We start from the raw sequence: 57,671 nt of genomic DNA on the forward strand, positions 1-57,671 counted from the left end.
AACCGCCTGCGCACGCTTTACGCCCAGTAATTCCGATTAACGCTCGCACCCTACGTATTACCGCGGCTGCTGGCACGTAGTTAGCCGGTGCTTATTCTTACGGTACCGTCATTAGCCCTCTTTATTAGAAAGGACCGTTTCGTTCCGTACAAAAGCAGTTTACAACCCGAAGGCCTTCTTCCTGCACGCGGCATTGCTGGATCAGGCTTTCGCCCATTGTCCAAAATTCCCCACTGCTGCCTCCCGTAGGAGTCTGGGCCGTGTCTCAGTCCCAGTGTGGCTGGTCGTTCTCTCAAACCAGCTACAGATCGTCGGCTTGGTGAGCTTTTACCTCACCAACAACCTAATCTGATATCAGCCGCTCCAATCGCGCGAGGCCCTTGCGAGTCCCCCGCTTTCATCCTTAGATCGTATGCGGTATTAGCGTAAATTTCTCTACGTTATCCCCCACGACTGGGCACGTTCCGATATATTACTCACCCGTTCGCCACTCATATTACTCACCCGTTCGCCACTCTCGAGTATTGCTACTCTACCGTTCGACTTGCATGTGTAAGGCATGCCGCCAGCGTTCAATCTGAGCCAGGATCAAACTCTTTAGTTTAATCACTGCAATAATTTTCAACTCCCCACATTTGACTGCGGGAAGAAACTCATAAAAACGGAATTGATGAGAAATCTTGACGATTTCACATTTTCTATCTCCATGAGCGTTTAAGGTCAGAAGACCTGGCTGATCAGCTTTCACTGACTTCGCCTGGCAATCGCCTTCAAACGCCCATACTTATCGGCTGTAAATTTTTAATGATCCTGACTACTTTCGTCACCGCTTGGCGGCTTCGCTTTCGTCGTTAGCTGTAATCAGCTGAGCCTCAAATTATATACCGGATTTTTCATCACAGTCAAACTTTTTTGAAGCTTTTTTTCTGCCTTCTGACTGGAGCCGCCTTTGGCGATTCGCTGTTTCATCAGCAGAGCCATCGACTATAGCACTGTTTTCTGGGGGTTGCGAGAAAAGATGTTGAAAAACGCGTCTTGATCCCCCCTGGCTTCACACCACCGCAACCCGACCGCCTGCCGCTACGCCGGATAAAACTAGAGAACCAGCGGCAGGGACCGCAACCTCGTTCCTGTCAGTGCAAACAAGGCGTTAGCCACGGCGGGCGCGAGCGGCGGCACGCCCGGTTCACCCACACCGCCAGGAGGCCGCGTACTGGCCACCAGATGGGTCTCAACCAGGGGCGCCTGCGCCAGCAGCAACATCGGGTAGTCGGGGAAGTTCCTCTGTTGCACCACGCCATCGTGGATGTCCACCTTGCCGTACAAGGCGGCCGTCAGCGCAAACACCACGGCACTTTCCATTTGCTGGGCGACGATGCCGGGGTTAACCACGGTGCCGCAGTCGATCGCACAGACCACCCGGTGTACACGCGGCTGGCCATCGAGCAGCGAGACCTCGACCACCTGCGCCACGATGGAGCCAAAAGATTCATGCAATGCGATGCCCCTGGCACGCCCCGTGGGCAATTTCCCACCCCATCCGGACTGCTTCGCGGCCAGTTCCAGCACGGCCAGGTAGCGCGGCGCATCCCTGAGCAGCTGCCGGCGCAGGGCCAGCGGGTCCTGCTGCACCGCCAAAGCCAGTTCGTCGATGAAACATTCCGAAAAAAAGGCATTGTGCGAATGCCCCACGGAGCGCCAGAAACCCACAGGGACACTTTTTCGGGTGGCCACATGCGACATGTGCTGGTGGGCAAAGCCGTAAGGCAGGTCAAACAGGCCCTCCGCCGTGGTTTTGTCGGGCGTATCGACGGGGCCGGCCAGCATGGGTACGCCACGTTCCAGCCAGCGCGGACTGATGGCATCGCCGGCCGACCGGATACGCAGGCTGACGGGTTGGCCCTGGGCGTCGACTGCCGCGACCAGCCTGGCCACATGCATGGGCCGGTAAAAGTCGTGGGTGGTGTCTTCTTCCCGGGACCAGATCAGCTGCACCGGACGGCCACCACATTCCAGGGCCACCCGGACCGCCTGGGCGATGTAATCCACCTCCAGCCGGCGGCCAAAACCGCCACCCAGCAAGGTGACGGTGACGCTGACATCTTCCACCGCCACGCCGGCCACGCGCGCTGCGATCGCCGCACCCATCTGCGGCACCTGGGTCGGCACCCAGAGAAACACCTTGCCGTCCCTGACCTGGGCCGTGCAGTTCATGGGCTCCAGCGCGGCGTGCGCCAGATAGGGCGCGCGGTACAAGGCCTCCAGCTTGCGGGCGGCGCCCGCCTCGGCCTGTGCCACGGACCCCTTTTCGTAAAAGGTGAAGCCATCTTCCCCCTGTAACGCAGCTTCCAGCTCGCGCGCGATCTGGCGCGAGTCGAGAGCGCCGGCGGGGCGCTGGCGCCAGTCCACCGGCACCGCCTGCGCCGCCTGCTGGCACTGCCACCAGCTTTTCCCCACGACGGCAAAGCCCGCGGTGGATCCGGCATAGGCAGCCAGGCGCACCAAGCGCTCCACACCCGGCATGGCCAGCGCCGCGTTCACATCAATCGTCCCGGGGGAGCCGCCCAGCATGGGACACAGCCGGATCGCCGCGTAAAGCATGCCGGGCAAACGCACATCGAGCCCGAAACGGGCCGTGCCATCAACCTTGGCGGGAACATCCTTGCGCGGCGCGTTCCGGCCAATGACCTGCCAGTCCTCGCGCGCCTTGAGTGTCACGCTGCCCGGCGGGGTGGCGGCGGCAAAACGGGCCAGTTCACCGTAATGCGCGGATTTGCCCGACGGGTGCGAAATCACGCCGTTGCTAACGGTGAACTCGGCCACCGGCAGGCGCCACTGCAGCGACGCCGCCCCCAGCAGGGAGGCGCGCGCCGTGGCGGCCGCGGCGCGCAGCACCTGCCAGGCGTCGGCCACACTGCTCGAGCCGCCGGTGGCGTTGATGCCCAGCTCACGCGCCAGCTTGCGGACCACCCATTCGCCCGCCCTGACCTTGAACGGTCGCTCCTCGAGCTCGAAGGGGTGAAAAGGCAGGCCGGCGACCAGCATCGCGACATTGCCGTAGATGCTGTCGGCACCGGCCTGCTCAAGGTGGACGCGCGACAGCGGCACATCCAGCTCTTCGGCCACCAGCATGGGCAAGGCCGTGTGGACGCCCTGCCCCATCTCGCTGCGCGCCATGGCCAGCACCACCGAGCCGTCGGCGGTGATCTTGATCCAGCCGTTGAGCGCCACCTGGTCCTCGGCCGGCGGCCAGAGCCGGCCGGAACCGGTGCGCGAGCGCGGCGGCAACGCGCCCCAGCCCACGATCAGGGCACCGGCAGCGCCCGCCGCGCTGAGCAGCCAGGTCCTTCTTTTCATGAACGCTTCTTCACCGGTGCCCGGGCGGCACCCATGCCTGCGGCGCGCTTGATCGCCAGGCGGACGCGCTGATAGGTTCCGCAGCGGCAGATGTTGGTCATGGCGGCATCAATGTCGGCGTCGGTCGGTTTCGGCGTCTTTTCGAGCAGGGCCGCCGCCGCCATCAACATGCCGGACTGGCAGTAGCCGCATTGCGGCACCTGTTCGGCGATCCAGGCGCGCTGCAGCGCATGCGGCCTGGCGGGTGTGCCCAGCGCCTCGATGGTCTGGATGCGCCTGCCGGCCAGGGTGGCCACGGGGGTGACACAGGCGCGCACCGCCTGCCCGTCCACCCGCACGGTGCAGGCACCGCAGGCCGCCACACCGCAGCCGAACTTGGTGCCCGTCATGTTGAGCAGGTCGCGCAGCACCCACAGCAAAGGCATGGCCGGGTCGGCGTCCACCTGCACGGCCTGGCCGTTGATTTGTAGTTCCATAAAACGTCCGGTGGTACCGGGCTGGCCCGGCGCGAGCGGCTGCCCGCCGCTGATGTCCATTGCACTATAGCCATCCGGCCTTCATCTCCCAAAGCCCGGAAACCAGCATGCGAAATGGCGCACCCGGATAATCCCTGACAACATGGCATTAATTACACTTCTTGACGCTCAACTCGCTTTTGGGCACGTCGCACTGCTGGACCACGCAGATTTTTCGCTGGAACCGAACCAGCGCATTGGCCTGATCGGCCGCAACGGCACGGGCAAATCCTCCCTGCTCAAAATCCTCGCGGGTCTGGAAAAACCCGACGACGGCACGCTGCAGCTGCAGCAGAACCTGCGCATCGCCTACGTGCCGCAGGAGCCCAGCCTGGATCCGCACGCTACGGTTTTCATAGCTGCCAGCGCAGGACTGGCAAGGACCAGACACGTGGTGGAGCTGTACCTGGCGGCCGACGAACACACCGACCTGGACGCCCTGCAGTCGGAAATCGAGGCGCTGGACGGCTGGAACTGGGAGCAGCGCGTGGAGGAAACCCTGCACCGCCTGCACCTGGACAAGGACGCCATCGTCGGCTCGCTCTCGGGCGGCACCAAAAAACGCGTGGCCCTGGCCCAGGCGCTGGTCGCCAAGCCCGACGTGCTGCTGCTCGACGAGCCGACCAACCACCTGGACCTCGACTCGATTGCCTGGCTCGAAGAGCTGCTGGTCAACTTCAACGGCAGCATCATCACCATCACCCACGACCGGGCCTTCCTGGACCAGGTCGCGACCGTCATCGTCGAGCTGGACCGCGGCAAGCTGCTGAGCTACCCCGGCAACTTTGCGCAGTACCTGGTGCAAAAGGAAGAGCAGATGGCGCAGGAAGCCGTCATCAACGCCAAGGCCGACAAGCTGCTGGCGCAGGAAGAGGTGTGGATCCGCAAGGGTGTGGAAGCACGCCGCACCCGCAGCGTGGCGCGTATCGGCCGGCTCGAAGCCCTGCGCGACAACCGCTCGGCGCGGCGTGATGCGGTGGGCCGGGTCAACCTGGACGTCTCCAGCGGCGACAAGAGCGGCAAGATCGTGGCCGAACTGACCAATGTGACGAAAAGTTTTGGCCACCCGGGTGCCTCCAAAATCATCGTCAATGGTTTCAGCGCGACCCTGCTGCGCGGCGACAAGGTGGGCCTGCTGGGCCCCAACGGCGCCGGCAAAAGCACGCTGCTCAAGCTGATTCTGGGCGAATTGCAGCCCGATGTGACCCTGCCCCCCGGCAAGGTGCGCCAGGGCGCGAACCTGCAGGTGGCCTACTTCGACCAGATGCGCGACGCCCTGGACCTGGACGCGACGCTGGAAGACTTCATCAGCCCGGGCAGCGAGTGGGTCGAGATCAACGGCCAGAAAAAACACGTCAAGAGTTACCTGACCGACTTTCTGTTCAGCCCCGAGCGCGCCCGCTCCCCCGTGCGCAGCTTGAGCGGCGGCGAACGCAACCGCCTGCTGCTGGCCCGCCTGTTCGCCCGGCCGGCCAATGTACTGGTGCTCGACGAGCCCACCAACGACCTGGACATCGACACGCTGGAGCTGCTGGAAGACCTGCTGCAGAACTACGAAGGCACCGTCTTCCTGGTCAGCCACGACAGGCGCTTCCTCGACAACGTGGTCACCAGCACGATTGCCTACGAGGGCACGCCCGACAACCCGGGTTTCTGGCGCGAGTACGAGGGCGGCGTGACGGACTGGATCACCCAGTCGAAACGTGCGGCGCAAATCATCGGCAGCAACAAGGCAACCGCTGCTCCCGCCAGCACCAAAAATACAGGCAAAAACACGCCGGAGCCCAGCAAGGACGTGCGCGAGCCGCTATCAAAAAAGAAGCTGAGCTACAAGGAACAGCGAGAACTCGACGGCTTGCCGGCGCTGATCCAGCAGCTCGAGTCGCAGCAGAAGGCGATCGAGCAGGAGCTGTTTGACGGCACGCTGTACACGACCAACGCCAAACGTGCGGCCGAACTGAACGCCCGCAACACGAAAATCGAGGAAGAACTGATGGCGGCGTTGCAGCGCTGGGAGACCCTGTCCAGTTAGCAGTCGGGTTGCGCGAGGTCGCCGGCGGATCGGGTAAAACACCTACAGGATTTCGCGCCGGTGTCGGGGCGTGTAACCCCCTTTGAAACAGCGGCCTGCGCTACAGTGGCAGCATTGTCCAAAACCACTTCATGCCCCCACGTACGCCGCCTCCTGCCCGCCTGTTTCTTGCCCCCTGGCGCTGGTTGGCTGCGCTGATGCTGGGTCTGTGGCTGACCGGTTGCGCGTCCCTGCCCAGCGAAGTGGACCGGCCGGTCTCGTCGGCCCTGGCCGACCCGACGGAAACCCGCATCGGTCGGGCCGTGCAAGCCCGCGCTGCCCAGGCGGAAACCCACAACGATTCCGGCTTTGCGCTGGTCAACAGCGCCGAACTGGCCTTCACCAGCCGCATGGCGCTGATCAATGCCGCGCAGAAAACACTGGACATCCAGTACTACGCGATCCATGCCGACGAGACCACGCTGCGGATGTTTGACGCCCTGCGCGCCGCCGCCGCCCGCGGCGTGCGCATCCGCATCCTGCTCGACGACTTCAACACCGCCGGCAAAAACGCCCAGGTGCTCAAACTCGCCTTTGGGAAAAACATCGAGCTGCGCCTGTTCAATCCCCTGCCCGGCGGGCGCGGGTCGCTGTTTTTCCGCATCCTCGGGGCGCTGAAAGACATGGACCGCCTCCAGCGGCGCATGCACAACAAGATTTTTGTCGCCGACAACGCGGTCGCCATCACCGGCGGGCGCAACCTCGGCGAAACCTACTTCGGCCAGGGCGAGTCCACCAACTTCATCGACGCCGACGTGCTGGCGGCCGGGCGGATCGTGCGCGAACTCTCGCGCAGCTTTGACCTGTACTGGAACAACCCGCTGGCCTACCCGGTGCAGTCCCTGATGACCGCAGAACAGCTGGAAGCCATGAAACCGCCGCCGGCAGCGGGCTCGCCGGCAGGCCAGGCCGGGCCGGTCACCAGCGAAGCCAGCGCCTCCGCCGGCGGCAATGCCACCGGCGCCGCCCGGGCCCCAACCGCGAAATCCGCCGTGCGCAAGGTCACCGCGCTGGACGGCTCGGTCAGCGTGGTCGAACCCCTGCCCGACAGCACCAACCTGGCGCTGCTCGAATGGATCTGGGCGCCGTCAACGCTGCTGGTCGACAAGGCTTCCAAGATCGCCGCCGACGCCGACGCGGTGGAAGCGTCGCAGGACACCACGGTCGATGGCCTGCTGCAACTGATGGCAGAGGCCAAAAGCGACCTGCTGATCGTCTCGCCCTACTTTGTACCGGGCCGGCGCATGATGGACCAGCTCGCGGCCATCCGGCGCAAGGACGTGCGCATCCGGGTGCTGACCAACTCCCTGGCGTCCAACGATGCGCCTGCCGCCCATGTGGGGTACGCCCGTTACCGCAAGGAACTGCTGGGCCTGGGCATTGAACTGTATGAAATGCGCGCCGAGCAGGAAGGCACGCTGAGCGGCTTCAGCTCTCTCGGCAGTACCGGCTCGGCAGGCGGCTCACGCGCCAGTCTGCATGCCAAGATCGTGGTGCTCGACGATACCCTGCTGGTGATCGGGTCCATGAATCTGGACCTGCGCTCCCAGTTGCAGAACAGCGAGGTCGCGCTGGTGATCCGCAGCCGCAAACTCTCGGCCGACACCACCCGGCTGATTGAACCGGCGCTCGCCAAGGGCGCCTACAAGGTCGAGCTGGAAAACGACCAGCTGATCTGGCGCGCGCCTCAAGGCTCGCAGCTGAAGGACTCCCGCACGGAGCCGGACGCGAGCCTGGGGCTCAAGCTCATGCTCATGCTGATTGGCCCGCTGGCGCCTGACGAGATGCTCTGAGCGGCCACGCGGCTTTTTCGGGGGCACGGACGGCCGGTCGCCAGGCGGCAAGCGTCGTCAGTAATGCAGGCCGACCGTCATCTCCAGGTTTTCCCCGCCATAGGGAAAGCTGGCGGCCGCAAACGAGGGAGCCCCCAGCAGGGCGCTGGCGTCATTTGAAAACCCGTAGCCCTCCACCGGGATGCCCAGCCAGTTCACATCCAGTTTGCCGTTCATGTTTTCATCATGCACGACGGCCAGGGCATAACTGCCCGGCGCGATGTCTTCAAAGTCGCAGCGTGCCTGCCTGTCCCGGACCTTGATGACCATGATCTGGGTGGCAGCGTGCAAGTATTCCGTCGGAAACCCCACCGACGACTCGAACAGCGCGCAGGCCACGGCGCCTGTGCTGCTCCGGATGTCCAGAATCTTCACGTGAATGCCGGGGCAGGCGGTCTGGGCCAGGGCGGCGGCGGGAAGATTCCCCGCCAGCAGCATGACGCACCCCGCAGCGCAGCGGACGGCCTGCGTCCTCGCATTCTCGATGGTGGCCGTCAGCGCAGACTTTCGAACGTCTGAATCAATCATGATCATCCTCGCAGTTCCGGACCGCATGTCTGGGTCGATCGCAGCAGGACCCGGGGCCGGCTGTCCGGGTCCGTCGCCAGGTGACGGTTCAGGGTTCTGGCGTTCCGGTGTCCCGGAAGCCGCGCTTCAACTCCGCTCTTGCGGCGCTGGCAAGAGCCTGGTATTTGGTCCGGAATGCATCGAGGCTCCCTTCTTCGAGCTCTTCCAGATCGAGCAAGGCGTTGTGTGCGCCCTGTGTTGCGCGAATCAGTTCATCGAGTTTCACCTGGATGGCTTCGGTGTCCCTATTCTGCGTGTTCTGGATCAGAAAAACCATCAGGAAGGTCACGATGGTGGTGCCAGTGTTGATGACCAGTTGCCAGGTGTCACTGAAGCCGAACAGGGGGCCGGTGACGATCCACGCCGCGATCACACCCACCGCGAGCACGAACACCCTGGGGCGGCCGCAGAAGTGCGCCGCCTGTTTCGCGAACCGGGAGTACCAGACGGTGTTATTCATTTAAAACCTCATTGTTTGAAAGGAGTCGGACAACAGCTGCAACGACGGGCCCTCCGGTGCGTCGTCCGCGCCAACGACCCGCTCCGGCGATCACTCATGCAAACACCGCCACGCGCAAAGGCTCGCGCTTGCCTTTGGCCAGGATGTCGCGCTGCTGCATGGGCGCAAGGCCTGCGGCGTCGCAGGCGACGATGCTCACCAGCAATTCGCCGGGCGCGGCGGCATCACACAGGCGTTGCGCGGTATTCACCGTGTCGCCTATGAAATCATAGGCCTTGGCGCCCTCGCCGCCGAGCACCCCTTCGACGACCTGGCCACAATGCACGCCGGCACCGGCCGCCAGATTCGAAGCTGCCAGCAGCTTGCGCGTCGAGGCCAGCATGCGCGAGCCCGCGGTCACGGCCTGGGCCGCATCCGCAAACACGGCCATGACTTCATCGGCGGTGTATTTGAGCTTGATCGGAGGGTGCTCGTTCAGCGCCTCTTCCGCCGTCCGGTAATAGGCATTGAGCATGCGGACCACGGCCTCGGGCGTCTGCGATTCGCTCCAGGCGGTAAAGCCGCGAATGTCCATGAACAAGATGGCGCGACCCACGCGCTGCAGCGACAGGCTGCGCTCGTCAGCAATCGCACGGTCAAGAATGCCACGCCCAAGCGACCACTCCGAATACTGGCGCAGGCGCGCCGTCAGCGAGCGCACCGTGGCCAGTGAGCGGCGCAGATTGATGTCGGCAAAGCCCAGCAGCACCCCGAGCAAGAGCAGCACCACGGCAAGAAAGTCATGCGCGCGGTCGGCAAAGAAGACGTCGAACGACAGCGCTGTGTTCTTGCTGCGGGCCTCGAACAGCGCATACATCACCAGCGGGATCGCCGAGCGCAGTACGTTCTCTGCCAACACCAGAGGGGCCGCGCCCCCCGCTTGCCTGGCCTGCGCCGATTGCAGCAGGGCGAAGCCGAGCGCAAAAGCCCAGTAGGCCTGGTGATGCCACTGCTGGAAGAAAGCGGCGCCCTCAAGGCCCGTCTCGACCAGGGAATAAAGCAGCGGGCCGGCCAGATTGGCGAGAAAAGGCCGCGGCCGGCCGCGCAGGGCCAACCACTCCATCAGCCAGGCCTGCCCGATGCCCGAGGCCAGCAACAGATAGGGGTCGGCGCCGGCAAAATAACCGGGGCGCGCCAGCAGCGCCTCGAGAATCAGCAATACCAGTGGCACATGACCACTGTGGGTGAAGAAGTTGCGCGCAGCGCGTGCGAAAAGCGTTTCAGCAGCGTTCATTCGGAAATACCTGGGCTCCTGCCTGCCATGGTGTGTCCCGGGTCAGGAGAGGCTGGCATCGGGAAGCCCGATGTTGCACCACATGTGGATCTTGGAGACGTAGGCCGGACCTGTGGCGACGGCAAAGGGCTCGACACCATAGGCAACAAAGCCGCAGCTTTCATACAAGGCCCGGGCAGCGTCGTTCCCCTGCGTCACCGTGAGCTGGACCAGCCGGACCCCGGGACGGGCGCCCGCCTGAACCAGCACGGCCTGCACCAGACTGCGCCCCAGCCCCTGCTGGCGACACCGGGCGGGCACATACATGCCGAAGAGGGCGGCCTTGTGGCGCAGCTTCTCGCGCGTCTCGAACGACAGGCCGGCCACACCGGCGAGCCGGTCGTCCTGAAAGACACCGAGCACCCGCTCTGCGGCCAGCGGCGCTTCGCTGAGCCGCGACTGCCACCACGACGGCGGCAGGGCGGCGCGCTCGGCGACGCTGGAAGTGAAAGCGTCGGGATGCAGGGCATAGGCCTCGAGCATGAGCGCCCGGTAGTCGGGCGCGTGGGCAGGCCGGAGTTGCTCGATCAGCATGAAGAGACCCCTTTTTCCTCGCCGGCCCGGGGGACCGCGTTTGCTATTAATTCAATAGCTGCTTGCACCCGCCCATCAAGGGCTGGTGTCCAAAAACACATAAAAACTTGAAGGCAGCTCACTTCATGCTGTCCCGCAGCCGCGCAAACACCTTCCAGAACGCCGCCTCCTGCGTCGTCGCAAAGTTGATGCGCATCAGGGTGCTGGGTTTGCGCACCGCGTGAAACAGCGCACCCGGCGCGATCAGGTAACCCTCGTCGAGCATGCGCTGCGCCAGCGCGTCGGTGTCCACGCCGGTCTCCACCCAGCCGAACAGGCCGGCGGGCTCCGCCGCAAAACTGCAGCCGTGCGCCAGCGCCAGCTTGACGCTGCGCGCGCGCGCCGCGTCCAGCCGTGTGCGAATGCGTTCGGCATGGCGGCGCAGCTGGCCCTGGTCGATGCACCAGGCCAGCGCTTTTTCCAGCAGCGAGGGCGTGGTCAGCGTGCCCAGCAGCTTGGTGTCGAGCAGGCGCTCCACCAGGTCGGGCGGCGCGGCCATGAAACCGACGCGCCAGCCGGGAGCGAGGATCTTGGCAAAACCGCTGACATAAATCGTGCGCTGCAGGCCGTCGAGCGCACACAGCCGCGTCGCATGTTCGGGCGCCAGGTGGCTGTAGGTGTCGTCCTCGACGATGTGGAAGTTGTGCTGGTTGGCCAGCTGCAGCACGCGGTGCGCGCTGCCCGGGGTCAGGCAATAACCGGTCGGGTTGTGGAACACGCTGACGCTGACAAACAGCTTCGGGCTGTGCAGCGCGCAGTACTGCGCCATCACTTCCAGGTCCGGCCCGTCGGCGCGCCGCGGCACCGGCAGGATGCGCATGCCCAGCGCATCGAGCCGGGCAAACTCCACGGCCCAGCCGGGCTCCTCGACCATCACGCAGTCGCCGGCGCGCAGCAGCGTGCGGCTCACGATGTCCAGGGCATGGGTGGCGCCCACGCTGGTGATGATCTGTTCGGGCAGCGCATGCACATTGAGCGCGCTGAGTTTTTGCGAGAGCGCGCGGCGCAGGCCGCTGTCACCCATGGGTTCGCCATAACTGAGTGAAAACTCGCGCAGCGCGCTGCCGCTGGTGACCCTGCGCACCGCCGCCGGCATGAAGCTGGTCTCCAGCCACTCGGTCGGAAACACACCCATGCCCGGTTGCGGCTTGTTGCTGACCTTGTGGAACATGCCGCGGATCAGCGCGGTGGCATCCACCGGCGCCTGCCGGCTCGCCATCCAGGTCGCGGTGCTCCAGCTGCTCAGCGGCGCCGGGGTGTCGGGCGCACTTGCCTCCAGCGCCCCGGTTGCTCCGTTTTTTGTAGCGACACGCGCTGAATGGGCGGGCGCCAGGACTGCATTGAACGATGCATCGCGGACAAAAAACCCGCGGTTCCTGCGCGCCACCACCAGGCCCTGCGCCTGCAACTGGTCATAAGCCGCGACGACGGTGGACACGCTGACGCCCTGCTGCTCGGCACACAGGCGCACCGAGGGCAGGCGCGCGCCGGGCGCCAGCAAGCGGCTGCGAATACGCTCGGCAAACCGGGCGCTGAGCTGCTCGGTCAGGGACTGGGAGGCGGTTTTCATCAACATGGCGGACTCCGGCGGCCCCGGTGCAACGCTGCACCAGCGACCTGTGTGCTGATAATTTGACCAGCACAGTTTGAAAATTTGTCACTACAACTGTATTGGTAGTGTGCTGGCTTGAACTATAAAGTCTGAGTCATGAATTGGCAAGAATTTACAGCCCTGCTGGTGCTGGCGACGGCGATGAGCTTTTCGCCTGGCCCCAACACCACCCTGTCCACCGCCCTTGCGGCCAACCACGGCCTGCGCCGCGCCATGCCTTTTGTCTGCGCGGTGCCGGTCGGCTGGGGCGTGTTGCTGAGCCTGTGCGCGCTGGGTTTGGGCGCGCTGCTGCTGGCGATTCCGCTGCTGGGCCTGGCGATCAAACTCATCGGCGTGGTTTACCTGCTCTGGCTGGCCTCGAAAATCGCGCGCACCCGGCAGTTGGGCCAGCTCAGCGAAGCCGACGCGGAACGCATGAACGTCGGCTTCTGGCAGGGCGCGGCACTGCAGTTCGTCAACATCAAGGCCTGGATGCTGGCGCTGGCGATCGTCAGCGGCTGGATCGCCGGGCGCAGCGACCCCGGCCTGCGTTTTGCCGTGGTGTTGCCGGTGATGCTGGCCTATGCCTTTGCCAGCAACCTGACCTACGCGCTGGTCGGCTCGCTGCTGCGCGAGTGGCTGTCCGGCCCCGCAGGCAGCGGTCGGCGTTTGGTCTGGTTCAACCGCGCCATGGCGGCCGTGCTGGTGGCCACCGCGATCTGGATGCTCTTTTTATGACGCAACAACAGATCAACAAGGGCCTGTGGCTGGGTCTGCTGGGCATCGTGATTTTTGCGGTGACCCTGCCGATGACGCGACTGGCCGTGGGCACGCCCGAGGCGCCGCAGATGTCGGGCGTGTTCATCGCGCTGGGCCGGGCCGTGGTCGCAGCCGCGTTGTCGGCCGTGTTTTTGCTCGCCACGCGCGCACCGCTGCCGCAGCGGCAGGACTGGCTGCCGCTGGCCATCACCGCCGGCGGCGTGGTGTTCGGCTTCCCGCTGTTCACCTCGATCGCCATGCGTTATGTCGAGGCCATGCATGCCAGCGTGATCGTCGGTGTGTTGCCGCTGGCCACTGCCGCCGTCGGCGCCCTGCTGCACCGCCAGCGGCCCTCGGCCGGTTTCTGGCTGTGCGCGGCCCTCGGCAGCGCCCTGGTGGTGGTGTTTGCCGTGCTGCGCTCCGGCGGCGGCGCCGGCCTGTCCATCCATTTCGCAGACCTTCTGCTGCTGGCCGGCATGTTGTGCGCGGCCGTCGGTTACGGCTACGGCGCGCGGCTGTCGCAGCACATGCAGGCCGAACATGTGATCTGCTGGGCGCTGCTGATCTCCCTGCCCCTGACGCTGCCTCTGGCGCTGCTGAGCTGGCCCCAGGCGGCGATCAAGACCAGCGCCTGGGCCGGCTTTGCCTATCTCGGTGTGTTTTCGATGTGGCTGGGCTTTTTTGCCTGGTACCGCGGCCTGGCGCTGGGCGGCACGGTACGTGTCAGCCAGGTGCAGCTGGTCCAGCCCTTTTTGTCCATGCTGTTTGCGGTGCCGCTGCTCGGCGAGCGCCTGGACGCGGTCACCGTGGGTTTTGCCCTGGCCGTGATCGCCACCGTGTTTGCCGGCAAAAAAATGCCCGTCCACACCGTCACCTTGAAGGCCGCCACATGAAGATGAGCCACATTCCTTTCGGCACGACCGACTGGTCCACCGTGGCGCGTACCGAGCATTCGGCACAAAGCGGCCAGGCCTTCTGGCGTACGCAGCAGTTTGGCGAGGTGCGTGTGCGCATGGTCGAGTACACGCCCGGTTACGTGTCCGACCACTGGTGCAGCAAGGGCCATGTCCTGCTGTGCCTGGCGGGTGAACTGCACACCGAACTGAACAACGGCAGTGTGCATGTGCTGCTGCCAGGCATGAGTTACCAGGTGGCCGATGGGGCCGAGGCGCACCGGTCCAGCGCCCCCAAAGGTGCGACACTGTTTATCGTGGATTGACGACAGAAAAGAGAACAACCATGGAAAGAAGCAATATGCACTGGACCCTGGCCGCACGCGCCGAAAAAATGAACCCCTCGGTGATCCGCGAGATCCTCAAGGTCACCGAAAAGCCCGGCATCATCAGTTTTGCCGGTGGCCTGCCTTCGCCCAAGACTTTTCCGGTCAGCGCGTTTGCCGAGGCCTGCGCCAAGGTGCTGCGCGAAGACGGGCCGGCGGCCCTGCAATACGCCGCCAGCGAAGGTTACGCCCCGCTGCGCGAGATGGTGGCGGCCATGCTGCCGTGGAACGTGGACCCCGCGCAGGTGCTGATCACCACCGGCTCGCAGCAGGGCCTGGATCTGCTGGCCAAGATCCTGATCGACAAGGACAGCCCCATCCTGGTGGAAACGCCGACCTACCTCGGCGCGCTGCAGGCCTTCACGCCGATGGAGCCACAGGTGGTGAGTGTGGCCAGCGACGACGAAGGCATTGATGTGGACGACCTCGCACGCAAGGCCAAAGGTGCGCGCTTTCTTTATGTGTTGCCCAATTTCCAGAACCCGACCGGCCGCACCATGAGCGAAGCGCGCCGCGCCGCGCTGTCGGCCCGCGCCGCCGAACTGGGTTTGCCGATTGTGGAAGACAACCCCTACGGCGACCTGTGGTTCGACACGCCGCCGCCGCTGCCGCTGAGCGCCCGCAACCCGGATGGCTGCCTGTATCTCGGTTCGTTTTCCAAGGTGCTGGCGCCCGGTCTGCGTCTGGGTTTTCTGGTCGCACCGAAAGCGCTGTACCCCAAGCTGCTGCAGGCCAAGCAGGCGGCCGACCTGCACAGCCCCGGCTTCAACCAGCGCATGGTGGCCGAGGTGATGAAGGACGGCTTCCTGGACCGCCATGTGCCGACCATTCGCGCGCTGTACAAGTCGCAGCGTGATGCCATGCTGGCCGCGCTGCAGCGCGAGATGCCGGCTGACGTGAGCTGGAACACACCCGACGGCGGCATGTTCCTGTGGGCGCGGTTGCCGGCCGGCATGAACGCGGTGGCGCTGCTGCCCAAAGCCGTCGACAAAAACGTGGCTTTTGTGCCGGGCGCCGCGTTTTACGCCGACAACGCCGACGAACGCACCCTGCGCCTGTCCTTTGTCACGGCCAGCATCGCGCAGATCAACACGGGTATTGCTGCGCTCGCGGCAGCGATCCGGGAGAGCCGTCCCGGCACGGCCATCCTTCGACAGGCTCAGGACGAACGGACTGCGACGAGCGTGGGGGCCAACTAGATGCTGAAGATCTGGGGGCGCATGAGCTCCATCAACGTCAAGAAAGTCGTCTGGACCGCGCAGGAGCTTGCGCTGGATATCCAGCGCACGGAAGCCGGCGGCCTGTTCGGCGTGGTGAAGACCCCTGAGTACATGGCGCTGAACCCCAACTCGCTGGTGCCGGTGATCGAGGACGGGGACTACGTGCTGTGGGAGTCGAATGTCATCGTGCGTTACCTCGCCGCCAAACATTCTTCCGGCCAGATGTATCCGACCGACCTGCGCGAGCGTTTTGACGCCGAGCGCTGGATGGACTGGCAGCAGACCACGCTGAACCCGGCCAGCCGCCCCGGCTTCTGGCAGCTGGTGCGCACGCCGCCCGAGCAGCGCGACGCCGCGCTGCTTGACGAGTCCAACGCCGCGGTCGAGGCGCTGATGGCGATGCTGGACGCCCACCTCGCGCGGCGCAGCTTCATGGTCGGCGAGCGGTTCACCGTGGCCGACATTCCCGTGGCCTGCGAGGTGCATCGCTGGTTCGGCCTGCCGCAACCGCGCCAGAGCCGGCCCCACATCGAACGCTGGTACGACAGCCTTTGCGCCCGGCAGGCCAGCAAGGGCGTGCTGGATCTGGCACTGTCCTGACAACTTCCACCTTTCACCCTTTCACCTTCTGATCCAGCACCATGAAAACCAGGCCCTTCAAACAAGTCGACGTCTTCACCGACCAGCCCTACTTCGGCAACCCGCTCGCCGTGGTGCTGGACGGCAGCGGCCTGGACGACGAAGCCATGCAGCGTTTTGCACGCTGGACCAACCTCTCGGAAACCACCTTTGTGCTGCCGCCCGCCGATCCCGCGGCCGACTACCGCGTGCGTATCTTCACGCCGGGCGGCGAATTGCCTTTTGCCGGCCACCCCACGCTAGGCAGTTGCCACGCCTGGCTGCAGGCCGGCGGCACGCCCAAGCGCCAGGACTTCATCGTGCAGGAGTGTCAGGTCGGCCTGGTGAACATCCGGCGCGAAGGAGCCCGGCTGGCTTTTGCCGCGCCGCCCCTGCAGCGCTCGGCGCCCAGCCCGGCGGTGCTGGCACAGGTGGCCGCCGCCCTCGGCCTGAAAGCGCAGCACATCCTGGCCGCGCAACTGCTCGACAATGGACCAGTCTGGCTGGGCCTGCTGCTGGACAGCGCCGACACCGTGCTGCAGTTGCAACCGGATCACGCCGTACTCAAGAAACATGGCCTGAAAGTAGGTATAGCCGGCGCCCATCAAGCGCAGACAGCTCCTGTTTTGATAGCACGCGCCAACCGCGAGGCGCGCGCTTTTTCCGGCAGCACGCCCACCGGCCCCGCAGAAACAGCCACGGCAGACTTTGAGGTGCGGGCTTTTGCAGCGCCCATCGGCATCGAGGAAGACCCGGTCACCGGCAGCCTGAACGCCAGCCTGGCGCAATGGCTGATCGCCGAAGGCCACGCGCCCGAGCGTTATGTGGCCGCGCAAGGCACTTGCCTGGGCCGCGCCGGCCGCGTCTACCTGACGCGCGAGACGGATACCCGGGGGTCCGCCCAGGTCTGGGTCGGTGGTCCATCGGTCACCTGTATCAACGGCACGGTGACGCTGTGAGCCGCGCCCAGGTCGATCACCTGGTCGTCGTGGCCGACAGCCTGGCGCAGGGCGTGGTCTGGTGCGAAGAGACTCTGGGCATCACGCCCGGCCCCGGCGGCGAACACCCGCTGATGGGCACACACAACCGCCTGTTCAGCGTGGCCGGCCCCGCCTTCCCGCGCGCCTACTTCGAAATCATTGCGATCCAGCCCGGCGTCACACCCCTCAGGGCGGCCGGCACGCAGCGCTGGTTCGACATGGACGACCGCGAACTGCAGGCGCGTGTGGCCAGTGAAGGCCCGCAGCTGGTGCATTTTGTCGCCAGCGTGCCCGGCGTGGTCTCGGCCGTCAAGGCACTGGCCGCCCTCGGGCTGGACCGCGGCAGCGTCCTGGAAGTCGCGCGCCAGACCGCGACGGCCCTGCTCCAGTGGCGCATCACCGTGCGCGACGATGGCCAGCGACTGCTCTACGGCGGCCTGCCAACCCTGATCCAGTGGGGTGAAGCCGGCGAGGACCCGGCCCGCGCCGCCCACCCACTGGACGCGATGCCGGCGTCTGGCGTCACGCTGCAGGCGCTGCAGGTCAGCCACCCGCAGCCCGACAAGTTGCAGGCCGCCCATGCCGCCATCGGGCTGGCCGGTGTGACGGTGACCCAGGGTGCGCCCAATCTTCTGGCCACGCTGCAGACGCCGCGCGGCCTCGTCACGCTCGAATCGAAAGGTGTCTAGATGTTGACAACACAGGAACTCGCCTGGTTCGCCCTCGTCGCGCTGGCGCTGGTGCTCACACCCGGGCCCAACATGATTTACTGCATCTCGCGCACCTTGTGCCAGGGACGCGCTGCCGGCATGGTCTCGCTGGGCGGTGTGGCCCTCGGTTTTGTGGTGCATCTGCTGGGCGCGTCCTTCGGCCTGAGCGCCTTGCTTCTGGCGGCGCCGCTGGCGTTCACCGCGATCAAGGTCGCCGGCGCGCTCTACCTGCTGTGGCTGGCCTGGCAGGCCGTCAAACCCGGCGGGCTGTCGCCGTTTGAAACCCGTAGCCTGCCGCACGACCCGCCGCGCAAGTTGTTCCTGATGGGCTTCATGACCAATTTGCTGAACCCCAAGGTCGCGATGTTTTACCTGTCCTTCTTCCCGCAGTTTTTGCACCCCGAGCGCGGTCAGGTCCTGCTGCAAAGCCTGAGCCTGGGCGCCGTGCAGATTGCCGTGAGCCTGGCCATCAACACCGTGATCATCTTTTTCGCCGCCGGCCTGGCGGTTTTTCTCAACCGCAACATCGCCTGGATGCGCGTGCAGCGTTATGTCATGGGCAGCGTGCTGGGCCTGCTGGCGCTGCGCCTGCTGAGCGAAAAACGGACAAGCACATGAACGCCATTCTGAAAGACCTGCGCAGCAGCCCGCTGCCTTCACTCGCAGACATCGAAGCCGCGGCCCGCGTGGTTTACCGCGAGTTCCAGGCCACGCCGCAATACCGCTGGGGCCTGTCGAGCCAGCGGCTGGGCACCGACTGCTGGATCAAACACGAGAACCACACGCCGGTCGGCGCTTTCAAGATACGCGGCGGGCTGACTTATTTCGATGCCTTGAGCCAGGCCGGCACGCTACCGAAGGAAGTCATCAGCGCCACCCGGGGCAACCACGGCCAGAGCATAGGCTGGGCGGCACGCGCGCATGGCGTGGCCTGCACCATCGTGGTTCCGCACGGCAACTCGCTGGAGAAAAACGCCGCCATGCGCGCGCTTGGCGTCACGCTGATCGAACACGGCGAAGACTTCCAGGAAAGCCGCGAGTACGCGATGCGCCTGGCGACCGAACGCGGCGCACACATGGTGCCGAGTTTTCATGCCGACCTGCTCAGCGGCGTGAGCACCTACTGGTGGGAGTTCATGCTGGCGGTGCCGCAACTCGATGTGGTCTATGTGCCGATCGGCCAGGGCTCGGGCGCATGTTCGGCCATTGCCGCCAAGCTGGCACTGGGCCGCAAGCTGCGCATCGTCGGTGTGGTCAGCGCCCATGCCACCACCTATGCCGACTCACTGGCCGCGGGCCGCGTCGTCGAAGCGCCGGTCAGCACCCAGCTGGCCGACGGCATGGCCTGCCGCATCGCGGACCCGGCCGCACTCGACATCCTGCTGCCGCACCTGGACCACATCGTGAAGGTCACCGATGCCGAGGTCGCGCAGGCCATGCGCGACCTGTATGCCGACACCCACAACATTGCCGAGGGTGCGGGCGCCGCGAGTTTTGCAGCCGCCATGCAGGAACGCGCGCAACTCAAGGGCCAGGTGGTGGGCACCACGCTGTGCGGCGGCAACGTGGACAGCGCCACTGTCGCCAAGATATTGAGCCCCCACGCTTCTCGCTTCGCGTAGTGCGCTGCCCCCCAGGGGGGCGCTGCGCCTGCGGCCCGGCGAAGCCGGTTCCGCGGCCCCGGCTGGACTGACTACTTTTAACGGTGGTCACACGCGTGACTGGGTGTGGCTTCGGTGGGCGCCACAATTTGCCCATGGGAACCCTTTACCTCGTGCGCCACGGCCAGGCCTCGTTTGGCGCTGAAAACTACGATGTGCTGAGCAGCATGGGGCATCGTCAAAGCGTGCGGCTGGGGGAGTACTTCAAATCCAAGGGCCTGACCTTCGATGCGGCGCTGACCGGCACGCTGAACCGCCAGATCCAGACCTTTGCCGGCATCTGCGAAGGCATGGGCACGGCGCCCGATGCCTTGAGGCAAACCGGGCTCAATGAATACGATGCGGAAGCCGTGATCGCAGCCATCCATCCGGCCAAACTCGAAAAACCGACCTCGCCCGAAATGGTCCGCAGCCACTTCCGCCTGCTCAAGGACGGCCTGGCGCAGTGGATGGCCGGCGTGGTCAGCCCGCGCGGCATGCCCAGTTACACCGATTTTGTGGCGGGCATCACCGGGGTGCTCGACCACGTCAAGACCAGCTACACCGGCAACGTGCTGCTGGTCTCCAGCGGCGGCCCGATTGCCACGGCCGTGGGCCATGTGCTGGGCACCAGCCCCGAGGCCACCATCGACCTGAACCTGCGCATCCGCAACTGCTCGCTGACCGAGTTTGCCTTCACCCCCAAACGCCACATGCTGGTGACCTACAACACGCTGCCACACCTGGACGCACCGGAACACGCGGACTGGATCACCTACTCCTGAACCGGGGCAGGCGGCAGGGGCGCCGCCCGCGTGCCTTCGCGCAGCCAGGCCAGATACCCGACCGACCCGGCCGCAACCGGCAACTGCAGCAGCTCGGGAATTTCATACGGGTGATGGGCGCGGATGAAGTCCTCCAGCGCAGGCACCCGGGCCGTGCGCGTCTTGGCCAGCAGCAGGTATTCCGCCTCGCGGCGGCTGTCACCCTTCCAGACATAAAAGCTGGTCGTCGGGACCACCTGAACACAGGCGGCCAGCCCGGCCTCGACCATGCCGCCGGCCAGCGCCTGCGCGGCGGCCTCGCTGTCCACACTGGTCATCAGCAGGCAAAAATCGTTCGATGTTTCCATGGCCCGTCCCTCCGTGAAAAGAATCAGCCGAAAAGCGGCATCAGGTGGATGATGCCCATGCCTGCCAGGCCCTGCATCGTCACGTAATGCCAGAGCAGAGCGGTGTTGTCCAGCGAGGCGCGGGCGTCGCTGTGCAGCTTGGCACTCCAGGCGCGTGCACAGACATACAAGCCCATGATGAGCAGCACCGCCACATGAAAGCCCTGCCAGGCCAGCATGGCCGCGACCGTCGCGCTCCAGGCATCGGCCGTCGGACTCAGAACGGCGAGCTGCTGGCCCCGGCCGTCCAGGCCGAATGCCGCCAGCACACACAGCACGGCCAGCAGCACCAGCGCCCAGACCGGCGCGCGGCGGCCACGCGCCAGCAGTACCTGCGCGCCCAGCATCGCAGCCGAACCAGCCAGCAGCAAGGCGGCGGATGCCAGCGGCCAGAAGGCGCCCGGCAGGCTGGCGCCGGGCGGCGGGCAGACGTCGGCGGCCATGGCCACATGCACATGCGCAAACACCAGCGAGGCAAACACGGTGGCATCGACACACAGCAGGATGATCATGGCCCACCAGGAATGCGAGGCCATGCCGCGCGCGCCCACCGGCAGGAAGATGCCGTCGGCCACCTCGGCCGTCGCCGCATGCGGCGGCTGGTCGGTTTGCCACAGCCAGGCCACGATGGCGACGATGGCGGTGATGCCACAGGCAAAGGCCAACACCACCTGCGCCACCGTCAGCAGCAAAAAGAAACCGGCCGTGCCCGCCGCCGCGATGAACGGCCACCAGCTGTCGCCGGGCAGCACCAGCAAATGTTGCGGCACGGCGTCGCGCCAGCTGGTCACCAGGGTCTCCCTCCCGCCCGAACGGGTGCCGGGCAGCCAGTGCCGGCCGGCCACCACCTCGGCGGCCAGGGTGGGCCGGTCCCACAGCGGCTCGCGCGAAGCGATCTGCGGAATGCTGCGCATGCCGTAGTCCTCCTGCGGCAGCCATTCCAGCGTGGGCGCGTTCCACGGGTTGTCGTGGTCGATTTTTTTCCTGAACAACACGCGCGCCGCATCGATGAAAAACAGCAGCACGCCCAGCGCCAGGATGAAGGAGCCCAGGCTCGACAGCAGGTTCAGCAAGTTCCAGCCGAGGTCGCCCGCATAGGTATAGACGCGCCGCGGCATGCCCAGCAGGCCGCTGATGTGCATGGGGAAAAACGCCAGGTTGAAGCCGCCGAACATCAAGCCGAAGACCCAGCGCGCGCAGCGTTCGGACAGGCGGTGCCCGTTGAACACCGGCGCCCAGTAGTAAAGACCCGCAAACACCGGGAACACCATGCCGCCTATCAGCACGTAATGCAGGTGCGCGACGATGAAGTAGGTGTCGTGCACCTGCCAATCGAAAGGCAGCACCGCCACCATGATGCCGGTCAGCCCGCCCAGCACGAAAATGAAATGAAAGCCCAGCAAAAACAGCGTGGGCGCCGTCATCTGCACGCGGCCTTTCCAGAAAGTCGCGATCCAGGAGAACACCTGCACCGCGCTCGGGATCGCCACCGCAAAACTCGCGGCCGAGACAAACAGCATGGCATGCCGGCTGAGGCCCGCGGTGAACATGTGGTGGGCCCACAGCGCAAAACTGATGAAGCCGACCGCCACCAGCGCGACCACGATGGCGCGGTGACCGACCAGCGGCGTGCGCGCCATCGCCGGCACCATCATGGAGACCATGCCGGCGGCCGGCAGGAAGATGATGTAGACCTCGGGGTGGCCGAAGAACCAGAACAGGTGCTGCCAGAGCACCGGGTCGCCGCCGCGCGCGGCGATGAAGAAAGGCCAGTCGAAGGCGCGCTCCAGTTCCAGCAGCAGGGTGCCGGCAATAATGGCCGGAAAGGCGAACACAATCATGAAGGCGCTGACCAGCATGGCCCAGGCGTAGACCGGCATCTTGCCCAATGTCATGCCCGGCGCTCGCGTGAACAAAATGCCGATGATCAGTTCGATCGCGCCGGCAATCGCCGAGATTTCGATGAAGCCTATGCCCAGCAGCCAGAAGTCGGCGCCCAGGCCCGGAGAATGCTCCTTGCCGGTCAGCGGCGGGTACATGAACCAGCCGCCGTCGGGCGAGACGCCGAAAAAAATCGTGCAGAAAAACGCGATGCCGCCTATCGCATAGGCCCAGAAGGCGTAGGCGCTCAGGCGCGGGAATGGCAGGTCGCGCGCGCCCAGCATGCCCGGCAGCAGATAAACCGCAATCGCCTCGACCACCGGCACGGCAAACAGAAACATCATCACCGTGCCGTGCATGGTGAAAACCTGGTTGTAGGTCTGCGCGCTGAGCAGGGTGTTGTCGGGCAGCGCCAGCTGGGCGCGCATCATCAGCCCCAGCACGCCGGCCAGCACGAAGAACAGCAGCGCGGTGGCGATGTAGAAGACACCGATCTGGCTGTTGTTGACGGCCGACAGCAGGCGCCAGCCTTTCGGCGCTTCCCAAGCGCGTTCCAGCCGTTCGAGTTCACCCGGCGGGCGCGGCAGGCTGGAAGGCAGGCCGTCGGCCGTGTGGAAGGTCATTTCAGGTGCTCCAGCCAGGCCGCCAGGGCCGCGAGGGTGTCGGCATCCATGTCGGTGGATGAAGGCATGCGCGCGCCCGGCTTCACGTCCTGCGTGTGCGCGACCCAGTGCGCCATCGCGCCGGGCTGGTTGAGCAAGGTGCCGGCACCCAGGTAGAGCCGGCTGCCGACATGTGTGAGATCGGGCCCGAGACGGCTTTCGTCGGCCACGCCACGCACCGTGTGGCAGGCATTGCAGCGCTGCGCCAGAAAGGCCGCGCGGCCGCGTTCGAGCAGCGCATCATCCGGCGCCGCCGCCGGCCGTGCCTGCCCGGCCAGCCAGGCATCGAAGTCGGCGGGCGCATGCGCCACCACATGCAGGGCCATGCGCGCATGCTGCTCGCCGCAATATTCGGCGCACTGGCCGCGCCAGCTGCCGGGCTGGTCCACCTGCACCATCAGGTGATCGACCCGCCCCGGCACCATGTCCATCTTGCCGCCCAGTGCCGGCACCCAGAAGCTGTGGATCACATTGGGACTGCTCAGGCCCAGCCACGCAGGCCGGCCTGCGGGCAGATGCAGCTCGTTGGCCAGCGCCACGTCCTGCCCGGTGGCGGGGTCGCGGTAACGCACTTCCCACCACCACATGTGGGCCGTGATGCCGACAATCAGCGCGCCCGGCGGCGGGCGCTCCATCCAGCCGGGGGTGCGCGCCATCGTCCAGACCAGCAGGGCCGTAAGCACCACCAGCGGGAACACCACGCCTCCGCCCAGGATCCACAGCCGGGAGGACACCGGTCGCGCGCCATCGCGTCTGCGGAGAGACCCGGCCAGCAGCGCCATGACAAAAACAAAAATCAGCGTCGCACCGATGATCAGCAGCCAGCTCAGGCTGGTGATGCGGGCGGCGGCCTCGCCGGCCGGCGCCAGCACCGACTGGAGTTGCGGCGCAAGCGGCAGCAAGGGCGCGCTCACTCGAGCTGCCCCAGGTAAGCCGCCATGTGGCGCGCATCCTCGGGCGAGACACCCATGCTGGGCATGGGCGTGTCCGGCACCAGCGACGCCGGCGCAACCATCCACTGCGCCAGTGTTTCGGGGAAATTCGGCACGCGGCCGGCGATGTAGCTGCGTTTGCCGAAGGCCTGCAGGGTCGGTCCGTGGATGCCGCGCGCCGCCGGCACGCCGGGAATCGCATGGCAACTGCCGCACTGGTACTGCGTGAGCAGGCGCAGACCCCGGGCGGCGTCACCGGCCGCCACCGGCTTGAGCGGGGGTGCGGGATCGGCGGCATCGGCGCCGCAGGCGGCCAGGCCCGCAAGCCCCAGCGCCAACAGCGTCAGCGAGGTGGCACGGGACAGCGGGTCAAAAATCGGCATGCCCGATTCTTCTCCACGCGCGCGCAAATCCTTGCAGGACAGCGCCGACACTTGCCATCTCCCATACGCGGTCAACGCAAAATAGTAGCGATGAAAAACACCACGCTGGTGCTCACCACCGTCACCGCCCTGCTGGGCGCTGCGCTGGCCGGCGCGGGCTTCGTGGTCTACAGCGGCGTGTACAACGTGGGGGCTACAGCGCAACACCTGCAACCTGTGCATTCGCTGCTTGAAACCACCATGCGCAACTCGGTACGCTGGCGCGCCCGCCACATCGAGACGCCGGCGCTGGACGATGCGCCGCGGCGGCAGCGCGGCGCCGCGCTGTACCGCGACCACTGTGTGCAGTGCCACGGTGCGCCAGGTGTGGCGCAGTCGGACATCGGCAAAAGCATGCAGCCGGTGCCGGGTCCGCTGGTGGACGCGCTGCAGCGCTGGCGCCCGCGCGAGATCTACTGGATCACGCGCCACGGCATCAAGATGAGCGGAATGCCGGCCTGGCAGTTCCGGCTGGACGATGAAGCGCTATGGGACGTGGTGGCCTTTGTGGCCACCTTGCCCACCCTGAGCCCGCAGGCCTATGCGCAGATGACCCAGGCCGCTGGTGCCGCGCCGCAGCGCTCGCCTGCCGCCGCACCCCTGCGCGCCGGCGATGTGGAACGCGGCAAGCTGGCGCTGGGCCAATACGCCTGCCAGGCTTGCCACACCATCCCCGGCATCACCAGCGCCTTGCCGAATGTCGGGCCGCCGCTGCAGGGTCTGGCCAGCCGCAGCCTGATCGCCGGCAAGCTGGTCAACACGCCCGACAACCTGGTGTTGTGGGTCCGTGACCCGAAAGCGGTCAAGCCGCAGACGGCCATGCCCGACATGGGCGTGAGCGAGCTTGACGCGCGCGACATGGCGGCCTATCTGGCCACGTTGCGATAAACCGGCGCCGGCAATCTGCTATCAAGTAAAGAGCTGATCGCGCTTTTCCAGCGTGGGCCGAAGGTCGATTTTATGCAACATCACTGGCGCAGACCGGGATCGCCCCTGGACTAGCGCACCGGCGTTCCAGCCACCCGCCAGATCACATTGCCGACGTCGTCGGCCACCAGCAGCGCGCCGCGTTTGTCGAGGGCGACACCCACGGGCCGGCCATAGGCCTTTCCGTCGGGGCTGACAAAACCGGTCAATACATCAATGGGTTTGTCCGAGGGTTTGCTGCCGATGAAGGGCACAAACACCACCTTGTAGCCGCTCAGCGGCTTGCGGTTCCACGAGCCGTGCTGGCCGACAAACACGCCGCTGGCCAGCGACGTAGGCAGCGTGTTGCCTTCGGCAAACACCATGCCCAGCGGCGCGACGTGGGAGCCCAGCGCGTAATCGGGTGCAATCGCCCTGGCCACCAGGTCCGGCCGCTGCGGCGTCACGCGCACATCAACCGTCTGCCCGTAATAGCTGTAGGGCCAGCCGTAAAACGCGCCGTCCTTCACCGAGGTCAGGTAGTCGGGCACCAGGTCACTGCCGATCTCGTCGCGCTCGTTGACCACGGTCCAGAGCGTGCCGTCGGGCGCCCAGCCCATCCCGTTGGGATTGCGCAGGCCGGAAGCAAACAGCCGGCGCGTGTTGGTTGTGGGGTCGACCTCGTGGATGGCCGCCCGGTCCACCTCGATGTCCATGCCGTTTTCACCGACATTGCTGTTGGACCCGACAGTGACATACAGCTTGCTGCCGTCGCGGCTGGCGATGACGTTTTTGGTCCAGTGGTGGTTCAGGCCCGCCGGCAGGTCCACCACCTTGACCGGCGTGGCCGTGATCGCGGTCTGGCCCTCTTCATACGGCACCTTGACCAGCGCGTCCGCATTGGCAATGAACAGCTCCTTGCCGACCAGCGCCATGCCAAATGGCGAGTTCAGGCCCTGCATGAACACCGCGCGGGTTTCTGCCTTGCCGTCGCCGTCCACATCGCGCAGCAGCGTGATGCGGTTGGCACTCGGCACGCCGGCGCCGGCCCGCTTCATGACCACCCCCATGATCCAGCCCTTGATGCTGAAACCGGCGTCGGGCTGGGGCGGCTTGTTGCTCTCGGCCACCAGCACGTCACCGTTGGGCAGGGTGTAGACCCAGCGCGGATGGTCCAGGCCGGTGGCCAGGGCTGTCACCGTGGTTCCGGCCATGGGCTGTGGCATCACGCCTTGGGGCCAGCCCTGGGCCGGAGCGATGTTCACGGTGGGGATCAGCGACTTGACCGGCTGGGGCAGTGTGGGTGTGATGCCCACATCGGCGCCGGCAGGCAGCTTGGTCGTGTCGCCACAGGCGCTCAGGCCCAGCGCCAGCGCTGCGCACAGCGGCAACAGCACGAAACGGGAAACACGGGAGGCGGGGCGGGCAACAGGCAGGGCGGGCATGGTCGATCCTTGTTCGGTGATGGGCGGCGCTTGTGGGTCGCGCGTCCTGCTGATTGTTGACCCTTCAGGCTACTGTGCTCTGTCAGCTGATGTCCCCAGTTTTTGTCAGGACGGCCGCGCGTCGCTTCAGGCCAGCGGCGGGAGTTGGCGGACCTCGTGCAGCAGCTGCGCCAGCGCCTGCCCGCTGGCCTGCAACACCGCCAGGCCTTTTTCGGCCGTGGCCGCCGCCGCATTGCCGGCCGCGCCCAGCGGGTTCAGGTCCTGCGCGGCCCAGGCCAGTTTGGTGCTGCTACCGTTGCCAAGGATGGCGTGTTGCTGCGCCCGGTCCTGGCTGCTGGAGTGAAAGTTCTGCGCCAGCGCCAGGTCCACCTTGTGCGGATGCAAGGCCAGCATCATGGAGGTTTCCACGTCGCCGCCATGCACGCCGAAGCGTTCCTCGTCAGGGCCGAACAGCTGCTTCACGGCAGCCGGCAGCGGCAGGCTGAAGGTGTTGACGGTGAACACCGTCATGCCGAAACGCGCGCGCAGCTCGCGGCCCACGATGTCCAGCGTGGAGACATTGCCGCCGTGCGCGTTGAGAAATACCAGCTTTTTGATGCCGGTGCGCGCGACCGATTCACCGAGGTCGATCCAGCTCTGGATCAGCGTGGCCGCGCCCAGGGTCAGGGTGCCGGGAAAGGCGATGTGTTCGATGCTGCGGCCCACGGTCTGGGTCGGCAGGAAGAGCACCGGGCCACCTTGTTCCAGATGCGGCAGGCAGTGTGCAATCACGCCATTGACCAGGTCGGTGTCCACACTGAGCGGCAGGTGCGGACCATGCTGCTCGATCGCGGCGACCGGCAACACGGCGATGGTCGCGGCGACATCGAGGCGGGCGAAGTCGGGGCTTTTGAGGTCGGCCCAGAAATGGGGAAAGGATGCCGGGGAGGGGGGCGCGGGGTTCATGGGCGTATTCTGGGCCATTCTGCGCTGGGGGTGTTCTGCCGTTCGAAGGTTCAAAACTAAGCCGCCGCCGCTGCCTTCTGAATCTCCACCCGCAAATTCTGCTGCTGGCTCAGATGCCGACCCTGCCGCCGAGCCCCGTGTAGCTCCGCCGCTGCCGAAAGCGCTTTCTGCGGACCGCCCAGCAACGCCGCCAGACACTGCGGCCGCCCGCGCGCACCGCTGGCCTGGTAATCCGCCAGCAAGGCAGCGCACACAGCCTGCGGGTCGAGCAAACGCACTTGCGTCAAATGCCCATACAACAGGTCCACCAGTTTTTCCAGCGCAAACTCATGGGTCTTGCCCGTGGTCTGCCAGAGCCAGTCGCTGAAGGCCAGGAAATGCCCGAAGGCCGAGCCGGGCGCCAGCAGCAGATCGAGGCTCAAGGCAAACCGCCCCGAATTGGCCACCATCTCCCAGTAGCGCGCAAAACGCTTGATGCGCTGCATGGCCGCAAAATCCACCGTCGAGTTTTGCAAGATGGTGTAGGGCGTGTGCGGGTCATAGATCATCGCAAAGTTCAGCGTGTGCCGCGTGATCGGGGTGCCGCGCAGGCGCTTGAGCACGCCGAACTGGATCTCGTGCGGCGCGAGAGCGTGCAGGCGGTCGAAGCCCTCGGCAAAACTCTGCAGCGTCTCACCGGGCAGGCCGAAGATCAGGTCGGCATGCACGTGGGCACGGCTTTGCGTGACCAGCCAGCGCAGGTTGTCGGCGGTCTTGTCATTGTCCTGCTTGCGCGAGATGCGTTGCTGCACCTCGGGGTTGAAACTCTGGATACCGACCTCGAACTGCAGCGCGCCGTCGGGGAACTGCGCAATCAGTTCTTTCAGGCGATCCGGCAGGCTGTCGGGCACCACTTCGAAATGCACGAACACATCGGGTGCTTCGGCGATGCGGTCCAGGAAAAACTGCAGGATGCGCACCGAGTTGTCGATTTTCAGGTTGAAGGTGCGGTCCACAAACTTGAAGTTGCGCGCGCCACGGCGGTACAGCGCGTCCATTTCCGCCATGAAGCTGTCCAGGTCAAAGGCCCAAGCGGTTTTGTCGAGCGAGCTCAGGCAGAACTCGCACTTGAACGGGCAGCCGCGCGAGGCCTCGACATACAGCAGGCGCTGCGCCAGGTCCTCGGCCGTGTACTCCTTGTAGGGCAGGGCCAGTTCATCGAGCGGCGGTTGCTCGCCGGCGATGACCTTCATCAGCGGCTTCGGGCCCCCACCTGGCAATTTAAGCAGCGCTCGGCAGAGTTTAGGAAAACTCACGTCGCCCCAGCCGGTCACCACATGGTCGGCCAGGCGGCAGATCTCCTGCTCCCCCACCTCATGGCTGACCTCGGGTCCGCCCAGCACAATCTTGATGTCGGGCCTCAGGGTTTTCAGCAGGCGCACCAGCTGCGTGGTTTCCACCACGTTCCAGATGTACACGCCCAGGCCGATCACCTCGGGCTGCAGCGCCAGCAGCTCTTCCACCATGCGGGTCTCGGGCTGGCCGATGACAAACTCGCGCAGCTGTGTCTGCGCGCGCAGGCCCGCGCCGCCATGCTTGTCCATGTTCGCCAGCAGGTAACGCAGGCCCAGCGAGGCGTGGATGTATTTGGCGTTGAGCGTGGCCAGGACAATACGCGCCCCGCCCCGGGGCTCAGGGGGAAGGGGCGAAGGCGCGAGGGAGTTCATGCCGGTATTATCAAACCATGACACAAACAATGTTTCGTGATGACGCTTATCTGGCTGAATGCAGCGCAACCGTGACCGCGGTGACCGAACAAGGCCTGGTGCTGGACCGCACGGTGTTTTACCCGCTGGGCGGCGGCCAGGCCGGCGACACCGGTGTGCTGGTGCTGGCCGATGGGCGTGAAATCCCCATCGCCGACACGCGCAAGGGCAAAAACGCAGAAGGCCAGTTCACCGCGGACATCTGCCACCTGCCGGCCTTGCCCGACCCGGCCACGTCGGTGCTCGACCACCTTTTGCGCATGGGCGTGAAACCCGGTGATGTGGTGACCGCCCGCGTCGACTGGGCGCGCCGGCACCGGCTCATGCGTTTTCACACCACCACCCACCTGCTGTGCCACCTGGTGCCGCAGCTCGTCAACGGCTGCTCGATCACGCCCGACTATGCGCGGCTGGACTTCAACATGACCGACCCGCTGGACAAGGACGTCCTGAGCGCCGGCATTGCCCGCCTGGTGGCGGCCGCGCACCCGGTGGCCGTGGGCAGCATCAGCGACGCGGAACTCGACGCGAACCCGGCCCTGGTCAAAAGCATGAGTGTGCAGCCGCCGCGCGGCAGCGGCCAGGTGCGCACCATCCGCATAGGCGGCGCCGGGGCAGACGCCATGATCGACTTCCAGCCCTGCGGCGGCACCCATGTGGCCAACACGTCCGAGATCGGCGCGGTGGTGGTCACCAAAATCGAGAAAAAAAGCGCCACCACGCGCCGCGTGGTGCTGGGCTTCGCCGCCTGATCTTTCTCCGATGCGACCGAGAAACATCACCGGCGACTCCTTTTTTGCCTGGGACGGCGAGGTGCTGGTGGTCAACATCCTGGGCAAACCGTCGGCCAGCCGTGACGCGATCGGCAAACCCAAGGGCACCCAGCTCAAGGTCAGCGTGACCGCGGCGCCGCAGGCCGGCAAGGCCACCGACCACATGCTGCGTTTCCTGGCGCCGCTGTTCGGCGTGGCGGTCAGCGACATCGAAGTGGTTTTCGGCCGGGAAAACGTCAACAAGCAGCTGCGCATCCGTGCGCCGAAAAAGCTGCCGGCGGTGTTTGCGCAGCCCTCGCTGCTGCCCGGGCCGGATTGAACCCTGTTCAGGCCTGCCCACGGGCTCTGCCGGACAATAAGGCCTGCGGGCACCGTCCCAGGAACTAAAGGCCAGCGTGCCGCTCACACCATGACCATGATTTTTCACCGCTTCGCGTCCGCTCTGTTTTTGATAGCTGCTTGCGCAGTAACGACGGGCGCCGCCGCCCAAATCAACTTCACCAACAAGGCCGCGGCGAATGCCGTGGTCAGCACCGACCAGGTGCGTGCCGAACTGCTGGCCTGGGCGCCCGATGGCGTGGAGCCGGGAAAACCGGTCTGGGTGGGCCTGCAGCTGGCGCACATCCCCGAGTGGCACACCTATTGGAAAAACTCCGGCGATTCCGGCCTGCCGACCCAGCTCGAATGGACGCTGCCGGCCGGCGTCACGGCTGGCGACATCGCCTGGCCCACGCCGAAAAAGATACCGATTGGCACCCTCGCCAACTACGGCTACGAAAGCACGGTGCTGCTGCCGGTGCCGCTGACCGTGGCGCCCGGCTTCAATGCCTCCAACCTGGACATCCGGCTCAAGGCCAGCTGGCTGGTCTGCAAAAAGGAATGTATTCCGCAGGAAGGTGATTTTTCCCTGCAGATCCCGGTCCGGAGTTCGACCGGCAGCAGCAGCGGCCTGTTTGCCGCCGCCTTTGCCGCCAGCCCCCAGCCGCTGGCCGCCACCGGCAGCCAGGTGCAGGTCAGCGCCAACACCCTCCAGGTGACGCTCGCAGGCCTGCCCGTGCGTCTGCAGGGCAAGACCCTGGACTTTTTCCCTGAGACCGGCAGCGTGATCGAGCCCGCCGGCGCCTGGCAGCAGAAATGGCAGGGCGCGCTGTGGACCGCGCAGCTGCCGCTCTCGAGCCAGCGCAGCGAAAGCCCGCGCGTGATGCCGGTGGTGGTGGCGCTGGACAAGACCGCCTACCGCATCGAGCTGCCGGTCCAGGGCGACTGGCCGGCCGTGGCCGCCGCGGCCACGGTGTCGCCCGCGCTGGAAGCAGCGCTCAAGGCCAATGCGGCGCTGGGCGCAGTGCCCACCGGCAACAGCGCGCCGCCGCTCACGCTGGTCGCCGCCCTGCTCGGTGCGCTGCTGGGCGGGCTGATTCTCAACCTCATGCCCTGCGTGTTTCCGGTGCTGGCCATCAAGGTGATGAGTTTCGCCAAGGAAAAAAACCGCGCGGCACGCCTCGCCGGCGGGCTGGCCTACACGGCCGGCGTGGTGTTGTCCTTCCTGGCGCTGGGCGCCCTGCTGCTGGGCCTGCGCGCCACCGGCGAACAGCTCGGCTGGGGCTTTCAGCTGCAAAGCCCGGCCGTGGTGGCCGGACTGGCCGTGTTGTTCACGTTGATCGGCCTGAACCTCGCGGGCCTGTTTGAATTTGGCAGCTTTGTGCCCGGCAAGGTCGCCGGCCTGCAGGCCAAAAACCCGACGCTCAATGCCTTTCTGACCGGCGTGCTGGCCACCGCGATTGCCTCCCCCTGCACCGCGCCTTTCATGGGGGCGTCGCTCGGTTACGCCGTGGGCCTGCCGGCCGTCCAGGCGCTGGCGGTGTTTGGTGCCATCGGCCTGGGCATGGCCCTGCCCTACCTGGCGGCCAGTGCGGTGCCGGCGGTGGCGCGCGCCCTGCCGCGACCGGGCGCGTGGATGGTGACCTTCAAGCAGCTGATGGCGTTTCCGATGTTTGCCACCGTCGCCTGGCTGGTCTGGGTACTGGGCCAGCAAAGCGGCATCGACGGTGCCGGCGCCCTGCTGGCGCTGCTGGTGCTGATGGCGCTGGTGTTGTGGTCGCTGACACTGCGGGGCCGGACCCGGACTGTGGCCGCCACGCTTTCGATAGCGCTTGGCGCTTTCGGGGCGTGGACTGTGGGCCAAAATGTCATCAAACCGCTGGAGGCATCCAGCGTCGCCGCAACAGCCTCGGGCCGCTGGCAGGCCTGGGAACCGGGCCGCGTGGACCAGCTCGCAGCCCAAGGCCAGAACGTGTTTGTCGATTTCACCGCCGCCTGGTGCGTGACCTGCCAGTACAACAAGAAAACCACGCTGGCCGATGCCGATGTGCTGGCCGACATGGATGCCAAAAACGTCGCCCTGCTGCGCGCCGACTGGACGCGCCGCGACCCGGCCGTGACCGCCGCGCTGGCGCAACTGGGCCGCAACGGCGTGCCGGTGTATGTGATCTACAAGCCCGGCCGGGCGCCTGTGGTGCTGTCGGAAATTCTGTCGGTTGCCGATGTGCGGGCCGAACTGGCCAAGCTGTAGTACTGCCTGTCACTTCATCTGTCACTTCATTTTTCTGAAGGAGATCAAGCCATGATGAATCACCGCGTCAATCGCCGGATCTTTTCCAGCGCTCTGCTCACCGCCCCGTGGGCTGCGACCCTCACGCAGACCGCCCATGCGGCCGTTGGCCAGGCCGCGCCGGACTTTTCTGCGGTGGATACCGCCGGAAAACCCCATAGACTCAGCGACTACAAGGGCAAGCTCGTGGTGCTGGAATGGACCAACCCCGGCTGCCCGTTTGTGCAAAAACACTACAGCGGCAACATGCAGGGCCTGCAGAAAGAGGCGGTCGGCAAAGGGGTGGTCTGGCTGGCCATCAACTCGACCGAAACCGGCAGCGGCGACTACCTGGCGCCCGCCCAGCTTGCCGGCTGGATGCGCAACAAGCAGGCGGCGGCCAGCGCCACCCTGATGGACGAGTCCGGCAGCATCGGCCAGCTCTACAGCGCCCGGACCACGCCGCACATGTACATCATCAGCCCGCAGGGCCAGCTGGTGTATGCCGGGGCCATCGACAGCGTGCCCTCCGCCCGTGTGGACGACATACGGACCGCAACCAATTATGTGCGCCAGGGCCTGAACGAAGCGCTGGCCGGCAAGGCCCTCAGCGTGGCAAGCAGCCGCGCCTATGGCTGCTCGATCAAGTACAAGGCATGAGTCCCTCCGTGAACGCCCTCCCGCCGGCCGAACGCCTGCCCTACATCCTCACCCACTGCCGCACGATTGCGGTGGTGGGCCTGTCGCCCAAACCGCATCGCGCCAGTTTCGACGTGGCGCGTTACATGCAGGGCCAGGGTTACCGCATCATCCCGGTCAACCCCAATGCCACCGAAGTGCTCGGGGAAAAAGCCTATGCCAGCCTGACGGAAGCCGCGCAGCACGAACCCATCGACTTGGTGAACTGCTTTCGCAACAGCGAGGACATTCCGCCCATCGTCGACGAGGCCATCGCGATTGGCGCCAAGGCCGTCTGGATGCAGCTCGGCATCCGCCACCCGGCGGCCACCGCCCAGGCCGAAGCGGCGGGCCTGCTGGTGGTGCAGGACCACTGCCTCATGGTTGACCACAGGGTGCTGAAGTCGCGCGGCCTGCTGCCGGGGGGCTGACGGGTCCGCGGCGCTTGCGCCCTGCGGCGGCTCCGGGATAATCGCCGCATGCCCTCCCCGCGCCGGCCTCTGCTGTTGTCCTTGTTGTCCCTGTTCTGTCTGCCGGCCTTGCTGCTGCTGGGCGGCTGCCTCCAGACGGCCCCGACCCACCGCGGCGAGACGCCGGTGGCGCCGCTGACCTCGGGCGAGCTGGCGCAATCGGACGTGAACCGCATGGCCACCCTGGGCATGCGCGACAACCTGGGCAGCCTGTACCGCCTGCTCGACAAGCTTTACCGGCGCAACCCCGCCGAATGGCGCAAGACCGGCAGCACCAGCCGCGAGGCGGCGGTCCAGCGCGTGCGCAGCGCCATCGACAGCCGCACGCCCTGGCCAGAGCTGCAGGGCAAACGCGACATCGCCGCCCTGTCGCTGGCCCTGAGCCCCGACTTCCGGGGCGACCGGGTGGCCGCTTTTGTGTACGCCAGCGCCGACATGCTCATCGTGGCGCACAACGGCAAGACCGACTTCTACCTGGTCGACAGCCTGGATGCGCAATACATCTACAACGCCGCGCGCAACATCGAGTCCGCCGTCTGGCTGCTGGCCTCGCGGCGCAACCCGGCCGGCCAGCCCCTGCTGCTGGCAGACGAGATCTCCGAGCGCGAGCGCAACCTCAGTTTCGAGCGCGAGTTCGGCAAGGTGATAGGCCGGCTCGACCTGCTCTCCGAAGTCCTGACCGAGAAATACCGCCGCGCCGTGATCACCTATGTGCAGAGCCTGGCGGGCGCTTCCTTTCTGCAGTTCCTGCCGGTCCGTTAGATAGGCCCCCACGCTCCCCACTTCGTGTGGTTCGCTGCCCCCCGAGGGGGCCGCTGCGCCTGCGGGCCGGCGAAGCCGGACCCGCGGCCCCTGCTTGAAAAGACATCGCCGCGCGATCGCTCACTGAATACCGTTCGTCCTGAGCTTGTCGAAGGATGCCCTCCCGACCTGAGACAATACAAGCATGTTTGCTCCCCTCCAAAACGACACCTTTTTACGCGCCTGCCTGCGTCAGGCCACCGATTACACCCCCGTCTGGCTGATGCGCCAGGCCGGACGCTACCTGCCGGAGTACCGCGCCAGCCGCGCCAAGGCCGGCAGTTTCATGGGCCTGGCGACCTCGCCCGACTACGCCACCGAAGTCACGCTGCAGCCGCTGGAGCGTTACCCGCTGGACGCGGCCATCCTGTTTTCCGACATCCTGACCGTGCCCGACGCCATGGGCCTGGGCCTGTCGTTTGCGCTCGGCGAAGGTCCGCGTTTTGCCACCCCGGTGCGTGACGAAGCGGCCGTGGCAAAACTCGAAGTGCCGGACATGGAAAAACTGCGTTATGTCTTTGACGCCGTCACCTCCATCCGCAAGGCGCTGAACGGCCGGGTGCCGCTGATCGGTTTTTCCGGCAGCCCCTGGACGCTGGCCTGCTACATGGTCGAAGGCGCCGGCTCGGACGACTACCGGCTGGTCAAGACCATGCTGTACCAGCGCCCCGACCTGATGCACAGGATGCTCGCCATCAATGCCGATGCGGTGGCGGCCTACCTGAACGCCCAGATCGAGGCCGGCGCGCAGGCAGTGATGATTTTCGACAGCTGGGGCGGCGTACTGGCCGACGCGGCCTTCCAGACCTTTAGCCTGGCCTACACCCAGCGCGTGCTGAGCCAGCTCAAGCGTAGCCATGACGGCGTGGTCATTCCGCGCCTGGTGTTCACCAAGGGCGGCGGCCTGTGGCTGGAACAGATGGCCGGACTCGACTGCGAGGTGCTCGGCCTGGACTGGACCGTGAACCTGGCCCAGGCCCGGGCACGCGTGGGCGATCGCAAGGCGCTGCAGGGCAACCTGGACCCGAACGTGCTGTTTGCCCAGCCGGCGCAGATCGAGCAGGAAGTGGCCGCGGTCCTGGAGAGTTTCGGTACCCCGCATGCGGACACGCGCAGCAGCGGCCCGACCCACATCTTCAACCTGGGCCACGGCATCAGCCAGCACACCCCGCCCGAAAACGTGGAGGTGCTGGTCCGCGCCGTGCATGCCTATTCGCGCCGCATGCGCACGGGTACCCCGCATTGATGCGGGTTTTGCCGTCTGATAGCACAAATTCCAGCTCCGCAGACCCGACTTATTCACAAAATTTGTGCTGCGGTGCCGCATGAAGCTGTAACAAGTCGGTCTCCCGCTATCAAAGCCATAGCGCTTCTAAGTGCTTGATTCATATAGGATCTTTAAACTGCTTTTTTTGCGGGCAATTTAAGAAAAGCCTTGATTTATAAGGCCCGGACGCGTGCCGGGGCAATCTATCAACAAAGTTATCCACAGAAACCTTGGAAGACCGTCAAAGCTTTTTTAAATCAAGCACTTACAGCGATGTTCGCAAATGTATCTGAGGACTATCTGCTTAACTATCCCCTCTGTTCTTCCAATCGATCCACCCGAAAATGAGGTATTGGCTCAGCATCGTTGTCGCCACACCCGCCCACAGCAGCGTGGCCGGACCGCTGACCTATCGGAGCGAGTGGCCGCTTCCGCCGGGAAGCCTGGTGCGCGTTCCGCTGGGCAAACGCGAGGTCCTGGGCGTGGTGTGGGAGGTCTTGCCGGACAGCGGCGACCTGCCGGAAAGCCAGTCCAAAGCGGTGCTGGGCGCGCTGGACGGCCTGGCGCCCCTGTCGGCCACCTGGCGGCGGCTGGTCGGTTTCACCGCCAGCTACTACCAGCGTTCCATTGGCGAAGTGGCCCTGGCCGCCCTGCCGCCGCAATTGCGCGAACTGAGCACCGTGCAGCTGGCACGCCGGCTCAAGCGGCCGGTGGCCCCCGCGCCGGACACCCCGGACACTACAGATTTAATAGCACTCAGCGCAGAGCAGGAAAGGGCTATCGCCGAATTTGATGCAGATACCCGGCCGGCCCTGCTGTTTGGCGCGACCGGCAGCGGCAAGACCGAGGTGTATCTGCGTGCCGCCGCCAAGGTGCTGGCCGGCGACGCCAGCGCCCAGGTGCTGGTGATGGTGCCCGAAATCAACCTGACGCCGCAGCTGCAGGCGCGTTTCGAGGAACGTTTTGCCCACCTCGGCAAGGCCCAGGTGGTGGCGCTGCACAGCGGCCTGACACCCGCACAGCGGCTCAACAGCTGGCTCGTCGCCCACGCCGGCCAAGCGCGGCTGGTGCTGGGCACCCGCATGGCAATTTTTGCCTCGCTGCCGAATCTGCGCCTGATCGTCGTCGACGAGGAACACGACCCCAGCTACAAGCAGCAGGAAGGCGCGCGTTATTCGGCGCGCGATCTGGCGGTTTACCGCGCGATGCTGGAAAGCGCACGATCACAGGCAGGCGACAGTGAGAGCGCGGAGGCTTTTCCCTTGCCAGCCGGGGCCGCGGAACCGGCTTTGCCGGGCCGCAGGCGCAGCGCCCCCCCGGGGGGCAGCGCAGTACACGAAGCGACAAGCGTGGGGGCCTGTCGCGTCCTGCTGGGTTCTGCCACGCCTTCGCTGGAAAGCTGGCAGGCCACCGTGGTGGGCCGCTACCAGCGCCTGACCATGAACGAACGGATAGGCGGCGCGGAACAACAGGGCAGCCTGCCGGCCGTCCGGCTGGTCGACATGAACCACCAGCCCAAACACTGCACGATCGCGCCGCCGCTGCTGGACGCGATAGCCCAGCGCATCGCGCGCGGCGAGCAGTCGCTGATCTTCCTGAACCGGCGCGGTTACGCCCCGGTGCTGGCCTGCCACGACTGCGGCTGGAAAAGCGAGTGCCCGCACTGCAGCGCCTTCCGGGTCTTCCACAAGATAGACCGCACCTTGCGCTGCCACCACTGCGGCTTCACCGAACGCGTGCCGCGCGCCTGCCCGGCCTGCGGCAACATCGACATCGCGCCTGTGGGCAAGGGCACGGAGCGGCTGGAAGAACACATCGCCGAGTTGCTGGCGGGGGTGACTCGCCCCGACGGCAGCCCCCTGCGCATCGCCCGCATCGACGCCGACACCACCCGCCTGAAGGGCGCGCTCGAATCGCAGCTGGCCAGCGTGCATGCGCGCGAGGTCGATGTGCTGGTCGGCACGCAGATGATTGCCAAGGGCCATGACTTTCGCCACATCACGCTGGTCGCGGCGATCAACCCTGACGGCGCCTTGTTCTCCAGCGATTTCCGCGCGCCCGAGCGCCTGTTCGGCCTGCTCATGCAGGCCGCCGGGCGCGCCGGGCGTGATGCCGACCATGGTGAGGCCAGCGAGATGTGGGTGCAGACTTTCCATCCGCAACACCCGCTGTTCGCTGCGCTGAAAAAACACGACTACCCGGCGTTTGCGGCGCAGGAACTCAAGGAGCGCGAAGCGGCCGGCATGTCGCCCTTCGGCTTTTCAGCCCTGGTACGCGCCGAGGCCCGGGACCAGGCCGTGGCCCAGGGTTTTCTGAATGCCGCGGCAGCGGCCGCGCAGACGCAGCAACTGCCCGGCCACGATGCCGTCACGCCTTACCCGGCCGTGCCCATGACCATCCAGCGGGTGGCCAACATCGAGCGCGCGCAGATGCTGGTCGAAAGCCCCTCGCGCGCGGCGCTGCAGCGTTTCCTGGCGGCCTGGCAGCCGCTGCTGCACCAGACCCGGCAACAGGGCGACTTCAAAAGCCTGGTGCGCTGGGCCATCGACGTGGACCCCCTGGCCATATAACGCCCCCACGCTTGTCGCTTCGCGTACTGCGCGAGGCCTTGCAGGCCGCCGCTCGCCGGAGGCTTCGCTTCTGTCGCCTGTCCAAACCTGCGCCGGCAGGTTTGGAGCCGCAGGCTCCAGCCCCTCGGGGGCGCTGCGCCTGCGGGCCGGCGGAGCCGGACCCGCGGCCCCGGCTGGTCTGAAGAGGCTTCTGCGGGAGCCTCAGGTCAGCAGTGCGACGGCGCCTGAAAAAGTGAAAAACGCCAGCACCGTCGACACCAGAATGATGCGCGCGATGCGCCCGTTGTTGGCGCCGAAACGTTCGGCCAGCAGCGACACGTTGCTGGCGCTTGGCAGGGCGGCCACCAGCACGATCACCGTCAGGGCAAAAGGCTGCAGCGGCACGCCGAGCTGGATGGCGCCCAGGCCCATCAAGCCGACCAGCAGCGGGTGCAGGATCAGCTTGATCAGCGCCACCGGCACATAGTCTCTCAGGGGAATGGTTTCCACGCTGGTCATCTGGGAGCGCGCCAGCACCGCGCCTATGGTGAACAGCGCGACCGGCGAGGCGGCGTCGGCCAGCAGGACCACCGTCTGCATGACCGGTGCCGGCAGTGCCAGTCCCAAGCCGGACGACACGGCGCCCAGCAGGATCGCCCAGGGCATGGGGTTGAGGGCCACGCCCTTGAGCGCGTTTTTTGCCGCCACCTCCGCGCCATGGATGTCGGCCGAGTCCAGCCGGGACAGGGCGATACACAGCGAACTCGTCACCAGCAGGTCCACCACGATGGTGACGATGGCCGGCCCCGCCGCCTGCGCGCCCAGCAGCGCCACCAGCAGGGGCACGCCCATGAAACCGGTGTTCGGGAAAGCCGCGACCAGCGCGCCGAAGGACGCATCGTTCCAGCCGATGCGCCGGTTGCGCGTCACGGCAATCGTGAACGCCACCATGATCAGCGCGCACAGCAGGTAGACCGCCACCAGCCCGCCGTCGAGCAGTTGCGCCACCGGCGTGTTCGCGCCAAAGCGGTACAACATGCAGGGCAGCGCGAAATACAGCACAAAGGTGTTGAGGCCGGGAATTGCGGCCTGCGGCAGCAGCCCGCGCCGCGCCGCCAGGTAGCCACACAGCACCAGCGCGAAGAAGGGAAAGGTGACCAGGAGAATGCTTAACACAGGCCGTATTGTCACCGCCAACGGGGCCGCCCCGCTGACTGGCTATGATGGCCCGCTTGCGTCCACCTTTTCAGCCGGCCCCGTGGCGGACGGCTGCACCTGCTTGGTCCTTCCCTGCCCGCCCCTCTTCACTGCATGTCGTCCACCCCACCCTCCGCATCGCCCCCGGCCCACGGCCTCAACCTCGCCCAGCAGGAAGCCGTCAACTACATGCACGGCCCCTGTCTGGTGCTGGCGGGCGCGGGTTCCGGCAAGACACGGGTGATCACGCACAAGATTGGCCGCCTGATCCAGGCCGGCTTGCCGCCGCAGGAGATTGCGGCCATCACCTTTACCAACAAGGCCGCGGCAGAAATGCGCGAACGCGCCAAAAAGCTGATCGGCCAGCCCGCCCGGGGCGTGCTGATCTGCACCTTCCACGCGCTGGGTGTACGCATGTTGCGCCAGGACGGCGAGGTGCTGGGGCTGAAAAAGCAGTTTTCCATCCTGGACAGCGACGACGTGACCAGCATCCTCAAGGACGCCGGCGGCAGCACCGACGCCGCCACGGCGCGTCAATGGCAGTGGACCATCAGCGCCTGGAAAAACAGCGGCCTGAACGCGGCCCAGGCCGAAGCCCAGGCGGCCACCGACGAGGACCGCCTGGTGGCCCGCGTCATGGCGCGTTACGAAGAGCGCCTGACGGCCTACCAGAGCGTGGACTTTGACGACCTGATCGGGCTGCCGCTCAAGCTGCTGCGCGAGCATGACGCCGTGCGCGACAAATGGCAGGCCTCGATGGGCCATGTGCTGGTCGATGAATACCAGGACACCAACGCCACGCAGTACGAGGTGCTCAAGCTGCTGGTTGGCGCGCGCGGCCGCTTCACCGCCGTGGGCGACGACGACCAGTCGATTTATGGCTGGCGCGGCGCCACGCTGGACAACCTGAAAAAGCTGCCGCTGGACTACCCTCAGCTCAAGGTGGTCAAGCTCGAGCAGAACTACCGCTCCACCAGCGCCATCCTGCGCGCGGCCAACAACGTGATTGCGCCCAACCCCAAGCTGTTTCCGAAGACGCTGTTCAGCGAACTGGGTGAAGGTGAACCGGTGCGCGTGGTCGATTGCGACAGCGAGGAGCACGAAGCCGAACGTGTGGTGGCACGCATCCAGAGCCTGCGCGCCGAAGGCACGCTGCAGGCCGTAGGCGGCCAGCACAAGGAGTGGGGCGACTTCTGCGTGCTGTACCGCGCCAACCACATGGCCAAGCCGTTTGAAAAGGCCTTTCGCAAGGCCAACATTCCCTACAAGGTCTCGGGCGGCCAAAGCTTTTTCGACCGCGCCGAGATCAAGGACCTGTGCAGCTGGATGGTGCTGATGGTCAACAACGACAACAACGCGGCCTTCATCCGCGCCATCAAGACGCCCAAGCGCGGCATTGGCCACACCACGCTGGGTGCGCTGAGCACCTTTGCCGAGCAGTACAAGCTGAGCCTGTTCGAGTCGCTGTTCAGCAGCTCCCTGGGGGCGGTGCTGCCGGCCAAGGCGGTCGGCTCGCTGCATGAATTCGGCCGCTACCTCAACGACCTGGAATACCGCGCCAGACGCACGGTGGGCGCCGAGGATGCACGCGCTTTCCTCACCACCTGGCTCAAGGAAATCGACTACGAAAAACACATCTACGACAGCGAGGACAGCGAGAAAGTCGCCGCCGCGCGCTGGACCAACGTGATGGATTTCTGCGACTGGATGGCGCAGCGTTGCGGCGGGCAGATCGACGACAGCTCCGGCGCGGTGGTGGCTGCCGAAACCAAGACCATGCTGGAGGTCGTGCAGACGATTGCCCTGCTGTCGACCATCAGCGAACGCGAAGGCGACCAGAACGTGGTGACACTGTCCACGCTGCACGCGGCCAAGGGGCTGGAGTGGCCGCATGTGGTGCTGGCCGGCGTGAACGAGGGCCTGCTGCCTTTCAAGCTCGATGACGACGACGGCACAGATGCGGCCAGGACCGAGAACATCGCGCAGCGCCTCGAGGAAGAGCGCCGCCTGATGTACGTGGGCATCACCCGGGCCCAGTACACGCTGGCGGTCAACTGGCTGCGCCGGCGCAAAAAAGGACGCGACACCGTCGCCGGCATCCCCAGCCGTTTTATTGCCGAGATGGGTCTGGACAAGGCCACGGTCCGGGAAGACCCGCGTGAAAAAATCAGGGCCCTGCGCGCCGAATTCGCCAAACGCGCCGCCGACAGCGCCGAAGCGAACCAGCTCGCCGAGGCGGCCCGGGACGCTGGTTAAGCCCTTCTATTGCACACCCGATGAAAAAATCACCTTCGCTCACATTTGCTCTGTTTTTTATAGCTGTCAGCGCCCTGTCCATGAGGGCCTATGGCCAAAATGATACGCGACAACAGTCTGGACCGGCCAGTCCGGCGGTTGCGGCCTCCTGCCCACCCGTCCAACAATTCAAGCCCGCGCAAATCCATGGGACATGGCGGGCCCGGTTCACGCCTGCACCGGCGGGTCTGCCCGCTGACGCCACCCTGCAACTCCAGCGGCACGCCGAATTCAGCGAGAGCGTGGCCGGCTTCGTCAACCGCGAGCTGGCCCCCACAGCCGGCAAACCCGCCCAGGGCGGCCACGCCGCCAGGGCGCAGCTGGCCGGCGATCTGGAAGACGGGTACCTGACCCTCGACGAGTCCTCCAACGGCATCAGCATCACCGGAGCCTGGAACGGCAAAATGGTGGAAGGCACATGCGGAAGAAAAATCACGGGTACCTGGAAAGACATGAGCAGCAGCGCGCCGCCCGACGCGCCCGATGTGCCGTTCACACTGGAAAGGTTGTCCGGATGGTAGTCATCATCACACCCGAACGCAGGCGCCTTGCCGCACCGTGGCTGTATGCCGCGCTGCTGGTCGCGGGCGCGGCGCAGGCCCAGACCGGCAGCACCGGCCCCACCGTGCAGGAGCGCAACAACCGCCAGGGCTGGCAGGCCTGCCACGCCATGAGCGGTGATGCCGCTGCGCAACTGGCCTGTTTCAAGAACTGGGCAGTCTCGCAATTGCCGGCGGACACGCCGCCGCCCAGCCTGACCACCGCACCGGCCAATGCCGACACCGGGCAAAAGTCTGCCGAGGTCCTGCTGCTGCCGGCCATGAACACCGAAGCCCCGGATGGCAAGAAAATCGGCTGCCGCAACACCAAGTACTCCGAGTTGTCCCGCTTCTGGGAGCTGCAGCGCGGCAGCGACTGCGACACCTTCGGCCTGCGCGGCTACCGCCCCATCAGCGTGATGTGGTCGGGATCGAACAGCATCAACAACCAGCCGAGCTCGGAGGCACCGGGCTACTCGGCGAGCACGCCCTCCAACTACAGACGCAACGAGACCCGGCTTCAGCTGTCAGTCCGCACAAAACTCGCCAAGGGCATGCTGGCCTCGGGCGGCGACGATGAATCCGGCATCGATTCGCTGTGGTTCGGCTATACGCAGCAAAGCTACTGGCAGCTGTTCAACAGCGCGGCTTCGCGGCCGTTCCGGACCACCGACCACGAGCCCGAGCTGGTGTACATCTATCCACACCAGATCGATCTGGCCGGCGGCTGGAAGTACCGGCTCAGCGGCCTCGGCCTGAACCACCAGTCCAACGGCCAGGGTCTGCCGCAGTCACGCAGCTGGAACCGGGTCTACCTGATGGGCGCAGCCGAAAAGGAACTGGGCGGCGACAGCCGGCTGGACCTGCAGGCACGCGTCTGGCAACGCGTGCGCGAACGCTCGGGGCAGGACGAAAACCCCGGCATCTCCGACTACATCGGCCGGGCCGAGCTGGCCGGGCACTGGCAAATCAACCGCACGCACACCCTGGGCCTGACGCTGCGCCATTCGCTCAAATCCGAAGCGCGCGGATCGGCCCGGCTGGAATGGATGAAGGCGTCCACCTCGATTGCCGACAGCGCCGCCCTGCGTTACCACGTGCAACTGTTCAGCGGCTACGGCGACAGCCTGGTCGACTACAACCGCCGCCGCACGGTGCTCAGCGTCGGGCTGAGCCTGGTGGACTGGTAGCGGGCTGACAGGCGCGCGGGGTGTCGGGCAAGCGCAAGCTGTTTGAACCTGCCGACCTGCCGGCCTGAGTCGGCACTGCGTCGCACCGGCACGCCGTATCCGCTACAGTTTTGATAGCCTCCTGCGCCCGCCAACAAAGGGCCAGTGGCCTGTTTTATATATAAAAACCGGGTCCCACCGGAAGCAGATCCCGGGACGCGTTGACATCACTCGATACGCGGTGGGAGCGCTGCCCTGCTCGCTGCCGAAAATTCCGGCAGAGCCACACCCATCCTCTGCGCCGCAGCGAGAGCCGCCGGCTTCACAGGACGGGGTGGCAAGGGCGGGGCAGCCCGCACCGGCAGCGGCGCAGCAGGACGGGGCGGCAGGGGCGGCGGCACCACACGCCCGCCCGAGCGCAGCAAAGTGGGCGGCGGCGGGTTGTCACTGCCAAAACCCACAATGCGCGAGCGGTCCACCTGCGGCAGCGGCGTCTTCGAGGCGTCCGTGGTGACCATGTCGATCATGCCGTCCGTCACATGCTGCTTGAGGTTGCTGGCTTTTTCGCTGGCGCTCATTTTTTCCCAGGCAGCCAGCTTGATGCCCTTGTGGTTTTGCATGCCTGGAATTTCAAACCGGGAGCCCCGGACAAACTGGCCGGCCTTGGCGATCACGGGTTTGACAGCGGCGACCAGGCGGTCTGCATCAACCACGAAGTTGGGCGTGCCGAAGTCGGCGACAGCCATGTTGATGAGTGTGCTGTGATCCTGCACGGCCACGTAATAGCAGCCCAGCAGCGGGCAGCTGCGGAACAGGCTCAGGTCCAGCGTGCCCTGGGCCAGCAGCCGGTTGGCCCTCTGGACCTCTTCACAATCCTGCACAAACTCGACGATGTGCTGGATCGCCTTGGCGATGGTCTCGGCGAGTCCAATCGCCGGGCCGCTGGCCGCGCCCAGGTCCAGCGCGCTGCACAGGGTCTTGGCGGTGAAGGCCGCGCCTGCAATCGCGGTCGTTGCCATGGTGGAGTTGATTTCCCGATCGATCAGCACCTCGAGCGCCTGAAAAGCAGCCAGCGGGTCGCCCGCCGCAATCGCGTAGGTGCCGACTTCATGCATTTGCGCGGCCTGCCACTTGCCGTACACGATCTTGCCCACGCCCACCGCCGTGTCGCTCGCCGAGGCAATGATGCCCAGCGCAGGGGCCATGCTCTTGGCAAAGTCGGCGACGCTTCCCAGACCCAGTTCGCGCATGATCATCGCGGGGTCCAGGGCGCCGCAAACCGCCTTGACCATCTCGTCGAATTTTTGTGTGATGGCCGTTCCGGCCACGACGTTGACCCCCTGCGCCGTCCGGGTGCCGGACCGGGTCACATTGATGTCGCGGATATTGGCAGCCGCGCCCTGGGTTTTGGAGAGCAGGGTTTTGATTTCGCTCGCGTGTTTTTTCTTGTTGAAACTTTTCAGGCTCAGCTCTTTGCCGACGAACATCTCCTTCAGGGCGAGCTGCTGCAGCGTCACCATTTCGCGCATCGCCAGCAGGTCGGTCTCGGTGAGCCGTCGCTGGTCCACGTTGTTGACTGCCCGGTGCAGGTTGGTGAGCGCGCCTTTCTTGTTGCGCACGCTTTGGGTCCAGTCCTTGCCGCGGCGGCTGTGGTCGAACCGGTAGTCGTCCAGTGCCTGCTTGATCCTCTGCCGCGACTGCTCCGACTTGTCGCTGTCGTAGACGAATATCGCGAGGTCGACCGCCTTGAGTTTGTCGCTGCGCGCGTCGGACCACGAGTAGGTGTCCCGCATCCATGTTTCATGCCAAGGAATTGTTGCCATATGACCGGGTTCCCCTTCTGGCCGCCCCAGTTCAAACCATCCCGCCACGGGATGATTCACCGAACGACTGAAATTTATCCAGGCAGAGCGCGACGTGGCCCGACCGAGGACGTTTTATAAAAAATCGAGCTCAACTTGCCGGCGCAGACGGGCTGCGCCCGACTCACCTTATTCGCGCGATTCCTTGATGCCGAGCAGCGAAAAATACCGTGCAATATCGCCCTCTTCGCGCACCACTTCCTGCATCAGGTCGGCCAGCGACATGCGCCCCCAAGAGACGGCACGCTTGACCAGGTACGGGGTCGGACTGTGCGGCTCGGTTTTTTCCAGAAAAGCCGCGACCGCCTCCAGCATGCGGTAAGCATCCTCGCGGCTCGAAATGGAACCGGAACGCAGCAGCGCCTCGTGTGCAGCGGGAACTGCGTCGGTGTTCGGAGTTGCAGCAGCCATGATGTCGTCCTGGTTGATGGGGGGAGGCATTGTTTCGTCCTGCGCGGGCGATGCAACCGGTTGCGGCCGCGGGTCGCGCCCGTCGATCAGGCTGTCGACGGCCCGTCCAAGGCGCCGCAACATGTCGCCGACACGCGCCACACTCGGGGGGTTGGCGCTCATTCTTTCGTCGAGCATTCCGGTCAGGGCATCCCATTTTCCGGTCGCTGCCTGAATCTGGTCCCTGATGACTGCCAGGGCCAGCAGGTTGTTCCCGCTGGCGGCGGCGTTCATCTCCTCGCGCGTCAAGGCACCGGCACCTGACGGGCCTGCCGGTTTTTTTGCAACGCCCTTTTGGTTATCCGCAATCAGGGCCTGGTCCCAATCTGCCAGGCTGACCGCTGAGGGCATGCGGTCAGGCAGCTGGAGCAGGGCGATATGCAGCTTCAGGACCAGCGGCATGTTTTCATTGAGCCAGACAAAGGGTGCCGCGCGGGCATCGTCGTCACCGTCCTCGATCAGGGGATGGGCCGTGTCCCAAAACCGTTCGACCAACCCCGTCAGCAGGTCCACCGAAGCGTTGAAACCCTCGAGCTGGTGCTGGCGTGTCCAGGACTCGCACAGCCAGGCCGCCACCTGGAAATCCTTGGAGCGGCTGCCCAGCAGCTCGGTGCACCTGGCCGAGACGGCCTTCCAGTCGGCCTTTTTGAGAGGCCGCTCCCACTCGCCCATGGGCAGGCTGGCGTCGTCTTCCTCGCGCGCCTGGCGAATGCCGAGGTACAGCGGGTCATACCGCATGGACGGCCCGGCCGGGTCTGCCCCGGGAACAGGTGCCAGCAGGGCTTCGATGTCAGGCTGAAAGCCTGCAGATGAATGGTTGGTCATGCGTGTCTCACTGCCCGCCAAATTCGGGTGCCCGGGTCGGGAACACGCCGGGCCAGAACACCGGGGTGCGCTTGCCGACCGGCGACAGGGCCAGCCGCAGGTAGACCCGGGCGCGAACCTCCTGCGGGGCCACCCTCGGGTTGTCCGGCGTGAAGCTGAGCGGGAACTCCATACGCAGCAGTTGCGCGCGGCCGTCGGCCCGACCCGCCGCATCGGGTTCGCGCTGGCGCTGGATCATGCGCACCAGGGACCAGGTGTCCGTGAACCGGTAAGAAACCGTTTTGCCATCGGCAGACATATGGGGCTGCTGGGGATCATTGACGGCGTTCACCGGGGAGTCTTTGGCAAGCCGCAAGGTCAGGGTGATCGGCGTGCCCGGCTCCCAGCGCAGCGGACGCCGTGCATCACGCAGCTTGAGAGTTTGCGAGCCCACCTCCAGGGTCCAGTCGATCACCTTGTTGCCTTCAATTTCGGCCGACTGGTTGGTCCTGAACTCCACCGCCATGTCATAACCCGCAACCGCTCCTTCTTCCACCGGATACAGCGGGGCCATGAAGGCCCTGACACGGTCGAACTGATCGGCAAAGCGCCGGGCAGGCAGCCCGACCAAGGCACCGCGGCTTGCGGCGGATGTTTCCTTCAGGGTGCGGGACATCCGCTCGGAGTTTTTGAGGATCTGGCCAACGTCATCAAAGTCCGCATCCGGCGCGTCCTTGGCGCCAGGCACCGCAAAGGGCTGGCGACCCGCCAGCAGGCGGTTGAAATTGCCCGAGAAAGCCGCCCACTGCTCCTGCTGCTCGCCGACACGCAATTCGTTGCAGCGTTTGAGCAGCGCGCTGTAGACCTGCAGGTGTTTTTCGGCAAAATAGTCGGCCGGTCGCCCGCCCGGTGCCTTGCCCGCCAGTTTCTCCGAGCAGTTCGCCCTGTCGAGGTCGGCTCCGGTGGTGACAAGGAACTGCTCGTAAACGACCAGGCTGCTGTTCGGGTTTTTCAGGCGGTAACGTTCCAGTTCACGGTTGATGGCCTGCCAGCGCCGCGCCAGCTGCGATTCGGCCGCAGCACTGTCGAGCGAGGCAAGATAGATTTCTGATTGCCGGCCCAGTGTTTCCGCGCGGCTGAACTGCAGCGCCAGGGTCTGCAGCAGGCTGGGGCCGTCTGGCACACCGAACGCCTGCAGCAGCGGACCGCGATCACCCAGCCAATAACTGAAGTCCCGCCCACGGATGGCATACAGGTCGGACTGGGTCAAGCTGTCGTCGACCTGCCGCAGGCGCGTCACGGCATCCTGCGAAATCAGGCCGCGCAAGTTGTCCGCCTTGCCTTTGGCGCCAAGTTCGGTGAGCAGTCCCTGGACCTTGACCAGGCGGCTTCGCGATGCGTCAAACGCCACGGCATCGGCCACCGCACCGGGATCGGTCCTGCTGCTGATCGACAAGGCTTCAACCGCGTGGTCACCAACCAGGCGTGCAAACTGGAAGTTGACGAAGGCCGCAACGCTGGGCCGGGTCGCAGGCGGGAACTTGACCAGGCCTTCACCCATGAAGCGCTTGTGCGCTTCACTGAGCGCCAAGGCCTGGTCCAGCCTGGTGCTGTCCCATACCAGAATGCTCTGCGCCACGATCTCGGGAATCTCGCGGTCGCTGGGCGGCGTCATGAACGGCTGTGCCAGCAGCCCTGTAAGCGCATCGCGCAGGGCAAGCCTGTCGGCGGACAGCGCAAAACGCGCGTCTTTTTCCTGCCAGACCACACCCGCTTGTCCTTCGGCCCCGAGGAGTGCTTCAAACTCGGTCCTGAATTTCTGGAATTCGGTGACCGCATGCTGGCGCACCTGATCCGAAGCTTCCGGCCCGAGCAGACGCCTGGACTGGGTGATACGCATCAGGGCGGCGTCATAGGCCGAACCCAGGTTCAGGTCGGGCAGTCTCATCCAGCCGCCTTTGCCGGTGGCCAGCAAACCTTCCTGCTCCTTGATCGCCCTCAGGATTTCCTTGTAGCCGCCGACGGTCTGGGTGTAGCCGCCAATACGGGCATCGGTGGCAAACAGCCGCGCACCCTGCGCCACAAGCTGCCGTTCGGAGACCAGCAAGTCGTTGTTCACGAACAGGCGTCTGTCCAGGGCATTCATTCCCCTGTCCAGCGAACAGCGCACCGCCTGCTGGATGTGCATCACGCTGATGGCTGCCGGCGAGAGGCTCCCGGGAATATCGCTGCCCCTGAAGAAGCGGATGCTCTGCGACATGTTGCCCGGCAATTCGGCGCCCAGGGTGTACTTGACCAGCAACCGGAGGTCGTTGGCTTCGTTCTGATTGGGCTTTTGCAGGCGAACCATGGCCACAATCGCCTGGTCCAGCCGCTCGACGGCTGTCAGGTATTGCAGCATGGCCGCGAACTCCGGCAGATCTTCCACGGCCAGGCTGAACCTGTGTGGCGTACCCGAGATCGCCGCAAACCCGGCAGGCGCAGCGCACTCGCCGCCAATGATGAGTTCCGAGGTGCTGGCATCCTGGGATACGCCGGTCATGTCAGCAGCCCGCGCATACAGTTCGCGCCGCAGGGTGTTGATGGCAATCTCGCCGAACTCGCGCTCTATGCGCGCGGCCACACGATCATCGAGGTTGTCGAAAACCTCCCACGAGCCGGGCATGAAAAACGTCCAGGCCTTGTCGGTTCCCAGCTTCTCGATGGCAGCCAGCAGGGAAAGGGTTTTCGCCCGGTACCAGTCGGAGGCGATAGGTTCACCGCGCTCGCTGGCCCGGGCCCGGTAGTTGGCATCGGCTTCGATTTGCGACAGGGCCCTGGCCAGTTCGGGGTTGCGTTTGCTCAGTTGCACCGTGGCCACCAGCAGGCCCACACTCCAGCCGCCCAGAACCACCAGTGCAGCCCAGCGCGCCGCGCGGCTCAGCACCGGCCGCGCCAGCTGTTGGCGGGACGGCCTGGCCACGCCGTACTCCATGAAAATTTTCTTCTCGAAAAGATCCCGCAGGAAGGCCGGTTCGCGCATCAGCTGCGACACCAGGTCGGCCTGCTCTTCCTTGGCTTCACCATTCAGCGCCGCCGCGACATCAAGGGCGCCGGCCTTTTGCGCCGATTCGCTGCTGTCACCGGTCAGGTAAATGCCGCGAAAGAAAAACGGCTCATGGTAGGCACTGGGCCGCATGAGTTCGTCCACGTAAACCTGCAGTTGCGCCCGAACCGCATCGATCCGGGAGGGAAGCAGAAAAAATTTCCCTGTTTCTGCACTGACCGAATCGAGCGCAAAGAGTTCGGCCGAGGTGTCCGAGACCGTTTTCACGACGCTGTCGAGCGCCTCGCCGACCCAGCCGTCCTGGTAGGTGGTGGACAGATCGTAAGGCGATGACCAACCGAGAATGCCGGCGCGCATGGGCTCGGGCAGCGCCCTGGCGAAGGGCGAAAACCCTTCGATCTGGTCGCACCCGGAAACCACGACGTAGACGGCAAACCGCATGGCAAAGCGGTTTTGCGCGAGCCAGAGCCGGCGGTGCGCGAGGCGGGCCAGCTTGCCGAGTTCCAGCAGGGCATCCGGGCTGTTGTCCAGCAGCAAGGCGGCCGGCACAGTGATGACGACGGAGTCAAAGGGTCTCTGGGGCCGGTATTTACGGCACAGGCCGAGGAACTCGTCCCACGGTTTTTCCGTTGCATCTTCGTCGTCGGGCGAGCCCAGGTAGGCGCCCTGCATGTCAATGACAATGCCCTTGTCAAAGAAGTGCCAGGCGATGCCCTGGGTTGCAGCGGCGGAAGCGGCCTCGGAGCTGAGCGCACTGGCCACGCCCGACTGTTCAATGGGCAGTTGCCGGTTGTCCATGCCTTCATTGAGTACCAGCACCCAGGGAATGCTGTAGCGCTCGCTCCGGGAAGCAATATTGCCCTCGATCAGTTCAACCGCCTGCCTGAAGGAGTTGCGCAGCGAGTCAAACCGGAGCTTGACGATCTTGGGATCGCTGCCGGGCTTGGCAGCCGATCGGCGCACGGCGAAATACAGTACCAGGCCCAGAACAACCAGCACCAGGACAATCAGAACGCCCAGAGACGCCAGAAACAGGTTGTCTTTCAGCATCGTCGGCCCCCCGGTTGCAGTGGAGAAGGCGCTTTCATTGGCTGCCCCCCGTTCCGGTCGTGCTGCCGGTCTGCAGGACCTGACGCACCGGCCAGGACTGCCACAGCCAGAGCATTTCAGAGATGGCCAGCAATCCCACAACACCGAGAAGGAAGACCACCGTCCAACGGCTCAATGTCGGCATCTTTTTCGGCGCAATATGCGACAGCGTGCTGGCATAAGCGCGTTCGGACAGGACACGGTCACGGCCGGAGAGATCGGGCCGCCGCTGGTAGACAAACTGGAACAGCTCCTCCCGGTAGCCTGCAAAACGATCCGTGTCGGCTGCTCCGCGGTATTTGCCCTGGAAACCCAGCGCCAGCGCCGAGAGGTAAAGGCTGGCGATCGGCCGCAAGGACGGCTCGCGGCTGGACAGCAGTTCTTCTATGCGTTCGAAAATCCGCTCGCCGGCAATGCTGGTTCTGAAGAGGGAGGCTTCCAGCAAATGGGTGGTCCAGCAATCGCGACCTATCCAGGCCGTGTTGAGCAGGATTTCATCGGCCAGCGCGGCCTTGAGGTAACGCGCGTCGGCAATGCTCTCAAGTTCAAACCGGTTGCCCTCCCGTTTGGACTCCAGCGTCTGCAGCTCGATAAGGTTTTCCAGATGTTTGCTGACATGCTGGGCAGCCAGGTCCGGGTCGGTTTCGCGCATCTCGATCGCGCGGGTCTGGGCCTTCGAAACTTCGTCGAAGAAAGAGCGGAACTGCGTGATCAGGTGGTTGTCGTCCTGTTTGTCTCGGGTTTGGCGTGCCATTGTTCGCTGCTTTCTGTTGGAGCGTCAGCCCTTGACGAAGAGAACCATTTCCTGCGGGCGTTGCGCAGACGCACTTTCCGTGGAGTTGCTGACAATCAGGGGCTCATTGGCCAGGGTCAGGGCGGCGCTGGCCTGAATGGAAAACAGGGTGTATCCCGAGCTGGCCCGCACGCCGAGCTCCTGGGCAACTTCAATGTGCGAGCGCATGGCACCGAGTACGCGTCTTTCCCTGAGCGACGCATAAGCCGACTGGGACCCGACAATGGCGCCGTTCATCCAGGCGACCAGGTCTTTTTCGGGTTGCCCGCGCAAGCCCACCACCAGCTGCTTGTCGACCCATTCCGGCAGCAGGTTGATTTCAAACGCACCATGGCGGTACTCGAACTTGTGTTCCCGGTATTCCTGGCTGATTTCCATCAGGGAGTCCTGCAAAGCCTCGAGCACCGGGTTGAGCACCGCCAGCGGATCGGCATGATCGTACTCGGGCGGTACCGGCGGCAGGGCCCCGGGCTTGAGCATGCTCAGAGGCCCGAGCAGGGCGCATAGCGCCAGATACAGGGGATAAGGGTGCAGACTGGGTGTGCGCAAGACGGCTTCGACTTGCGGCAGGCCAGTCATCAGGTTGCGAAGCCGCTCCCTTTGCTCCAGGTAGGCCAGCCTGTCCTCGGTTTTGGAGGACGGCACAGCCGTCTGCTTCGCCACAAATGCAGCCTTGCCGCGCAATTGGCCGACGAAGGCAGACACCCGCTCCCACAAGACGCCGTCTTTCGGCATCTCGATCAGCGCGGGCAGGGTCTCGCCCATCTTGATGAGTTCGTTGTCCTTGAACACCGTGCCCAGGCGCAGCCAGGTATAAATTCCCGAGGGCACATCACCTGCAACCAGCGAGAGGTTGGGCAGCAACCGCGGAAGGTCGGCAGGCAGTGCCTCCGACACCTCGTCTTCCACCTGGCCCATGGCAACCGAACGGAACCGCGAGGGCGAGCCTTTGTCGCGCATGCTTTTGGTCAGCGGCAGGACCAGGTAGAAATCCAGAGGGGCGTTGCCCAGCGCTTCAGCAAACGGGGCCAGTTTGAGCTCGAGCGTGCCATGCTGGGCATTGTCTGCCGAGAAGCTGACCGAGGTACCGTCCGGCATGATCGCTTCCAGCTGCTGGACCCTGACAATGCCGGCCGGCAACAACCCCATGTCGATTTTCAGGCTGCGCACACCCCATGAAAAAGGTGCGGCCAGCAATGTGTGCAAGGCCACCAGGGAGTCGAGCCGGGCCGATGCCTGCTGGAAATGCTGCGGCGACAACAGCATGCCCTCATGCCACTGGATGCGCTCTTCAACCGGGAGGGACTTAACCATGGATGGCTCCCTCATCTGTCGTGCGCCCTTCCGGGATACGGAGCGTCTTGGCGTTTTTCTTCATAGGAACTCCTCGGCTTATTCGGTCTTCAGGGCTGACACGGAAAATGAGCGCGCCCCCAGCTGCACGAGTATTTCCCCCTGCATCTGGTCCACCCGTACGCGATGCTCTCCAGGCGTCAGATAATCCGCAAAAAGCAGGACGCCAACCACCCGAGACGCCCCGAAGGTGTCGGCGGGAAGTTTGAGGGTCTGTCCGGGCACGATCTCCATGCTGCGGTAGCTCAACCCCTCCGGAAAGGTCTTGGCCAGATCGGCGCGGGACGAAAACCATTTGGATGCCGGCAATGTCGACACCATGCCCAGCGTTGCCTCGTCCCGAAGCAGCACCACGTCCAGCGCAACCGGGGTATTCAGGTTGGCGCCCTCGCTCGCGATGACAGTCATGCCGTTCCAGTCCAGGCGGCTTCCTTTCGCCGTGAAGAACCCGGCGACACTGCTGATGGTGCTGCAGGCCGACAAGCTCCCCAGGACAAGAATAATCAGGCAAATTTTTAGAAATTTCATTTTTTTCTTAACCAGGGCTGTTCCCTGCAACGGCCATGGGCCCCGATGCATACGGCTGAGGCAGGCCCGCGCCCGTCTTTCGCATCCCGACGCCGATACCCGCAATCGTAATCAATAACGCCGCCAGCAAGACACAAGCCAGCGCCATTGCAACACTGGCCCGGGAAAAAACAAAGCGGACAGGCTCCAGCGCGCGCAGGTTCGATGATGCGGCGGTTTCAATACGCTCCGAAGGCAGTCCGCGGGAAACCAGCACGATCAGGACACAGGCAAACAGCAGCGTGAGCAGGTTGCGCGGGCCTTCGCAGACCAGGTCGATCGCCAGGAAAAGTGCCAGTGCAGCTTCAATGGGAAGATTCAGTATGGACAGCACCACACCGGCGAACCCTACCGCGGCCAGGCTGTTGTTGCCCGCCGATGCAAACGCCGCCAGCGAGGCACCGACGCAAATCAGCAGGAACTCTTGAGGCGTGATGGAGCGCCCATAGATATTGGCCACAAACACTGCCAGCAGCGAGAAATAAAGTGCTGCACCGGAACGCATGAACACCGACGCAACCGGAATCACCAGTTCGACAATGCCCCGGCTGAACCCCAACCGGGAACTCATGGCCTCTATCGTGTCGGGAATGCTTGCCGTGGTGCTGGCGGAGGTCAGGCTGATGAGAACAGGCGCCTTCAGCGCCGACATCACACTGGCTGGAGAAAGCCCTGACTTTTTCCAGATCAACAGAATGGCCGCTCCAGAGAGGGAAAAAGCGAACAGATAGAAGGAGCCCAGAAAACTGCCCATCGCATGAAGCGTCCGGGCGTCGGTCCTGGCCACAAAATAGGCTGCCATGCCAAAAGCCAGCACCGGAATAAAAACGTTGACGCGGGAAATGATCAACTCAAGGGTGCGATAAATCGCCTCGAAAATGCCCATCAGTGCATTGGTTTGCGGCCTGAGCAGCGCAGCAAAAGCCAGCCCGAACAGGATGGCGCACAGCAGGATGGCCAGCGACTGGCCTTCCGCAAGCACCCGGAAAAAGTTGTCCGGCACCGCAGCCATCCACAAATCGGGCGCCGCTGTTACTTCGGAAGCCCCGGCACCATACAGGGAAACTTCGGCGTTTGCGGCATCTCCGCCGGCGTTTTGCACCAGGGCACCGAGGTATTCACGGTCGGCAGAGCTCAGATCCTGACCGGTGCCGGCGAGCACGCCGAACATTGCCCCCAGCACTGCACACAGCACCACCAGGCCTACCGCCAGACCCACAATCATCAATGCGCGTTTTCCAGGTTGCGGCAAGGCCAATGTCTGACGCAGGCCGAAAAAAGTGGCCACAACCAGCAACGGAAGCGCAGCCATATTGACCAGGGCCAGGTAGATCTGCCCAAGAACAAAGGCCTCGCCACCCACGGCAGGTGCAAGCCAGCCCAGCAGTGCTCCCCCCATCACGCAAAGCAGGAGAGCCAAGGGACTGTTCGACAGGCGCTTCAGGAGTCCCATCCCGGCCTGTTCCAGCCTCGTGCGAGGGCAAAAGCAACACTGGCTCGCGCCAGTTCCAGTGAGCTGTCGATCAACCCCAAGCCCGATACATCTGCATACCTGGAAGCAATGGGAATTTCGGTGCAGCCCATGATGATGGTGGTCGCACCTTGCCGCGCGGCCTCCCGACAGGCTTCGGTCAGATGTTGCCCGCCGGCAGCCAGGTCGCCAGCCTTGATTTCGCGTATGCAACCGTCCACATTGTTCTGGCCATCCTCGGGATCCGGGAGCATGAAGTCGATGCCGCGCGACCGCAGTTCCCGCTGGTAGAAGCCTGAGGCCAAAGCGCCCCGTGTGGCAAAAACGGCCACCCGCGAGACACCCGTGGGGGAAATTGCCTCGACGCAGGCCTTGGCGATATGCAGCAACGGCACCTTGCTGCTCGAACTCATTTCATCAAACCAGTGATGCGACGAATTGCAGGGAATGGCGATGACGCCAACGGCAGCCTGGTTAAGTACTTCGATGCCCGCCAGCAGCTGCGGCAAGGGATCCCGCCCATGCCCCAAAATAGCGCTGGAGCGGTCATGGGTATGCGGCAAGCTCGCCACGATGACCGGCAGATGGTCCTGATCGCGCGCCGCAGGGGTGAGCTTGACCAGCTTGTCGAGAAAGTCGACCGTTGCTGATGGCCCCATTCCTCCAAATACGCCGATTCGGGACATCCTGGCCTCCTATATTTTCAGGGGCCTGGGGCAGATCAGGGACACCGCGGCGTTGTTGCCAATCACCAGCACCAGGGTCCTGAGCATGTCGCAAATCGGATCCACCGCCAGGAACAGGATGAAAGCCGCCTCAAAAGGAAGACCGAGGTAGCTGCATGTCAGTCCGACCAGCGACACCGTGAGCAAGCCCGTCATGCCCGCCGACGCAAAGCCGGCGAGTATCGATGCCGAGAGGATGACGATCAACTCTGTCGGACCAATCGGTTTTGCATACAACTGGGCAATGAACACGGTAGCGGCCACGTAATAGATCACCGGCCCGATACGCAGCAGCGACACGCTCAGGGGCACCATCAGCTCGACCCTTGAACGCGCAAAACCCAGGCGGTCCGCCAGACTTTCGATCATGATGGGCATGCATGTCGCACTGCTGCGGGTGGCCAACGCGAGGGCAAAGGGGCCCCTCAAGGCATTGAGAGTCTGGCCCAGCGTCGAGTTGGAACGCTTCCAGATAATGATTGTTGCAATGACCAGGGCCAGCACGGAAGCAACAAAAAACGCCAGGACAAACTGGGCCATGGCCTGCAAGGGGCCGATGCCGGTTTTGGCCATCTGCGCAGCGCTCATGCAGAAAAGAACGATGGGCAGCGGATAGTTCAACCAGCGCATCAGGGTCTGGCAGGAGTGGTAAATGGTTTCCAGGGACTGGGTCAGCCCGTCGGAAACCCGCGACGGAACCTGACCCACCGCAAAACCGAAAAGCAACGCGAAGACGAGTGCCTTGAGCGTGTCGCCGCTGGCCAGCGCGGCAAAAATATTCGATGGCACCAAGCTGACCAGTACTTCGGTGAAGCTCACCGACTTGACCGGCGCATCGACGCCCCCAAGGCTCATGACCGTGTCGCTGGAATTGAGATCGTTGCCGACAATCTTTCCGAAAGTCTGCATGGTTTCACTTGACAGGTTGGAACCCGGTTTCATCACCAGCAGTGTTGTCGCCCCCAACAACGCGACAACAATAGAAAACACGACGAACACCACCGCCACGCGAGCCATCAGCCCGCCGGCCCCACCCTCGCGGAACAGGCGCTGCAAACTGAAAATCACGGCCGACACCATGAAGGGCAAGGCAATCATCTTGAGGAGATCGACATACACATCGCCCACAAAACCGAGCTTCAGCCCGACGGCAGGCATGTACATGCCCAGCGCGAAACCCGCCGACAGGCTGGCCACCACCACCCAGGGGTTGAGCGCAAATGCATAGAGTTTTTTCAGGTTGATCATCACACGCCTTAGTTAATCGATTACCGGTCCAGGGCCTTCAGCACCTTGTCAATCGTCAGCTTTTCGGTGCTCTCTGCCAAAAACTGGTTCACAAAGGCCAGGAGCGTCGGATCCTGAATGCCCACGGCAATGCCAAGGGTGTCTTCGAGGTCCTTGAATGTGACCGTGCGCAGCGTCAAGGACGCCGTCGGGTCACTTTTCAAAATCCGCTTGATCTCAAACTCATCACGGTAGGCCGCCATGATCTGGCCTTTTTCAAGCGCCTTGAGGACAGCCTCCCAGGTCGGAAATTCGCGAAGCTCCGAAAGCGGAAAGTTTTTGCTGGCGTAGTCTGAGAAAGACGAT

Annotated in this window: 49 protein-coding genes and 1 rRNA gene (1 of these 50 running past the window's edge); 24 read left to right on the forward strand and 26 right to left on the reverse strand. The window is 64.9% G+C overall.

Features of this window, described 5'->3' with window-relative positions; genetic code table 11:
- From B7X65_RS15990 to B7X65_RS16000, 3 genes are all read right to left on the reverse strand, one after another.
- Positions 1-604: ribosomal RNA gene (locus B7X65_RS15990) — 16S ribosomal RNA — on the reverse strand; the annotation flags it as partial.
- A gap of 491 nt (positions 605-1,095) precedes the next feature.
- The gene (locus B7X65_RS15995; RefSeq protein WP_293595294.1) at positions 1,096-3,357 is read right to left on the reverse strand and encodes a molybdopterin cofactor-binding domain-containing protein; all 2,262 of its coding nucleotides are present in this window, start codon (positions 3,355-3,357) and stop codon (positions 1,096-1,098) included.
- Positions 3,354-3,833 carry a (2Fe-2S)-binding protein gene (locus B7X65_RS16000; protein ID WP_293595295.1) on the reverse strand — a complete coding sequence of 160 codons (480 nt, stop codon included), beginning with the start codon at positions 3,831-3,833 and terminating at the stop codon, positions 3,354-3,356. Before B7X65_RS16000 ends, B7X65_RS15995 begins: the two co-directional genes overlap by 4 nt.
- Positions 3,834-3,975: 142 nt before the next feature.
- Between B7X65_RS16000 and B7X65_RS16005 the strand changes: the two genes are divergently transcribed.
- Both B7X65_RS16005 and B7X65_RS16010 read left to right on the forward strand, forming a co-directional pair.
- Complete coding sequence (locus B7X65_RS16005) at positions 3,976-5,904, forward strand: ATP-binding cassette domain-containing protein (RefSeq protein ID WP_293595296.1); 1,929 nt, start codon at positions 3,976-3,978, stop codon at positions 5,902-5,904.
- Positions 5,905-6,035: 131 nt separating this feature from the next.
- Positions 6,036-7,736, forward strand: coding sequence for a phospholipase D family protein (locus tag B7X65_RS16010; RefSeq protein ID WP_293595297.1), 1,701 nt, complete (start codon positions 6,036-6,038; stop codon positions 7,734-7,736).
- A 57-nt stretch (positions 7,737-7,793) separates the two neighbouring features.
- Here B7X65_RS16010 and B7X65_RS16015 read toward each other — a convergent pair whose 3' ends face one another.
- From B7X65_RS16015 to B7X65_RS16035, 5 genes are all read right to left on the reverse strand, one after another.
- Positions 7,794-8,303, reverse strand: coding sequence for a DUF2141 domain-containing protein (locus tag B7X65_RS16015; RefSeq protein WP_293595298.1), 510 nt, complete (start codon positions 8,301-8,303; stop codon positions 7,794-7,796).
- An 88-nt stretch (positions 8,304-8,391) separates the two neighbouring features.
- A complete protein-coding gene (locus B7X65_RS16020) occupies positions 8,392-8,802 on the reverse strand; it encodes a low affinity iron permease family protein (protein ID WP_293595299.1) in 411 nt (136 codons plus the stop codon).
- 94 nt (positions 8,803-8,896) lie between these two features.
- Positions 8,897-10,075 carry an adenylate/guanylate cyclase domain-containing protein gene (locus B7X65_RS16025; RefSeq protein ID WP_293595300.1) on the reverse strand — a complete coding sequence of 393 codons (1,179 nt, stop codon included), beginning with the start codon at positions 10,073-10,075 and terminating at the stop codon, positions 8,897-8,899.
- A gap of 42 nt (positions 10,076-10,117) precedes the next feature.
- Positions 10,118-10,648 (reverse strand): GNAT family N-acetyltransferase, encoded by a 531-nt coding sequence (locus tag B7X65_RS16030; protein ID WP_293595301.1) that lies wholly within the window; start codon positions 10,646-10,648, stop codon positions 10,118-10,120.
- Positions 10,649-10,766: 118 nt separating this feature from the next.
- Complete coding sequence (locus tag B7X65_RS16035) at positions 10,767-12,263, reverse strand: PLP-dependent aminotransferase family protein (protein WP_293595302.1); 1,497 nt, start codon at positions 12,261-12,263, stop codon at positions 10,767-10,769.
- A gap of 132 nt (positions 12,264-12,395) precedes the next feature.
- On the opposite strand from B7X65_RS16035, the gene B7X65_RS16040 reads away from it, so the two are divergent.
- The 10 genes from B7X65_RS16040 (at position 12,396) to B7X65_RS16085 (ending at position 20,269) form a co-directional block, all read left to right on the forward strand.
- Positions 12,396-13,016, forward strand: a complete 621-nt coding sequence (locus tag B7X65_RS16040) for a LysE family translocator (RefSeq protein ID WP_293595303.1) — start codon at positions 12,396-12,398, stop codon at positions 13,014-13,016.
- Complete coding sequence (locus B7X65_RS16045; RefSeq protein ID WP_293595304.1) at positions 13,013-13,930, forward strand: DMT family transporter; 918 nt, start codon at positions 13,013-13,015, stop codon at positions 13,928-13,930. The genes B7X65_RS16040 and B7X65_RS16045 overlap by 4 nt, the downstream gene beginning before the upstream one ends.
- The gene (locus B7X65_RS16050) at positions 13,927-14,256 is read left to right on the forward strand and encodes a DHCW motif cupin fold protein (protein WP_293595305.1); all 330 of its coding nucleotides are present in this window, start codon (positions 13,927-13,929) and stop codon (positions 14,254-14,256) included. Before B7X65_RS16045 ends, B7X65_RS16050 begins: the two co-directional genes overlap by 4 nt.
- 20 nt (positions 14,257-14,276) lie before the next feature.
- The gene (locus B7X65_RS16055; RefSeq protein ID WP_293595306.1) at positions 14,277-15,515 is read left to right on the forward strand and encodes a PLP-dependent aminotransferase family protein; all 1,239 of its coding nucleotides are present in this window, start codon (positions 14,277-14,279) and stop codon (positions 15,513-15,515) included.
- Positions 15,516-16,136 carry a glutathione S-transferase gene (locus B7X65_RS16060; RefSeq protein WP_293595307.1) on the forward strand — a complete coding sequence of 207 codons (621 nt, stop codon included), beginning with the start codon at positions 15,516-15,518 and terminating at the stop codon, positions 16,134-16,136.
- A gap of 41 nt (positions 16,137-16,177) precedes the next feature.
- Entirely contained in the window at positions 16,178-17,113 is a 936-nt protein-coding gene (locus tag B7X65_RS16065; RefSeq protein ID WP_293595308.1) for a PhzF family phenazine biosynthesis protein, read from the forward strand.
- The gene (locus B7X65_RS16070; protein WP_293595309.1) at positions 17,110-17,823 is read left to right on the forward strand and encodes a VOC family protein; all 714 of its coding nucleotides are present in this window, start codon (positions 17,110-17,112) and stop codon (positions 17,821-17,823) included. Before B7X65_RS16065 ends, B7X65_RS16070 begins: the two co-directional genes overlap by 4 nt.
- Positions 17,824-18,462, forward strand: a complete 639-nt coding sequence (locus B7X65_RS16075; RefSeq protein WP_293595310.1) for a LysE family translocator — start codon at positions 17,824-17,826, stop codon at positions 18,460-18,462.
- Positions 18,459-19,466, forward strand: coding sequence for a threonine dehydratase (locus B7X65_RS16080; RefSeq protein ID WP_293595311.1), 1,008 nt, complete (start codon positions 18,459-18,461; stop codon positions 19,464-19,466). The genes B7X65_RS16075 and B7X65_RS16080 overlap by 4 nt, the downstream gene beginning before the upstream one ends.
- Before the next feature lie 134 nt (positions 19,467-19,600).
- Positions 19,601-20,269 carry a histidine phosphatase family protein gene (locus B7X65_RS16085; RefSeq protein WP_293595312.1) on the forward strand — a complete coding sequence of 223 codons (669 nt, stop codon included), beginning with the start codon at positions 19,601-19,603 and terminating at the stop codon, positions 20,267-20,269.
- On the opposite strand, the gene cutA is transcribed toward B7X65_RS16085, so the two are convergent.
- Genes cutA through B7X65_RS16105 form a run of 4 tightly spaced genes read right to left on the reverse strand, consistent with a single transcriptional unit; the run spans position 20,260 to position 24,513 of the window.
- Positions 20,260-20,616, reverse strand: a complete 357-nt coding sequence (gene cutA / locus B7X65_RS16090; RefSeq protein ID WP_293595313.1) for a divalent-cation tolerance protein CutA — start codon at positions 20,614-20,616, stop codon at positions 20,260-20,262. The genes B7X65_RS16085 and cutA overlap by 10 nt on opposite strands.
- Before the next feature lie 23 nt (positions 20,617-20,639).
- On the reverse strand, positions 20,640-23,159 hold the full coding sequence (ctaD, locus tag B7X65_RS16095; protein WP_293595314.1) for a cytochrome c oxidase subunit I: 2,520 nt from the start codon (positions 23,157-23,159) through the stop codon (positions 20,640-20,642).
- A complete protein-coding gene (gene coxB, locus B7X65_RS16100; RefSeq protein ID WP_293595315.1) occupies positions 23,156-24,112 on the reverse strand; it encodes a cytochrome c oxidase subunit II in 957 nt (318 codons plus the stop codon). The genes ctaD and coxB overlap by 4 nt, the downstream gene beginning before the upstream one ends.
- A complete protein-coding gene (locus B7X65_RS16105) occupies positions 24,109-24,513 on the reverse strand; it encodes a c-type cytochrome (protein WP_293595316.1) in 405 nt (134 codons plus the stop codon). Before B7X65_RS16105 ends, coxB begins: the two co-directional genes overlap by 4 nt.
- Before the next feature lie 90 nt (positions 24,514-24,603).
- Here B7X65_RS16105 and B7X65_RS16110 point away from each other — a divergent pair, with 90 nt between their 5' ends.
- Positions 24,604-25,440: a c-type cytochrome gene (locus tag B7X65_RS16110; RefSeq protein ID WP_293595317.1), complete on the forward strand. Its 837-nt coding sequence runs from the start codon at positions 24,604-24,606 to the stop codon at positions 25,438-25,440.
- Between the two features lie 110 nt (positions 25,441-25,550).
- On the opposite strand, the gene B7X65_RS16115 is transcribed toward B7X65_RS16110, so the two are convergent.
- The 3 genes from B7X65_RS16115 to B7X65_RS16125 all read right to left on the reverse strand — a co-directional run bounded on the left by B7X65_RS16115 (position 25,551) and on the right by B7X65_RS16125 (position 29,554).
- Positions 25,551-26,903, reverse strand: coding sequence for a sorbosone dehydrogenase family protein (locus B7X65_RS16115; RefSeq protein ID WP_293595318.1), 1,353 nt, complete (start codon positions 26,901-26,903; stop codon positions 25,551-25,553).
- Positions 26,904-27,029: 126 nt separating this feature from the next.
- Positions 27,030-27,848, reverse strand: a complete 819-nt coding sequence (locus B7X65_RS16120) for a creatininase family protein (protein WP_293595319.1) — start codon at positions 27,846-27,848, stop codon at positions 27,030-27,032.
- 56 nt (positions 27,849-27,904) lie between these two features.
- On the reverse strand, positions 27,905-29,554 hold the full coding sequence (locus B7X65_RS16125) for a DUF4080 domain-containing protein (protein WP_293595320.1): 1,650 nt from the start codon (positions 29,552-29,554) through the stop codon (positions 27,905-27,907).
- A gap of 17 nt (positions 29,555-29,571) precedes the next feature.
- Here B7X65_RS16125 and B7X65_RS16130 point away from each other — a divergent pair, with 17 nt between their 5' ends.
- From B7X65_RS16130 to priA, 8 genes are all read left to right on the forward strand, one after another.
- Positions 29,572-30,345 carry an alanyl-tRNA editing protein gene (locus B7X65_RS16130; protein WP_293595321.1) on the forward strand — a complete coding sequence of 258 codons (774 nt, stop codon included), beginning with the start codon at positions 29,572-29,574 and terminating at the stop codon, positions 30,343-30,345.
- 10 nt (positions 30,346-30,355) lie between these two features.
- Positions 30,356-30,685 (forward strand): DUF167 family protein, encoded by a 330-nt coding sequence (locus B7X65_RS16135; RefSeq protein WP_293595322.1) that lies wholly within the window; start codon positions 30,356-30,358, stop codon positions 30,683-30,685.
- A gap of 96 nt (positions 30,686-30,781) precedes the next feature.
- Positions 30,782-32,935 (forward strand): thioredoxin family protein, encoded by a 2,154-nt coding sequence (locus B7X65_RS16140; RefSeq protein ID WP_293595372.1) that lies wholly within the window; start codon positions 30,782-30,784, stop codon positions 32,933-32,935.
- 51 nt (positions 32,936-32,986) lie between these two features.
- Positions 32,987-33,613, forward strand: coding sequence for a thioredoxin family protein (locus tag B7X65_RS16145; protein WP_293595323.1), 627 nt, complete (start codon positions 32,987-32,989; stop codon positions 33,611-33,613).
- Positions 33,614-33,621: 8 nt separating this feature from the next.
- Positions 33,622-34,062, forward strand: coding sequence for a CoA-binding protein (locus tag B7X65_RS16150; protein ID WP_293595324.1), 441 nt, complete (start codon positions 33,622-33,624; stop codon positions 34,060-34,062).
- A 48-nt stretch (positions 34,063-34,110) separates the two neighbouring features.
- On the forward strand, positions 34,111-34,863 hold the full coding sequence (locus B7X65_RS16155; protein WP_293595325.1) for a hypothetical protein: 753 nt from the start codon (positions 34,111-34,113) through the stop codon (positions 34,861-34,863).
- A gap of 184 nt (positions 34,864-35,047) precedes the next feature.
- The gene (gene hemE, locus B7X65_RS16160; RefSeq protein WP_293595326.1) at positions 35,048-36,148 is read left to right on the forward strand and encodes a uroporphyrinogen decarboxylase; all 1,101 of its coding nucleotides are present in this window, start codon (positions 35,048-35,050) and stop codon (positions 36,146-36,148) included.
- A gap of 365 nt (positions 36,149-36,513) precedes the next feature.
- The gene (gene priA / locus B7X65_RS16165; protein WP_293595327.1) at positions 36,514-38,739 is read left to right on the forward strand and encodes a primosomal protein N'; all 2,226 of its coding nucleotides are present in this window, start codon (positions 36,514-36,516) and stop codon (positions 38,737-38,739) included.
- A gap of 201 nt (positions 38,740-38,940) precedes the next feature.
- Here priA and B7X65_RS16170 read toward each other — a convergent pair whose 3' ends face one another.
- Positions 38,941-39,894, reverse strand: coding sequence for an AEC family transporter (locus tag B7X65_RS16170; RefSeq protein WP_293595328.1), 954 nt, complete (start codon positions 39,892-39,894; stop codon positions 38,941-38,943).
- A 135-nt stretch (positions 39,895-40,029) separates the two neighbouring features.
- Between B7X65_RS16170 and B7X65_RS16175 the strand changes: the two genes are divergently transcribed.
- The 3 genes from B7X65_RS16175 to B7X65_RS16185 all read left to right on the forward strand — a co-directional run bounded on the left by B7X65_RS16175 (position 40,030) and on the right by B7X65_RS16185 (position 43,939).
- The gene (locus B7X65_RS16175; RefSeq protein WP_293595329.1) at positions 40,030-42,171 is read left to right on the forward strand and encodes an ATP-dependent helicase; all 2,142 of its coding nucleotides are present in this window, start codon (positions 40,030-40,032) and stop codon (positions 42,169-42,171) included.
- 281 nt (positions 42,172-42,452) lie between these two features.
- The gene (locus tag B7X65_RS16180; protein ID WP_293595330.1) at positions 42,453-42,731 is read left to right on the forward strand and encodes a hypothetical protein; all 279 of its coding nucleotides are present in this window, start codon (positions 42,453-42,455) and stop codon (positions 42,729-42,731) included.
- The gene (locus B7X65_RS16185) at positions 42,725-43,939 is read left to right on the forward strand and encodes a phospholipase A (protein WP_293595331.1); all 1,215 of its coding nucleotides are present in this window, start codon (positions 42,725-42,727) and stop codon (positions 43,937-43,939) included. Before B7X65_RS16180 ends, B7X65_RS16185 begins: the two co-directional genes overlap by 7 nt.
- Before the next feature lie 206 nt (positions 43,940-44,145).
- On the opposite strand, the gene B7X65_RS16190 is transcribed toward B7X65_RS16185, so the two are convergent.
- The 10 genes from B7X65_RS16190 to B7X65_RS16235 all read right to left on the reverse strand — a co-directional run.
- Entirely contained in the window at positions 44,146-45,711 is a 1,566-nt protein-coding gene (locus B7X65_RS16190) for a hypothetical protein (RefSeq protein ID WP_293595332.1), read from the reverse strand.
- 198 nt (positions 45,712-45,909) lie between these two features.
- Positions 45,910-47,055, reverse strand: coding sequence for a type VI secretion system protein TssA (tssA, locus tag B7X65_RS16195; protein WP_293595333.1), 1,146 nt, complete (start codon positions 47,053-47,055; stop codon positions 45,910-45,912).
- A gap of 7 nt (positions 47,056-47,062) precedes the next feature.
- On the reverse strand, positions 47,063-51,130 hold the full coding sequence (locus tag B7X65_RS16200; RefSeq protein WP_293595334.1) for a type VI secretion system protein: 4,068 nt from the start codon (positions 51,128-51,130) through the stop codon (positions 47,063-47,065).
- 34 nt (positions 51,131-51,164) lie between these two features.
- A complete protein-coding gene (locus tag B7X65_RS16205; protein WP_293595335.1) occupies positions 51,165-51,923 on the reverse strand; it encodes a DotU family type IV/VI secretion system protein in 759 nt (252 codons plus the stop codon).
- A gap of 24 nt (positions 51,924-51,947) precedes the next feature.
- On the reverse strand, positions 51,948-53,276 hold the full coding sequence (tssK, locus tag B7X65_RS16210; protein ID WP_293595336.1) for a type VI secretion system baseplate subunit TssK: 1,329 nt from the start codon (positions 53,274-53,276) through the stop codon (positions 51,948-51,950).
- 78 nt (positions 53,277-53,354) lie between these two features.
- Entirely contained in the window at positions 53,355-53,843 is a 489-nt protein-coding gene (locus tag B7X65_RS16215) for a hypothetical protein (RefSeq protein ID WP_293595337.1), read from the reverse strand.
- Between the two features lie 7 nt (positions 53,844-53,850).
- Positions 53,851-55,302, reverse strand: a complete 1,452-nt coding sequence (locus B7X65_RS16220; protein ID WP_293595338.1) for a cation:dicarboxylase symporter family transporter — start codon at positions 55,300-55,302, stop codon at positions 53,851-53,853.
- Between the two features lie 20 nt (positions 55,303-55,322).
- Positions 55,323-56,039, reverse strand: coding sequence for an amino acid racemase (locus tag B7X65_RS16225; protein WP_293595339.1), 717 nt, complete (start codon positions 56,037-56,039; stop codon positions 55,323-55,325).
- Between the two features lie 9 nt (positions 56,040-56,048).
- A complete protein-coding gene (locus B7X65_RS16230) occupies positions 56,049-57,323 on the reverse strand; it encodes a cation:dicarboxylase symporter family transporter (RefSeq protein WP_293595373.1) in 1,275 nt (424 codons plus the stop codon).
- A gap of 23 nt (positions 57,324-57,346) precedes the next feature.
- Positions 57,347-57,671 carry the 3' end of an ABC transporter substrate-binding protein gene (locus B7X65_RS16235; protein WP_293595340.1) on the reverse strand. 806 nt of this gene lie beyond the right edge of the window, so the window shows 325 of its 1,131 coding nt (coding positions 807-1,131); its start codon lies off the right edge, out of view; the stop codon is at positions 57,347-57,349.

The organism is Polaromonas sp. 39-63-25 (assembly GCF_002278925.1).
GTDB lineage: Bacteria > Pseudomonadota > Gammaproteobacteria > Burkholderiales > Burkholderiaceae_C > Polaromonas.

What these genes read in the sequence shown, in the direction of transcription:
- tssA (WP_293595333.1), bottom strand. Translation starts at nt 47,055, where the DNA reads ATGACCAACCATTCATCTGCAGGCTTTCAGCCTGACATCGAAGCCCTG.
- B7X65_RS16105 (WP_293595316.1), bottom strand. Translation starts at nt 24,513, where the DNA reads ATGCCGATTTTTGACCCGCTGTCCCGTGCCACCTCGCTGACGCTGTTG.
- B7X65_RS16050 (WP_293595305.1), top strand. Translation starts at nt 13,927, where the DNA reads ATGAAGATGAGCCACATTCCTTTCGGCACGACCGACTGGTCCACCGTG.
- B7X65_RS16190 (WP_293595332.1), bottom strand. Translation starts at nt 45,711, where the DNA reads ATGCGGGACACCTACTCGTGGTCCGACGCGCGCAGCGACAAACTCAAG.
- B7X65_RS16055 (WP_293595306.1), top strand. Translation starts at nt 14,277, where the DNA reads ATGGAAAGAAGCAATATGCACTGGACCCTGGCCGCACGCGCCGAAAAA.
- B7X65_RS16110 (WP_293595317.1), top strand. Translation starts at nt 24,604, where the DNA reads ATGAAAAACACCACGCTGGTGCTCACCACCGTCACCGCCCTGCTGGGC.
- hemE (WP_293595326.1), top strand. Translation starts at nt 35,048, where the DNA reads ATGTTTGCTCCCCTCCAAAACGACACCTTTTTACGCGCCTGCCTGCGT.
- B7X65_RS16205 (WP_293595335.1), bottom strand. Translation starts at nt 51,923, where the DNA reads ATGGCACGCCAAACCCGAGACAAACAGGACGACAACCACCTGATCACG.
- B7X65_RS16080 (WP_293595311.1), top strand. Translation starts at nt 18,459, where the DNA reads ATGAACGCCATTCTGAAAGACCTGCGCAGCAGCCCGCTGCCTTCACTC.
- B7X65_RS16215 (WP_293595337.1), bottom strand. Translation starts at nt 53,843, where the DNA reads ATGAAATTTCTAAAAATTTGCCTGATTATTCTTGTCCTGGGGAGCTTG.
- B7X65_RS16000 (WP_293595295.1), bottom strand. Translation starts at nt 3,833, where the DNA reads ATGGAACTACAAATCAACGGCCAGGCCGTGCAGGTGGACGCCGACCCG.
- B7X65_RS16075 (WP_293595310.1), top strand. Translation starts at nt 17,824, where the DNA reads ATGTTGACAACACAGGAACTCGCCTGGTTCGCCCTCGTCGCGCTGGCG.
- B7X65_RS15995 (WP_293595294.1), bottom strand. Translation starts at nt 3,357, where the DNA reads ATGAAAAGAAGGACCTGGCTGCTCAGCGCGGCGGGCGCTGCCGGTGCC.
- priA (WP_293595327.1), top strand. Translation starts at nt 36,514, where the DNA reads ATGAGGTATTGGCTCAGCATCGTTGTCGCCACACCCGCCCACAGCAGC.
- B7X65_RS16225 (WP_293595339.1), bottom strand. Translation starts at nt 56,039, where the DNA reads ATGTCCCGAATCGGCGTATTTGGAGGAATGGGGCCATCAGCAACGGTC.
- B7X65_RS16015 (WP_293595298.1), bottom strand. Translation starts at nt 8,303, where the DNA reads ATGATTGATTCAGACGTTCGAAAGTCTGCGCTGACGGCCACCATCGAG.
- B7X65_RS16065 (WP_293595308.1), top strand. Translation starts at nt 16,178, where the DNA reads ATGAAAACCAGGCCCTTCAAACAAGTCGACGTCTTCACCGACCAGCCC.
- B7X65_RS16040 (WP_293595303.1), top strand. Translation starts at nt 12,396, where the DNA reads ATGAATTGGCAAGAATTTACAGCCCTGCTGGTGCTGGCGACGGCGATG.
- B7X65_RS16060 (WP_293595307.1), top strand. Translation starts at nt 15,516, where the DNA reads ATGCTGAAGATCTGGGGGCGCATGAGCTCCATCAACGTCAAGAAAGTC.
- B7X65_RS16155 (WP_293595325.1), top strand. Translation starts at nt 34,111, where the DNA reads ATGCCCTCCCCGCGCCGGCCTCTGCTGTTGTCCTTGTTGTCCCTGTTC.
- B7X65_RS16035 (WP_293595302.1), bottom strand. Translation starts at nt 12,263, where the DNA reads ATGTTGATGAAAACCGCCTCCCAGTCCCTGACCGAGCAGCTCAGCGCC.
- B7X65_RS16185 (WP_293595331.1), top strand. Translation starts at nt 42,725, where the DNA reads ATGGTAGTCATCATCACACCCGAACGCAGGCGCCTTGCCGCACCGTGG.
- B7X65_RS16025 (WP_293595300.1), bottom strand. Translation starts at nt 10,075, where the DNA reads ATGAACGCTGCTGAAACGCTTTTCGCACGCGCTGCGCGCAACTTCTTC.
- B7X65_RS16045 (WP_293595304.1), top strand. Translation starts at nt 13,013, where the DNA reads ATGACGCAACAACAGATCAACAAGGGCCTGTGGCTGGGTCTGCTGGGC.
- B7X65_RS16145 (WP_293595323.1), top strand. Translation starts at nt 32,987, where the DNA reads ATGATGAATCACCGCGTCAATCGCCGGATCTTTTCCAGCGCTCTGCTC.
- B7X65_RS16020 (WP_293595299.1), bottom strand. Translation starts at nt 8,802, where the DNA reads ATGAATAACACCGTCTGGTACTCCCGGTTCGCGAAACAGGCGGCGCAC.
- B7X65_RS16125 (WP_293595320.1), bottom strand. Translation starts at nt 29,554, where the DNA reads ATGAACTCCCTCGCGCCTTCGCCCCTTCCCCCTGAGCCCCGGGGCGGG.
- B7X65_RS16135 (WP_293595322.1), top strand. Translation starts at nt 30,356, where the DNA reads ATGCGACCGAGAAACATCACCGGCGACTCCTTTTTTGCCTGGGACGGC.
- tssK (WP_293595336.1), bottom strand. Translation starts at nt 53,276, where the DNA reads ATGGTTAAGTCCCTCCCGGTTGAAGAGCGCATCCAGTGGCATGAGGGC.
- B7X65_RS16030 (WP_293595301.1), bottom strand. Translation starts at nt 10,648, where the DNA reads ATGCTGATCGAGCAACTCCGGCCTGCCCACGCGCCCGACTACCGGGCG.
- cutA (WP_293595313.1), bottom strand. Translation starts at nt 20,616, where the DNA reads ATGGAAACATCGAACGATTTTTGCCTGCTGATGACCAGTGTGGACAGC.
- B7X65_RS16175 (WP_293595329.1), top strand. Translation starts at nt 40,030, where the DNA reads ATGTCGTCCACCCCACCCTCCGCATCGCCCCCGGCCCACGGCCTCAAC.
- B7X65_RS16200 (WP_293595334.1), bottom strand. Translation starts at nt 51,130, where the DNA reads ATGCTGAAAGACAACCTGTTTCTGGCGTCTCTGGGCGTTCTGATTGTC.
- B7X65_RS16005 (WP_293595296.1), top strand. Translation starts at nt 3,976, where the DNA reads ATGGCATTAATTACACTTCTTGACGCTCAACTCGCTTTTGGGCACGTC.
- B7X65_RS16140 (WP_293595372.1), top strand. Translation starts at nt 30,782, where the DNA reads ATGATTTTTCACCGCTTCGCGTCCGCTCTGTTTTTGATAGCTGCTTGC.
- B7X65_RS16115 (WP_293595318.1), bottom strand. Translation starts at nt 26,903, where the DNA reads ATGCCCGCCCTGCCTGTTGCCCGCCCCGCCTCCCGTGTTTCCCGTTTC.
- B7X65_RS16010 (WP_293595297.1), top strand. Translation starts at nt 6,036, where the DNA reads ATGCCCCCACGTACGCCGCCTCCTGCCCGCCTGTTTCTTGCCCCCTGG.
- B7X65_RS16085 (WP_293595312.1), top strand. Translation starts at nt 19,601, where the DNA reads ATGGGAACCCTTTACCTCGTGCGCCACGGCCAGGCCTCGTTTGGCGCT.
- B7X65_RS16120 (WP_293595319.1), bottom strand. Translation starts at nt 27,848, where the DNA reads ATGAACCCCGCGCCCCCCTCCCCGGCATCCTTTCCCCATTTCTGGGCC.
- ctaD (WP_293595314.1), bottom strand. Translation starts at nt 23,159, where the DNA reads ATGACCTTCCACACGGCCGACGGCCTGCCTTCCAGCCTGCCGCGCCCG.
- B7X65_RS16130 (WP_293595321.1), top strand. Translation starts at nt 29,572, where the DNA reads ATGACACAAACAATGTTTCGTGATGACGCTTATCTGGCTGAATGCAGC.